At 44.4% G+C, this 57,671-nt stretch carries 61 protein-coding genes and 1 pseudogene (2 of these 62 cut by a window edge); 22 read left to right on the forward strand and 40 right to left on the reverse strand.

All coding sequences use genetic code 11. From position 1 onward, the window contains the following. Both NBH06_RS06600 and NBH06_RS06605 read right to left on the reverse strand, forming a co-directional pair. Positions 1-49, reverse strand: the 5' portion of a protein-coding gene (locus NBH06_RS06600) for an AI-2E family transporter (protein ID WP_046411764.1). The gene continues 1,085 nt to the left of window position 1, outside the view; only the first 49 of its 1,134 coding nucleotides appear in the window; its start codon is at positions 47-49; its stop codon lies off the left edge, out of view. Positions 50-101: 52 nt separating this feature from the next. Continuing rightward, positions 102-704, reverse strand: coding sequence for a thymidine kinase (locus tag NBH06_RS06605; protein WP_021891608.1), 603 nt, complete (start codon positions 702-704; stop codon positions 102-104). A gap of 343 nt (positions 705-1,047) precedes the next feature. Here NBH06_RS06605 and dacB point away from each other — a divergent pair, with 343 nt between their 5' ends. The 6 genes from dacB to NBH06_RS06635 all read left to right on the forward strand — a co-directional run bounded on the left by dacB (position 1,048) and on the right by NBH06_RS06635 (position 7,122). Next, positions 1,048-2,445 (forward strand): D-alanyl-D-alanine carboxypeptidase/D-alanyl-D-alanine endopeptidase, encoded by a 1,398-nt coding sequence (gene dacB, locus NBH06_RS06610; RefSeq protein ID WP_250793439.1) that lies wholly within the window; start codon positions 1,048-1,050, stop codon positions 2,443-2,445. Between the two features lie 80 nt (positions 2,446-2,525). Continuing rightward, positions 2,526-3,425 carry a DUF8457 domain-containing protein gene (locus NBH06_RS06615; RefSeq protein WP_250793441.1) on the forward strand — a complete coding sequence of 300 codons (900 nt, stop codon included), beginning with the start codon at positions 2,526-2,528 and terminating at the stop codon, positions 3,423-3,425. Positions 3,426-3,429: 4 nt separating this feature from the next. Further along, on the forward strand, positions 3,430-4,155 hold the full coding sequence (gene rsmI / locus NBH06_RS06620) for a 16S rRNA (cytidine(1402)-2'-O)-methyltransferase (RefSeq protein ID WP_250793443.1): 726 nt from the start codon (positions 3,430-3,432) through the stop codon (positions 4,153-4,155). A gap of 17 nt (positions 4,156-4,172) precedes the next feature. Beyond that, entirely contained in the window at positions 4,173-5,048 is an 876-nt protein-coding gene (locus tag NBH06_RS06625; RefSeq protein WP_008862515.1) for a Cbp1 family collagen-binding glycoprotein adhesin, read from the forward strand. Between the two features lie 90 nt (positions 5,049-5,138). After that, a complete protein-coding gene (locus NBH06_RS06630) occupies positions 5,139-5,777 on the forward strand; it encodes a hypothetical protein (protein ID WP_250793445.1) in 639 nt (212 codons plus the stop codon). 214 nt (positions 5,778-5,991) lie between these two features. Further along, positions 5,992-7,122 (forward strand): AAA family ATPase, encoded by a 1,131-nt coding sequence (locus tag NBH06_RS06635; protein WP_021891613.1) that lies wholly within the window; start codon positions 5,992-5,994, stop codon positions 7,120-7,122. A gap of 118 nt (positions 7,123-7,240) precedes the next feature. Here NBH06_RS06635 and NBH06_RS06640 read toward each other — a convergent pair whose 3' ends face one another. From NBH06_RS06640 to NBH06_RS06650, 3 genes are all read right to left on the reverse strand, one after another. Further along, the gene (locus NBH06_RS06640) at positions 7,241-8,458 is read right to left on the reverse strand and encodes a bifunctional 3,4-dihydroxy-2-butanone-4-phosphate synthase/GTP cyclohydrolase II (RefSeq protein ID WP_008862520.1); all 1,218 of its coding nucleotides are present in this window, start codon (positions 8,456-8,458) and stop codon (positions 7,241-7,243) included. Positions 8,459-8,460: 2 nt separating this feature from the next. Continuing rightward, positions 8,461-10,404 carry an LptF/LptG family permease gene (locus NBH06_RS06645; RefSeq protein WP_195634596.1) on the reverse strand — a complete coding sequence of 648 codons (1,944 nt, stop codon included), beginning with the start codon at positions 10,402-10,404 and terminating at the stop codon, positions 8,461-8,463. A gap of 120 nt (positions 10,405-10,524) precedes the next feature. Continuing rightward, complete coding sequence (locus tag NBH06_RS06650) at positions 10,525-10,908, reverse strand: START-like domain-containing protein (RefSeq protein WP_008862522.1); 384 nt, start codon at positions 10,906-10,908, stop codon at positions 10,525-10,527. A 229-nt stretch (positions 10,909-11,137) separates the two neighbouring features. Between NBH06_RS06650 and pta the strand changes: the two genes are divergently transcribed. Together pta and NBH06_RS06660 are read left to right on the forward strand one after the other, a co-directional pair. Further along, the gene (gene pta / locus NBH06_RS06655; RefSeq protein ID WP_008862523.1) at positions 11,138-12,145 is read left to right on the forward strand and encodes a phosphate acetyltransferase; all 1,008 of its coding nucleotides are present in this window, start codon (positions 11,138-11,140) and stop codon (positions 12,143-12,145) included. Between the two features lie 16 nt (positions 12,146-12,161). Further along, on the forward strand, positions 12,162-13,370 hold the full coding sequence (locus NBH06_RS06660) for an acetate kinase (protein WP_250793447.1): 1,209 nt from the start codon (positions 12,162-12,164) through the stop codon (positions 13,368-13,370). A 230-nt stretch (positions 13,371-13,600) separates the two neighbouring features. On the opposite strand, the gene NBH06_RS06665 is transcribed toward NBH06_RS06660, so the two are convergent. Then, positions 13,601-15,544 (reverse strand): alkyl/aryl-sulfatase, encoded by a 1,944-nt coding sequence (locus tag NBH06_RS06665; RefSeq protein ID WP_250793449.1) that lies wholly within the window; start codon positions 15,542-15,544, stop codon positions 13,601-13,603. A 139-nt stretch (positions 15,545-15,683) separates the two neighbouring features. On the opposite strand from NBH06_RS06665, the gene NBH06_RS06670 reads away from it, so the two are divergent. Beyond that, complete coding sequence (locus tag NBH06_RS06670; protein WP_250793451.1) at positions 15,684-16,553, forward strand: AraC family transcriptional regulator; 870 nt, start codon at positions 15,684-15,686, stop codon at positions 16,551-16,553. Positions 16,554-16,664: 111 nt separating this feature from the next. On the opposite strand, the gene NBH06_RS06675 is transcribed toward NBH06_RS06670, so the two are convergent. From NBH06_RS06675 to NBH06_RS06795, 25 genes are all read right to left on the reverse strand, one after another. Beyond that, the gene (locus NBH06_RS06675) at positions 16,665-18,098 is read right to left on the reverse strand and encodes an NADH-quinone oxidoreductase subunit N (protein ID WP_008862527.1); all 1,434 of its coding nucleotides are present in this window, start codon (positions 18,096-18,098) and stop codon (positions 16,665-16,667) included. An 11-nt stretch (positions 18,099-18,109) separates the two neighbouring features. Beyond that, positions 18,110-19,600, reverse strand: coding sequence for a complex I subunit 4 family protein (locus tag NBH06_RS06680; protein WP_008862528.1), 1,491 nt, complete (start codon positions 19,598-19,600; stop codon positions 18,110-18,112). Positions 19,601-19,635: 35 nt separating this feature from the next. Further along, a complete protein-coding gene (nuoL, locus tag NBH06_RS06685; protein WP_250793453.1) occupies positions 19,636-21,543 on the reverse strand; it encodes an NADH-quinone oxidoreductase subunit L in 1,908 nt (635 codons plus the stop codon). A 5-nt stretch (positions 21,544-21,548) separates the two neighbouring features. Beyond that, the gene (nuoK, locus tag NBH06_RS06690) at positions 21,549-21,860 is read right to left on the reverse strand and encodes an NADH-quinone oxidoreductase subunit NuoK (protein WP_008862530.1); all 312 of its coding nucleotides are present in this window, start codon (positions 21,858-21,860) and stop codon (positions 21,549-21,551) included. A 6-nt stretch (positions 21,861-21,866) separates the two neighbouring features. Then, a complete protein-coding gene (locus NBH06_RS06695; RefSeq protein ID WP_008862531.1) occupies positions 21,867-22,385 on the reverse strand; it encodes an NADH-quinone oxidoreductase subunit J family protein in 519 nt (172 codons plus the stop codon). 8 nt (positions 22,386-22,393) lie between these two features. Then, positions 22,394-22,861 carry a NuoI/complex I 23 kDa subunit family protein gene (locus NBH06_RS06700; protein WP_008862532.1) on the reverse strand — a complete coding sequence of 156 codons (468 nt, stop codon included), beginning with the start codon at positions 22,859-22,861 and terminating at the stop codon, positions 22,394-22,396. Positions 22,862-22,954: 93 nt separating this feature from the next. After that, complete coding sequence (gene atpG, locus NBH06_RS06705; protein WP_250793455.1) at positions 22,955-23,839, reverse strand: ATP synthase F1 subunit gamma; 885 nt, start codon at positions 23,837-23,839, stop codon at positions 22,955-22,957. 3 nt (positions 23,840-23,842) lie between these two features. Continuing rightward, positions 23,843-25,420 carry a F0F1 ATP synthase subunit alpha gene (gene atpA, locus NBH06_RS06710; RefSeq protein ID WP_250793457.1) on the reverse strand — a complete coding sequence of 526 codons (1,578 nt, stop codon included), beginning with the start codon at positions 25,418-25,420 and terminating at the stop codon, positions 23,843-23,845. A 1-nt stretch (position 25,421) separates the two neighbouring features. Next, on the reverse strand, positions 25,422-25,964 hold the full coding sequence (locus NBH06_RS06715) for a F0F1 ATP synthase subunit delta (RefSeq protein WP_021891100.1): 543 nt from the start codon (positions 25,962-25,964) through the stop codon (positions 25,422-25,424). Positions 25,965-25,970: 6 nt separating this feature from the next. Next, a complete protein-coding gene (gene atpF / locus NBH06_RS06720; RefSeq protein ID WP_008862536.1) occupies positions 25,971-26,468 on the reverse strand; it encodes a F0F1 ATP synthase subunit B in 498 nt (165 codons plus the stop codon). Positions 26,469-26,471: 3 nt separating this feature from the next. Next, positions 26,472-26,726 (reverse strand): ATP synthase F0 subunit C, encoded by a 255-nt coding sequence (gene atpE, locus NBH06_RS06725; RefSeq protein WP_008862537.1) that lies wholly within the window; start codon positions 26,724-26,726, stop codon positions 26,472-26,474. 26 nt (positions 26,727-26,752) lie between these two features. Next, entirely contained in the window at positions 26,753-27,832 is a 1,080-nt protein-coding gene (gene atpB / locus NBH06_RS06730) for a F0F1 ATP synthase subunit A (protein ID WP_021891101.1), read from the reverse strand. A 16-nt stretch (positions 27,833-27,848) separates the two neighbouring features. Then, positions 27,849-28,082 (reverse strand): ATP synthase F1 subunit epsilon, encoded by a 234-nt coding sequence (atpC, locus tag NBH06_RS06735; protein WP_008862539.1) that lies wholly within the window; start codon positions 28,080-28,082, stop codon positions 27,849-27,851. 14 nt (positions 28,083-28,096) lie between these two features. After that, a complete protein-coding gene (atpD, locus tag NBH06_RS06740) occupies positions 28,097-29,608 on the reverse strand; it encodes a F0F1 ATP synthase subunit beta (RefSeq protein ID WP_008862540.1) in 1,512 nt (503 codons plus the stop codon). A gap of 38 nt (positions 29,609-29,646) precedes the next feature. Next, a complete protein-coding gene (nuoH, locus tag NBH06_RS06745) occupies positions 29,647-30,723 on the reverse strand; it encodes an NADH-quinone oxidoreductase subunit NuoH (RefSeq protein WP_021891103.1) in 1,077 nt (358 codons plus the stop codon). 33 nt (positions 30,724-30,756) lie between these two features. Beyond that, the gene (locus tag NBH06_RS06750; RefSeq protein WP_195343201.1) at positions 30,757-32,379 is read right to left on the reverse strand and encodes an NADH-quinone oxidoreductase subunit D-related protein; all 1,623 of its coding nucleotides are present in this window, start codon (positions 32,377-32,379) and stop codon (positions 30,757-30,759) included. Positions 32,380-32,393: 14 nt separating this feature from the next. Continuing rightward, positions 32,394-32,978, reverse strand: a complete 585-nt coding sequence (locus tag NBH06_RS06755; protein ID WP_008862543.1) for an NADH-quinone oxidoreductase subunit B — start codon at positions 32,976-32,978, stop codon at positions 32,394-32,396. Further along, positions 32,969-33,319, reverse strand: coding sequence for an NADH-quinone oxidoreductase subunit A (locus NBH06_RS06760; protein ID WP_008862544.1), 351 nt, complete (start codon positions 33,317-33,319; stop codon positions 32,969-32,971). The genes NBH06_RS06755 and NBH06_RS06760 overlap by 10 nt, the downstream gene beginning before the upstream one ends. 486 nt (positions 33,320-33,805) lie before the next feature. Further along, positions 33,806-35,479 (reverse strand): tetratricopeptide repeat protein, encoded by a 1,674-nt coding sequence (locus NBH06_RS06765; protein ID WP_250793459.1) that lies wholly within the window; start codon positions 35,477-35,479, stop codon positions 33,806-33,808. A gap of 31 nt (positions 35,480-35,510) precedes the next feature. Beyond that, on the reverse strand, positions 35,511-36,476 hold the full coding sequence (locus NBH06_RS06770; RefSeq protein ID WP_250793461.1) for a PstS family phosphate ABC transporter substrate-binding protein: 966 nt from the start codon (positions 36,474-36,476) through the stop codon (positions 35,511-35,513). An 8-nt stretch (positions 36,477-36,484) separates the two neighbouring features. After that, the gene (locus NBH06_RS06775; protein WP_008862547.1) at positions 36,485-36,715 is read right to left on the reverse strand and encodes a hypothetical protein; all 231 of its coding nucleotides are present in this window, start codon (positions 36,713-36,715) and stop codon (positions 36,485-36,487) included. 93 nt (positions 36,716-36,808) lie between these two features. Then, positions 36,809-37,630, reverse strand: a complete 822-nt coding sequence (locus tag NBH06_RS06780; RefSeq protein ID WP_250793463.1) for an energy transducer TonB — start codon at positions 37,628-37,630, stop codon at positions 36,809-36,811. A gap of 25 nt (positions 37,631-37,655) precedes the next feature. Further along, positions 37,656-38,339, reverse strand: coding sequence for a biopolymer transporter ExbD (locus NBH06_RS06785; RefSeq protein ID WP_250793465.1), 684 nt, complete (start codon positions 38,337-38,339; stop codon positions 37,656-37,658). 26 nt (positions 38,340-38,365) lie between these two features. Continuing rightward, a complete protein-coding gene (locus NBH06_RS06790; RefSeq protein WP_008862550.1) occupies positions 38,366-38,980 on the reverse strand; it encodes an ExbD/TolR family protein in 615 nt (204 codons plus the stop codon). Positions 38,981-39,007: 27 nt separating this feature from the next. Then, entirely contained in the window at positions 39,008-39,817 is an 810-nt protein-coding gene (locus NBH06_RS06795; RefSeq protein WP_008862551.1) for a MotA/TolQ/ExbB proton channel family protein, read from the reverse strand. Between the two features lie 584 nt (positions 39,818-40,401). Between NBH06_RS06795 and NBH06_RS06800 the strand changes: the two genes are divergently transcribed. The 6 genes from NBH06_RS06800 to nqrF are packed head-to-tail and all read left to right on the forward strand — an operon-like array spanning position 40,402 to position 46,273. After that, positions 40,402-41,751: a Na(+)-translocating NADH-quinone reductase subunit A gene (locus tag NBH06_RS06800; RefSeq protein ID WP_250793467.1), complete on the forward strand. Its 1,350-nt coding sequence runs from the start codon at positions 40,402-40,404 to the stop codon at positions 41,749-41,751. 29 nt (positions 41,752-41,780) lie between these two features. Beyond that, on the forward strand, positions 41,781-42,998 hold the full coding sequence (locus tag NBH06_RS06805) for an NADH:ubiquinone reductase (Na(+)-transporting) subunit B (RefSeq protein ID WP_250793469.1): 1,218 nt from the start codon (positions 41,781-41,783) through the stop codon (positions 42,996-42,998). Positions 42,999-43,006: 8 nt separating this feature from the next. Beyond that, complete coding sequence (gene nqrC, locus NBH06_RS06810) at positions 43,007-43,717, forward strand: NADH:ubiquinone reductase (Na(+)-transporting) subunit C (RefSeq protein ID WP_250793471.1); 711 nt, start codon at positions 43,007-43,009, stop codon at positions 43,715-43,717. Positions 43,718-43,719: 2 nt separating this feature from the next. Continuing rightward, positions 43,720-44,340, forward strand: a complete 621-nt coding sequence (locus tag NBH06_RS06815; protein ID WP_008862555.1) for an NADH:ubiquinone reductase (Na(+)-transporting) subunit D — start codon at positions 43,720-43,722, stop codon at positions 44,338-44,340. A 24-nt stretch (positions 44,341-44,364) separates the two neighbouring features. Next, complete coding sequence (gene nqrE, locus NBH06_RS06820) at positions 44,365-44,979, forward strand: NADH:ubiquinone reductase (Na(+)-transporting) subunit E (protein WP_008862556.1); 615 nt, start codon at positions 44,365-44,367, stop codon at positions 44,977-44,979. Positions 44,980-45,004: 25 nt separating this feature from the next. After that, the gene (nqrF, locus tag NBH06_RS06825) at positions 45,005-46,273 is read left to right on the forward strand and encodes an NADH:ubiquinone reductase (Na(+)-transporting) subunit F (RefSeq protein WP_250793473.1); all 1,269 of its coding nucleotides are present in this window, start codon (positions 45,005-45,007) and stop codon (positions 46,271-46,273) included. A gap of 177 nt (positions 46,274-46,450) precedes the next feature. Here the strand turns inward: nqrF and NBH06_RS06830 are convergent, their stop codons facing one another. The 4 genes from NBH06_RS06830 to NBH06_RS06845 form a co-directional block, all read right to left on the reverse strand. After that, on the reverse strand, positions 46,451-47,008 hold the full coding sequence (locus NBH06_RS06830; protein WP_250793475.1) for a phosphatase PAP2 family protein: 558 nt from the start codon (positions 47,006-47,008) through the stop codon (positions 46,451-46,453). 2 nt (positions 47,009-47,010) lie between these two features. After that, positions 47,011-47,391 (reverse strand): diacylglycerol kinase family protein, encoded by a 381-nt coding sequence (locus NBH06_RS06835; protein ID WP_195491766.1) that lies wholly within the window; start codon positions 47,389-47,391, stop codon positions 47,011-47,013. A 165-nt stretch (positions 47,392-47,556) separates the two neighbouring features. Beyond that, the gene (locus NBH06_RS06840; RefSeq protein ID WP_008862566.1) at positions 47,557-47,808 is read right to left on the reverse strand and encodes a type B 50S ribosomal protein L31; all 252 of its coding nucleotides are present in this window, start codon (positions 47,806-47,808) and stop codon (positions 47,557-47,559) included. 183 nt (positions 47,809-47,991) lie between these two features. Then, the gene (locus tag NBH06_RS06845) at positions 47,992-49,848 is read right to left on the reverse strand and encodes a biotin/lipoyl-containing protein (RefSeq protein WP_250793477.1); all 1,857 of its coding nucleotides are present in this window, start codon (positions 49,846-49,848) and stop codon (positions 47,992-47,994) included. A 137-nt stretch (positions 49,849-49,985) separates the two neighbouring features. On the opposite strand from NBH06_RS06845, the gene NBH06_RS06850 reads away from it, so the two are divergent. Then, complete coding sequence (locus tag NBH06_RS06850) at positions 49,986-50,714, forward strand: tyrosine-protein phosphatase (protein WP_046411331.1); 729 nt, start codon at positions 49,986-49,988, stop codon at positions 50,712-50,714. A gap of 261 nt (positions 50,715-50,975) precedes the next feature. Further along, positions 50,976-52,220, forward strand: coding sequence for a site-specific integrase (locus tag NBH06_RS06855; RefSeq protein ID WP_250793479.1), 1,245 nt, complete (start codon positions 50,976-50,978; stop codon positions 52,218-52,220). Positions 52,221-52,388: 168 nt separating this feature from the next. On the opposite strand, the gene NBH06_RS13705 is transcribed toward NBH06_RS06855, so the two are convergent. Beyond that, positions 52,389-52,778 (reverse strand): hypothetical protein, encoded by a 390-nt coding sequence (locus NBH06_RS13705; protein ID WP_004330051.1) that lies wholly within the window; start codon positions 52,776-52,778, stop codon positions 52,389-52,391. Between the two features lie 288 nt (positions 52,779-53,066). Between NBH06_RS13705 and NBH06_RS06865 the strand changes: the two genes are divergently transcribed. Genes NBH06_RS06865 through NBH06_RS06875 form a run of 3 tightly spaced genes read left to right on the forward strand, consistent with a single transcriptional unit; the run spans position 53,067 to position 54,242 of the window. Next, positions 53,067-53,627: a sigma-70 RNA polymerase sigma factor region 4 domain-containing protein gene (locus tag NBH06_RS06865; RefSeq protein ID WP_004330050.1), complete on the forward strand. Its 561-nt coding sequence runs from the start codon at positions 53,067-53,069 to the stop codon at positions 53,625-53,627. 38 nt (positions 53,628-53,665) lie between these two features. Further along, on the forward strand, positions 53,666-54,058 hold the full coding sequence (locus NBH06_RS06870; protein ID WP_004320820.1) for a hypothetical protein: 393 nt from the start codon (positions 53,666-53,668) through the stop codon (positions 54,056-54,058). A gap of 4 nt (positions 54,059-54,062) precedes the next feature. Further along, positions 54,063-54,242 carry a hypothetical protein gene (locus tag NBH06_RS06875; protein WP_081443390.1) on the forward strand — a complete coding sequence of 60 codons (180 nt, stop codon included), beginning with the start codon at positions 54,063-54,065 and terminating at the stop codon, positions 54,240-54,242. A gap of 337 nt (positions 54,243-54,579) precedes the next feature. Here NBH06_RS06875 and NBH06_RS06880 read toward each other — a convergent pair whose 3' ends face one another. Together NBH06_RS06880 and NBH06_RS06885 are read right to left on the reverse strand one after the other, a co-directional pair. Beyond that, complete coding sequence (locus NBH06_RS06880) at positions 54,580-54,903, reverse strand: helix-turn-helix domain-containing protein (protein WP_004295308.1); 324 nt, start codon at positions 54,901-54,903, stop codon at positions 54,580-54,582. 42 nt (positions 54,904-54,945) lie between these two features. Continuing rightward, positions 54,946-55,257: a helix-turn-helix domain-containing protein gene (locus NBH06_RS06885; RefSeq protein WP_004330047.1), complete on the reverse strand. Its 312-nt coding sequence runs from the start codon at positions 55,255-55,257 to the stop codon at positions 54,946-54,948. 743 nt (positions 55,258-56,000) lie between these two features. Between NBH06_RS06885 and NBH06_RS13710 the strand changes: the two genes are divergently transcribed. Both NBH06_RS13710 and NBH06_RS06895 read left to right on the forward strand, forming a co-directional pair. Further along, positions 56,001-56,378 (forward strand): DUF3408 domain-containing protein, encoded by a 378-nt coding sequence (locus tag NBH06_RS13710; RefSeq protein WP_004330044.1) that lies wholly within the window; start codon positions 56,001-56,003, stop codon positions 56,376-56,378. A 329-nt stretch (positions 56,379-56,707) separates the two neighbouring features. Then, positions 56,708-57,097: a plasmid mobilization protein gene (locus tag NBH06_RS06895; protein WP_014776481.1), complete on the forward strand. Its 390-nt coding sequence runs from the start codon at positions 56,708-56,710 to the stop codon at positions 57,095-57,097. Here the strand turns inward: NBH06_RS06895 and NBH06_RS06900 are convergent. Both NBH06_RS06900 and NBH06_RS06905 read right to left on the reverse strand, forming a co-directional pair. Continuing rightward, a pseudogene (locus NBH06_RS06900) lies at positions 57,053-57,469 on the reverse strand (virulence RhuM family protein); the annotation flags it as partial. The gene NBH06_RS06895 and the pseudogene NBH06_RS06900 sit on opposite strands and share 45 nt — an antisense overlap. 3 nt (positions 57,470-57,472) lie before the next feature. After that, on the reverse strand, positions 57,473-57,671 hold the 3' portion of the coding sequence (locus NBH06_RS06905; RefSeq protein WP_005868799.1) for a hypothetical protein. Its footprint extends 131 nt past the window's final position; the window shows 199 of its 330 coding nt (coding positions 132-330); its start codon lies off the right edge, out of view — the gene reads right to left on this strand; the stop codon is at positions 57,473-57,475.

The following is a 57,671-nucleotide window of genomic DNA, read 5'->3' on the forward strand; positions in this document are numbered from 1 at the left end:
ATAGAATACGGATAACACGGTCGAACGTGTATGGTTGTCGGTCTACCATGACTATAACGATTTTAATTATACCCTACATAACAAATATTCGCGGTTCGAGTTTAATCCGAGTGTTCTTTATCCTCTCGGGCTTGCATCTCCTGCAAATAGCATCGGCGGCACAAAGGCTGATATTCATTTTTCTCTCCCAAAAGCACCCGTTTATCGTTATCGACTAAACGATAGGAATAATTTGCCAAATGCCCGCATTTCACACAAATGGCATGGACTTTATATACATCGTCGGCTATCGACAATAACGAAGGCATAGGTCCGAAAGGAACTCGACGGAAATCCATATCCAACCCGGCGACAATCACCCTCGTCCCGTTATTGGCCAATTCGGAACAAACCTCGACAATACCTTCATCGAAAAATTGCGCCTCATCGATTCCCACGACATCGACCCCCGATGCCATCAACAATATACTGTGAGAATTATCGACCGGAGTGGAAAGGATAGAAGTACTGTCATGCGAAACGATATTCTCCTCGGAATAACGCACGTCGATGGCCGGCTTGAATATCTCTACTCTCTGACGGGCTATCTTCGCTCTTTTCAAACGGCGTATCAGCTCCTCCGTTTTACCTGAAAACATAGACCCGCAGATCACTTCTATACTCCCTCTACGGTTTGTCTCATAATTACTTTCGGTCAAAACCATAATTACATTATACCTATTTTAATATTTTCAACAAAAGTAAAAAGATAGTTCGATTTTGGCAACCTTTCCCAAACTATTTCTCCCAAGTGAAAAATAGAATCGCCATGTAAACAGCATCGCTTTTTCCTTCGGCTTATCTTTTCTTCGATAAATACAAGACAAAATACAGCTCGATAAAAAAGAGAAAAACACCCGTTTTTCACATCTCTACATTCACCTTTCATTATCTTTGTAACTACGAAGATAGAATACGGTTCAGCATAGTCAAATCGGGAATACGATTTCCATTTGTCTCTGTACTCACCTCTCGCTATCTTTGCAACGAATGCAACAGACAAAAACAATGGCAAAACGAATCTTATTATTTCTTCTCATATTCAGCGCATTACCGGTCATAGCCACCACGCAGCAGATTATCGACAAATTCGTATCCGACCCGGCTTTTATTCCGTCGTCGATAGGGATTTGCATTACCGATGTCAAAACGGGAGAAACTATCGCCTCTTACAACGAACGACAAGCCGTCATTCCGGCATCGACGATCAAAGTTATTACGACCGCTACGGCTCTGCGATTGTATCGCCCCTCATTCTGTCTATACACGACAGTGGGACACACCGGAACAATCGACGAAACAGGAACTCTACACGGAGACCTTGTGATACACGGCGGCGGAGACCCGTCCTTAGGCTCGGCATACCGTAGTCGCCACACCGAAGATTTCATCGACCAAATCATACAAAGAGCTCTGTCCAATCACATCAAATCGATCGAGGGTCGCATAGTTGTCGATAACTCCTTATTCGACGAGCCAGCCATCTCTCCCAAATGGATGGTAGAAGATATAGCTTGGGATTACGGCACAGGCTGCCATGCTTTTTCATACAAAGACAACCGAATAGAGATAAACCTGCGATACAATGGAAAATCGTATGACGTAACCGGAGTAAATCCGCCTAACCGTTTTGTCGTTGAGACCAGTTTGACAAAAGGCGAAAAAGAAAACATCACAGTCAAGTGTGAAAACAACCGATACACGATTTCGGGAACTATTCCCAAAAGAAAAGATCGATACCGTCTCTATTTGTCGATAGCCCGACCGGATAGCCTATTCATAACAGATTTACAAGAAAAATTTCAAACAGTGGGAATAGAGGTCAAAAACTCCAATCTCGGTCAACTCCCGGAAACGACATGGTTTCACTATCCGTCCGACTATCTCGGAGATATAGTACACAGCCTGAATGTACGCAGCGACAACCTGTATGCCGAAAGCGTACTCCGACTCTTGTCTCTGTCGGATCATGAGAAAGGGAGCGCAGAAAAAGGCATCGACATAATCCGTAAATACTGGCAAAATTACGAAGCCGACTCTCTCGAACTATTCATGTACGACGGTTCGGGATTGGCTCGCAACAATAAAGTTTCAGCCAAATATCTGAATTGCGTCCTCAAAGAAACAGCCCGAGACTCACTGATTGGAGAGTATTTCGTGCAAACGCTTCCTTTGGCGGGAAAAGAAGGCTCTGTCGCCACATTTATGAAGCATGGAGAACTGCCCGGCGAACTACGACTGAAAAGCGGAAGCATGAGCGATGTACACGCCTACGCCGGATATTACACGACTCCCCAAAACCGATATGCGATAGTCGTCATGATCAACAACTATACATGCACGAGGGCTCAACTGAAACAAAAAATATCTACCCTTTTGACTCAGGTTCTTTCTAAAAAAGAGTAATACCGACTAAAAAACTTTCACACGATACACGCATCTATCATTTTATCATTATTTTTGTGAAATAACTAAATGTATATGTTATGCTTCGAGATAGTCGTATCGTACACATCATAGACCTGTTAGGAGAGTTGAGGGAACTCTTGCTTGTCATCGATCAAGCGGGAGATACGGCTCCTGCCATACTGTTGAAACTGGCAAAAGAAAAAGCCGAAGAAATTACACGATTGACCCGTGAACTTCGACAGCCTGAATTTTGGGACGGAATACTTCGCTACGATCCCTTCACATCGGTCAAGACAACGACACACGAAGATGCGATTCCAAGCATGGAAAATCCCCTCGAAAAAGTCGGCGAACCCGTATCTTCTCACATCACCGACGAAAACATAATCCCCACAGAAAAGCAATCCGAAGAATCCGGTGAAGAGCTGGACACTGACAATAATATCGCCGATACGGAAGAATATTCGGCAAGTCCGATTATAGAAAATAACGAACCCACCCACGAAAACGATACCGAAGAAAATGAAGAAGAAAACGACACGCTCTATCCGTGGGAAAAACTGAATGGGGAAGAACTATCGGCTGTACAAGACGAAAACGATGACGAGTACGAAGACTCCAACGAATTTGACGAAGATATGGAAGACGACTATGAGGAGCCCGATTTATATGAGGAGGAAAATACGGAAGAAATCATCGAAGAAGAGGAACCTGCAACTCCCGTAACTCTCGAAGAAGCCCTTCAACGTCAACAAGCCAAAGAGCTCCGTAAGGCATTAAGTTTGAACGACCGGTTCAGATTCCGTCGGGAACTCTTCGGCAACAGCGATATCCGTATGAACGAAACGCTATCTCTGATAGATGCCATGCAGTCATACGAAGAAGCAGAAGATTACATTTTAAATGACTTGAATTGGGACGTAGAGAACCCCGACGTCGCCGAATTCATGAAAATCGTACAAAAACATTTTTTATAGCAGTATGGCAAAACTGTATGTAGTACCCACCCCGGTGGGAAATCTCGAAGACATGACATTTAGGGCTATCTCCGTTCTGCGAGAAGTAGATTGTATCTTGGCGGAAGACACCCGCACAAGCGGCATATTATTGAAACACTTCGACATACACACTCGCATGCAGTCCCACCATAAATTCAACGAGCATCAAACCATCGAAGGAATCGTCTCCCGGATAGAAGGAGGAGAAAACATAGCTCTTATTTCGGATGCCGGTACTCCGGCCATCTCCGACCCCGGGTTCCTTTTGGTAAGAGAGTGCCGACGAAGAGATGTCACCGTCGAATGCCTGCCCGGAGCGACAGCCTTTGTGCCAGCATTGGTAACATCGGGGTTGCCGAATGAAAAATTTTGTTTCGAAGGATTCCTTCCCCAAAAGAAAGGCCGAGCTACACGACTGACCGAATTGGCGGAAGAACCACGCACAATCGTTTTTTACGAATCTCCGTTTCGTCTGCTCAAAACGCTCATTCAATTCAAAGAAACTTTCGGGGGAGAAAGAGCGGCATCGGTAAGTCGTGAAATTTCCAAAATACACGAAGAAACCGTACGGGGAACAATCGACGAATTGATAACTCATTTCTCGGAACACGAACCGAAAGGAGAAATCGTCGTTATTATAGCAGGAGCTCCCGACAAACCCAAAGAGAAAAAAAAGGAAAAGTACCCTAAAAACGATACCTATCTATAAATTTAATTTTAACGATTATGAAAAAGGCTATTACAGCTGCTATCGCAGCATCAGTTTTAATGATTGGCTGTACGAACCAATCGACCGAAGTAAGGAAACTTCAAGCAGAAAATGATTCACTGCTCAGAGTCAACGCCCAAACGACTGCGGATTTCAACGAAATGATCCAGCTGATGAATGAAGTCGAAGATGGATTTCGGCAAATAAAAGAGGCCGAAAACTATTTGGTAACACAAAAAGATGCCAACGGAGAAGTATCCTTGACTACCCGGGAACAAATCAAAAACGATATGACACTGGTCGCCGAGACTTTGCAAAAAAACAAAGAACGTTTGGATAAACTCCAAAAGCAGCTCAATCAAAACAAAAACCAATCGGCTGCCCTGCAAAAAACGGTGACTCGTCTCCAAAACGAAATCGAGGAAAAAACACAACTCATAACCTCTTTACAAGAGTCTTTGGCTAAACGCGACGTACGCATCGCCGAATTGGACGAGGCCGTAACGAATCTGACCGGTCAAGTAGAGCACCTCACTACTGAAAACGAGCAGCAAAAAGAAGTGCTCATGACCCAAGACGAGGCTCTTAATACGGTATATTACGCATTGGGCACGAACAAAGAGTTGAAAGAACAAAAGATTGTAGAAGGCGGAGGGCTGTTCTCCTCGAAAAAAGTAATGGAAGGAGAATTTAATAAAAACTACTTCACGGCAGTCGATATGCGCAAATTACACGACATACCTTTCGACAGTAAAAAAGCAAAACTATTGACCAACCACCCCGAAGGCACATACGAACTTCAAAAAGATAACGAAGGTTATTTGACCTTAGTAATCACCAACCCGGATAGCTTTTGGAGTCTGAGCCGCTATCTGGTTGTCGAGCTCAACTAATCGAATACGAATCCCATTCCCCCGACGAGGCCAGAGGTATCGCCTCCGGCCTCGTCGGTTGTCCTCACCTAAACACGCTATCCTATACCCATGACCCGCTACCTGCCCGCCCTGCTGGCTCTGCTACTGTTCACCTCGTGCGACAGTTTTTTTGAAAAAGAATCGGTTTTACCACACAACCCCGAGCGTCCCGAGTTGCCCCCGGCTCGCGACCGCCGCTTTGTCGTTGACAGTATCCAATACCACTTCGACTATTGGAGCCGTAAGAGTACCCAACAGGCCGACGAGATATGTCTAACTATCTTTTCAAACTCCCTCGATTCAGAATGGCGCTTCACTCCCACTCTGGAAGAGCCACTTTACAACTACTCTTGCTTTTCCAGCGAAGACCCTATATTTGCCCAGATCTACACCGACACCCTGCTGGTGAGAACCCCTTGTTATGTCGATGACGACAACCGCATCATACTGGGAGACTCGCTGTACAGTTTTCAGCAGATTACTCAACAGACTCTGGCCGAAATCGACCGGACGGGCAAAGAGACCATCATTCCCCCACATACCGAAACCTACTTCTACGGCCAGTACAGCATCACCTACTACGATATAGCATACACCATCTGGCTCACCGAAATGACGAGTCAGACCTCCATCACCATCGAAGGTATGTGGCAAGGTGGTATCATTAACGACGATCTCACGATACGCATCGAGTCGCACCCGTTGTAAATCGCCGGCCGGCACAACAAACACTTCGGTATCAGTCTTAAAACAAAAATCCCTGCTCCGGTTCTTTCGATAAACCTCGGCGAAGATATGTAACCCAATAAAGGGCAAACATAGACATGGATAAAAAACATTGTCTATAATAAATTTATTAGTAACAATGTCATTAGTAATAATATTATTACTTATCTTTACATCAAAATAATATGTGAAGATAATGGAGAATAAGCCTTTTATATTTGGTGTTGCAACATCGGGCGATAATTTTACCGACCGAGAGAAAGAAACGGAACGTTTATTACTCAATTTCCGGCATGGTGTAAATACAGTGCTGATTTCGCCTCGCCGTTGGGGTAAGACTTCATTGGTACAGAAAGCGTGTGGTTTGGCTCAATCCGATAAATTGAAAGTTGTGTATCTCGATATTTTCTCTTGTCGTAACGACAAGGATTTCTATACCGCATTTGCGGCTGCCATTCTCAAACAAACATCTTCGAAATTAGATGAATGGTTGGAAAATGCCAAGCTATTCCTTTCTCGTATCAGTCCTAAAATCTCAATAGGTACAGATCCGATGACAGATTTTTCCATTTCGCTCGAAATGAATCCCAAGAGCCACGATGTCGATGATATTTTACAACTTCCGGAAAGAATAGCACAGAAGAAAGGTTGTAATATTGTCGTGTGTATCGACGAGTTTCAGCAGATTGCCGAGTTCAAGGATTCTAAAACATTTCAGAAACGGCTGCGCTCTGTATGGCAACTACAAAAGTCGGTATCCTATTGTCTGTTCGGCAGTAAAAAGCATTTGATGAATGAACTGTTCGAGAAAAAGAACCTGCCGTTTTACAAGTTCGGCGATGCCATTTATTTACAGAAGATAGGTACAACAGATTGGATAGATTACATACGCAGGCGATTTGAAGTTACGGGCAAGCAGATTTCAAAAGAGTTGGCCGAAAAGATATGTCAAAGGGTGGATAACCATTCGTCTTACGTACAGCAGTTAGCATGGTTGGTATGGATTCATACGGATAAAACTGCTACCGAGCAGGATTTTGAGGCGGCATATCAGGATATCATCGACCAGAATACTCCATTGTTCGAAAAACAGACCGAAAGCCTTACTACTTATCAAATGAATTTCCTGCGAGCTGTCATAGACGGGGTTCATAGTGAGTTTACTACACAAGAGGTTCTACAAAAATATCAACTTGGTTCATCGGCAAATGTCAGTATCATAAAACGAGCATTAGTAAAAAAAGAACTTATAGAAATCGAGAAACGTCAAGTTGTTATTCCCGACCCGGTGATGAAAGTGTGGCTAAAAAAGGAATTGGGAATATAATATCACATATTATAGGATTTCATCTAAAATCCTATAAATACATCTAATCTTAAAAATAAAATTGGAAGCCATTTCATCATGACCTCCAATTTTATTCCATTAGAAAAAGCTCTTTTTACTATTCTTCCACATGCAACGTATGCCCCATGCGCTTCTCTTTGGTCAGCAGATAGCGACGGTTGTACTCGTTGGGTGTAACTTCGATAGGCACGTTTTCGACAATTTCCAGTCCGTATGCCTCTAAACCGATTCTCTTTACCGGGTTATTCGTCATCAATCGTAACTTACGGACACCTATATCCCTTAAAATACTCGCCCCGACACCATAATCCCGTTCATCGGCTTTAAATCCAAGATGCAAATTGGCATCCACTGTATCGAGACCGCCCTCTTGCAAACGATAGGCTCGGATTTTATTCATCAACCCTATACCCCGGCCTTCTTGATTCATATAAACAATGACACCTTTTCCTTCGGATTCGACCGCCTGCATGGCTTTATGCAACTGCTCCCCGCAATCGCAACGCATCGACCCGAAAATATCACCCGTCATACACGAGGAATGAACCCGAACCAATATCGGTTCATCGGGTTCCCAAGATCCCTTTATCAAAGCGATATGTTCCAACCCATTGGAAAGCTGACGGAACGGAATCAACCGGAAATGTCCGTACTCCGTAGGCATATCCACCTCGTCTCCACGTTCTACCATCGACTCTTGTTTCAGGCGATAAGCGATCAAATCACGTATGGCGATAATCTTTATACCGAACTTTTCGGCTACCTTAGCCAACTGTGGCAATCGAGCCATTGTACCGTCTTCATTCAAAATTTCGATCAATGCGGCTGCGGGATATAAGCCGGCTAAACGTGCCAAATCGACCGCAGCCTCCGTATGTCCGGCTCTTTTCAAGACTCCTTTATCTTGGGCATAAAGAGGATTTATATGTCCGGGACGCCCGAATGTCTCGGGCGTCGAAGAAGGATCGGCCAAAGCCCGTATCGTAGCCGCCCTGTCGTGGCTCGAAACACCTGTCGTACAGCCCTCCAATTTATCGATGGTTACTGTAAAAGGTGTACCCAGCATAGAAGTATTGTGATTCACCTGACGGTATAAATTCAATTCTTCACAACGCTGCATGGTAATGGGAGCACACAAAACTCCTCGGCCGTTAGCCAACATAAAATTTACCTTCTCTGGGGTAATGGCTTCTGCGGCGATGATAAAATCGCCTTCATTCTCACGATCCTCATCATCGACCACAATCAAAAATTTACCCTGTCTGAAATCTTCGACAGCATCTTCTATCGAACTTAAAATCGTATCTTTACTCATATCTATACAGTTTTATTTTCTTCAATTCTATCGTTCTCCTCTTTCTCCAACTGTACGCACAACTCTTCATTCGTGTGAACGATAGCTTCCACTTCATTCCGCAACAGTCGTTGCTGCCGTGAACCTATCCAATACAACAACAAGCCTATCGGGAAAAGAGCCGCCAATACATAACCCCATTTCACCGATGGAGCCGGACGATAAACCCACAAGTTACGCAAAACAGGATAATCCATCAGCTTACTAATCACCATCTGACTATGGCTGTTCGAGACATAATCGACCAGTTCGTTAATTTGGTTTCCCAATGCGATTATATCCGATTTGTTATATCCGTACAAACAATATTTCCAATAAGACTGACGCTTCCGTCCCACCTTATCAAGGAACCGCTGACAAGAATCAGACAAACGATGAGCCCTTTCAATGGCTTCCATCGGATTCATATCCTCGATAATCACCTCTTTCAAAACAACCTTACGCAATTCTTGGCGACCGATCAATTTTCTGAAAAAATTGATATACACGTCGGGGTTAAACACGGCCGAATCTTTCACCGCCTTATAGGTCAAGAATATACCCAATGGTAGAAGCACCGCAGAACTGAGCCACATACCTTCCCACACTTCCCAACGTCCGTCCCTTGCCAACTTATAACCGCTGTTATCGATAATATAATAAAAGATAAACATAAATACCGACACCACCACCGGCATTCCCAATCCCCCTTTGCGGATAATAGCCCCGAGCGGAGCCCCTATGAAAAAGAAAATGATACAGGCAAACGAAAGCGTAAACTTTTTGTACATCTCGATCTGGTGACGCCTGATGACTTTATTTTCATCGCCCATCGTATAGCTGCGAAATTCATAATCCGATTTATATCGTCCGGCTCTTGCCACGGCACGGTCCAAATACAACTGCTTGCGTTGGAGGCTGCCGCCGTCGAACAAACTATCGAGATTCAACTCCGCAGCCTCGGCGACAGCCTTCTGCTCGCGTATCGAATCCTCTTTCGAAACATGCATGCCCGGACGGTCGTATAAAGCAAAATACCCCGATACTTTCAAGCTATTGGCATAATTATTTCCGATACTATCTACCCGATAAGTCATCGAGTCGATAGAAGATTGCAATGCCGCCAAGTCTTTTCCTATGTATTGGTTCTGCATGATACCATCGTCCATTCGGTTGAAATTGGCATCGAATGCAATCATAATCTCCTTCAACGAGAAGGTCTCCCGTCGATAGGGAATATTGCTGGTGCTCGTCCTTTGATCCCTGAGATTTTCAAAAGATTCCCCGCTATATAACGTTAAGAAAAGATGTTCCTTATCATCGGTCATTTTCAACTTCCCGGAATCGGCTAAAATAATCATGGCATTGTCGAATCCGGCCGACATATCATAAATCATGACATCATAGAGCATACCCGTTTTATGATCTTTCTTTTTCACATAAAGGTTATACCCGCTAATCTGATCATAAAATACACCCTCGGGAATATCGAGTTCGGGAGATTTTTGCCGCATGGAATAAAGCAATGTCCACATCTTTACCTGAGATTTCGGCAAAACATTATTCTGGAAAAAGAAAGCCCCGATAGCGACAAATATAAGAAAAATAACCAACGGCCGCATGATTTGGAGCAAAGAAATACCCGCCGCCTTTATCGCTAATAATTCCAACCGTTCTCCCAAATTACCGAAAGTCATCAACGACGCTAACAAAATAGCCAACGGCAAAGCCATAGGAACCATTGTCACAGCGGCATAGAAAAACAACTCGGCCAATACGGACATTTCCAATCCCTTCCCCACCATCTCATCGACATACCTCCACAGGAATTGCATCAACACGATGAAAAGGCAGATGAAGAATGTCATCAGAAACAGGGGCAAGAAACTTTTCAGAATAAACCTGTATAGTCGTTTGATATAGAACATTCTTTCGCCGGTTATCAGAATGCAAAAGTAGCGCAAAAAAATGAATTTCCGAACAGCCGATAACGATTATTGCGGAAGAACACTAAATTAAAACTTCCCCTTCAACCTCTTCAAGAAAAGTCATACACCCAATTTACGACGGAGAGTCTCTATCTGGTGGTCCCATAAACCACGGCTGTCCGCCATCTCGTCGGGATATGCGAAATCGGTAATAACCAGCATAGTCGCCCCGGTTAATTCCGAAGAAGATATGCGAAGTTCAAAAAAACTTTTCTCATCTTCATCGTCCGACCAATGAAACCGAATATAACTCCCGCTACGCACGGCTATCTGATGAGCCTGCTGAGAAGACTTATTCCAAAAAAAAGTAAATAATTTCTCTTCGTTTTGCACATCGTCGGCAAACCAATCGGCCAATCCGTTCTTCGTTCCTATATACGACCACAACAAAGTTGGAGAAACACTTTTTAAATCATACTCTACAATAAACTTTTCCTTATTCATAAATCTCTCAATATTATAGTATTTCCCGCTTCATTTCGATTAAAGTTCTTTCTTTTTCGGGGCTAATATATAGATATTATTTTTATCTTACATAGCAAAACAAGAAAAAATAAATATAAAAAGAAAATTCGGGATATTTTTATATAATATTTACCCTAAATTGCAATCTTGATATTACATTTTATTACTACATTTGCAATGTCTAAATAACACATAAACCAATCCGACTATGAATTTAATGGAACGAATGGTAGAACAAGCCCGAGCAAACAAACAGCGTATTGTTTTACCCGAAGGAACGGAAGAACGTACTTTACAAGCAGCCGACCGAATATTGGCCGACAACATCGCCGATATTATACTCATCGGGGAACCGTCTGAAATTATGGAACTTGCCGATCGGTACAAGCTAAAACACATCGACAAGGCGACTCTGGTAAATCCTGCAAACCACGAAAAAAAAGAAACATATACTCAACTTCTATATGAACTAAGAAAAGCCAAAGGCGTAACCCTCGAAAAAGCAGAAAAGATGGTCGAAGACCCTCTTTTCCTCGGTTGCCTCATGATTAAAAACGGAGATGCCGACGGCGAAGTTGCCGGAGCTCGTAACACGACAGGTAATGTGTTACGGTCGGCTTTTCAAATTATCAAAACCGCTCCCGGCGTAAAGGTCGTTTCGGGAGCATTCCTCATGTTTGTCCCCGATCGTTCATACGGAGAAGACGGATTGATGGTTTTCGCCGATTGTGCCGTATTACCCAACCCGACAGCTTCGGAACTCGCCCAAATAGCTGTATCCACTGCAAAAACAGCCCGAGATATCGCTAACATCGATCCACGTATCGCCATGTTGAGTTTCTCGTCAAAAGGCAGTGCCAGCCATGAAATGGTCGATAAAGTAGTGGAGGCTACCCGACTGGCCAAAGAGATGGAACCTTCTCTAAAAATCGATGGAGAGTTGCAAACCGACGCAGCGATTGTTCCTGCCGTAGGAGCAAGCAAAGCTCCGGGTAGCGAGATTGCCGGACATGCGAATGTACTGGTATTTCCTTCGCTCGAAGTAGGCAACATCGCTTATAAACTGGTTCAAAGGTTGGCTCATGCCGAAGCCGTAGGTCCTATTCTTCAAGGAATCGCCGCACCGGTCAACGATCTTTCCAGAGGTTGTTCGGTCGATGATATCTATAAAATGATAGCCATTACTTGTAATCAAGCCATCAGTTTGAAAAAATAACCTTAATGCATGCCTTATGAAAATATTAGTATTAAATTGCGGTAGCTCGTCGGTAAAATACAAATTATTCGACATCGACTCCAAGTCCGTATTGGCACAAGGAGGAGCAGAAAAAATAGGATTGGAAGATTCTTTCTTGAAACTAACTTTGCCCAACGGAGAAAAAGTAATTTTGAAAACCAGTATGCCGGAACACCATTCGGCTATCCAAAACATACTGAATGTACTCACCGGTAAAGAATATGGGTGTATCGAGTCGTTCGATGAAATCGATGCTGTCGGCCATCGGGTCGTGCACGGTGGAGAAAAATTCAACAAAAGCGTGCTCATCACAGACGAAGTTATCGAAAAAATAAAAGAATGTTACGATATAGCGCCGTTGCACAATCCTGTCAACATGGCGGGTATCGAAGCAATATCCAAATTGATGCCTACGGTTCCGCAAGTAGGAGTATTCGATACGGCATTCCACCAAACCATGCCCGCGCATGCCTACATGTATGCCCTTCCCTACGATTTATATAAAAAATACGGGATACGCCGATATGGATTCCACGGAACAAGTCATCGTTACGTATCGAAACGAGCTTGCGAGTTTTTAGGAGTGCCCTACGAGAAACAACGCATAATTACCTGCCATATCGGAAACGGAGGTTCCATTACGGCGATTAAAGACGGGAAGTCTGTCGACACCTCTATGGGTATGACTCCGGTTGAAGGATTAATGATGGGAACTCGGTCGGGCGATGTCGATGCAGGAGTCCTCACCTATTTAATGGACAAAGAACACCTCGATTCTGCCGGAGTAGCAAATTTGGTGAATAAAAAAAGCGGAGTGGCTGGTATATCGGGATTATCTTCCGACATGAGAGACATAGAAGCCGGAGTCGCCGCAAAAAACGAACGGGCTATTTTGGCGTTACAAATGTATGAATACCGAATCACCAAATACATAGGAGCTTATGCTGCGGTGTTAGGCGGAGTAGATATCATCGTCTTTACCGGAGGTGTAGGCGAAAATCAAACCGTAACGCGCGAAGCCGTATGTAAACCGTTGGCTTTTATGGGAGTAGAAATCGATCCCGAAATAAATAAACAGATTCATGGAACGGAATGTGTGATAAGCACCCCGGCATCAAAAGTAAAAGTAGTCGTCATTCCCACAGACGAAGAATACATGATTGCTTCGGATACAAAAGCCGTTCTGTCCGGCAAAATGCAATAAAACTTTATACATATTGAGAAAAGGCGTACGTACTGTACGCCTTTTTTATTTTCCTGATTCAAAATTAATCTGGGAGTTTTAATTGAGAAATGGGTTCTCCATCATTACTTTCGCTATCTCAACAATCGTCAGATTACCTAACCGGTCTATACGTACTTATAATTTTATAAACAAACCGGCGGAGGTAAATTTTATACCTCCGCCGGAAACTACTATATCACGTCCAATTTTTAAGGCAGTACGATTTTGAAGTTTGAATCGGCAGCTTCAAAACAACAGCGAAGCATTTCAATAGCCTTCTCATCTCCTTGCATCTTAATCTTGCCAGCATTACGTAAGGCCTCGGTATCAGTACGTCCAAAGAACAGCTTTACGAAATCCATTTTGGCGATACTCAACGTAAGGTCTGCCTCCTTCTCCTGTCGATTCAAGCGATGGTTCAAAACACCATTATTCAATATAAGCACAACTTTGTCGTTCGTATCTGTGAAGTCTATATTGATGACTGCCTCTTTGTCTGCGGCCTTTTCTCCATTCAACTGAATCGCGCAATAATCGAGTAACATTCCCATATCCATCTGCGCCAACACACCATCGTTGATGAGCTGTGAAGTATAAGGGACATCGCTTTTCAGCAGGTCACGAGCGCCGGTCAGATAGAAGTTGCGCCACGGACCGCTCTCGGCCTGATACCCCAGTTGTGTGTAGGTATCAGCCAACAGACGACGAGCCTCCATATTCTGCGGCTCCGCAAATACAAGATGGTCAAGCAGAGTTGCAACCCAACGATAATCGCCCTTATCATAAGAAGCCCGGGCCACTTCAAGAACCTTTTCCGCACCTCCGATTGCCTCGACATACTTAGTTCCGAGTTCCGTAGGGGGCAGCGGATTCAAGTGTGCAGGGTTTCCGTCGAACCAACCGAAATAAAGATCATACTGAGACTTTACGTTATGACTCAATGTGCCATAATAACCCCGACAATGGAACTGCGAAGCGAGAGAAGCAGGCAATTGCATTTCTTCGGCAATTTCATTCGGAGTCAGACCTCGATTGGCCATGTGCAAGGTTTGGTCGTGCAAATACCGGTATAAATCGCGTTGTGCCTCCCAATAATCTACGATGCGTTCATTTCCCCATGTCGGCCAATGATGTGTGGCAAACGAAACCTCCACTTCATCACCATAACGTTCGATAGCCGTATCCACGGCTTTGCTCCACAACAAACCGTTACGGACCTTTGCACCGCGCAAAGTTTGCAGATTGTGCATATTATGCGTCATATCCTCGGCTGTACAGAATGCTTTCATTTGAGGAAACCATACCATAATTTCTACCGGAGCTTCCGTATCAAGTACATAGACAAATTCCATCTCTACTCCATCAATCGTATGTTTCTCACCGGTGGTTTCGATCTCGATTGTCGGGCGTGCAATACCTTTACTACCGGTAGACATAGCCTGTCCTAAGCCACAGCCGAGATTGCCCGTAACACTCGGCTCCAATTGCAGACCGTACATATAAGTAGCCCGACGAGTCATTGCCACACCGGCTAGCACATTTTCGTTTTGAGCCGATGCCATGAACCCTTTGGGCGCAATGATTTCGAAATCTTTCTTCGATGACCCCTCGCGAATAGCTGCAATACCGCCGTAATGGTCGCCGTGCGGGTGGGTAAAGATAACCCCTTCAACCGGCAGATCGGCCACGTGTTTCTTAATGAGGTCATAACCAGCTTTTGCAGCTGCATTGGTCGTTGTTACATCAATAATAATCCAACCATGATCAGAACGAATAAAGGTCATATTGGCGATATCGAAACCACGAACCTGATAGAGTTTATCTGGAATGACCTCAAAAAGACCGTTGAAGCGATTGAGCTGCGACTGTCGCCAAAGACTCGGATTCGCAGTTTCGGGAATATCGTTTTTCAAGAAATCCCAACCTTCGAGCGAATAGGACTCCTTCCCATCTTCGGTCATGATGGCCGAAGTGTTAACTGTCGCGATGAATCCCCGACTGGCATCCTCGAAATCCTGACGGTCATTGAAATCCAACTCTGTTTTTACAGCCTCGTTAGCATGTATCGTATGCTCTGTCGCTGCTGTCTGCGCCATAATTGTCGACGGTACAACTACCAAACCAAGCGCAATACTCAAAATTTTTCGTTTCATTATTCTCTAAATTTGATTACACGACAAAGTAACGGAGATATGCTGGATCCGGCAATGTATTATTCTGCGTATATTTTGTATTTTTGTACGATTATCCTATATAATTCCTTATATATTTTAAGAAATAATGTCTTTTTGTATGCAAGACCAGATTTTTACATTTGAAACTCTATTAAGGCGTATGCAACTCGACGATGGAGAGAGACCCTTCGTAATATGGCGCGAAAAGGATTTGTTTGGCACACATGCCTATCCGGTCAAAATCGATGTTCCATGTCTCTTTTTATGTTGGAATGGGGAAATGGAAATAGAAATCAATTTACAAACCTATCATTTCGATAAGGAGCATTTACTATGCTTCACTGTTCCATGTGCCTGTCGCATTGTAAAACGGAGTCCCGATTTTCTATGCGTCGGACTGCTATTATCCAAATCCTTTTGGAGGCAATTACTCTTTACAGAACGAACATTAAGCTCAATTGCCGCGCGCGATGCTTTCATCGTCGTTACGGAAGAGGAGCGAAATCGGCTTGCTCGCTTTCATGAACTGCTTTGCCTTTGTGCCGATACTACGGAACATGATCCGATAGGGACTTTATATCCCCTCATCGTCGGTCTATTTTTTCAAATACGCAATATCTGCCAAAACCGGGAAGCAACCGCAGCACCTGCCTCGCACAGCAAAAAGATTCTCTATAATTTCTTAGATTCACTGCACACCAATTACCGACAGCATCGGCGTGTTTCATTCTATGCCGATGCTCTGTCTCTGACTCCACGACACCTGACAACTGTTATCCGACAAGCAAGCGGTCGCAGTGCCTCACAATGGATCGAGGAATATACCGTACTCGAAGCTCAAATTCTTCTACGCAACTCCCCTATGTCAATTAAAGAAATCGCCTATGAATTGGGTTTCAACGACCAATCTCTATTCTCAAAATATTTTAGTAGAGTGGCAGGCATATCGCCCGAAAGATACCGCAAAATTTCTATGAGTAACACATGATAGTCGCTAATATTCGCTACCTGTATGACTTCATACAAAAAAATTAGACAGATAGCTGTCTGCCATCTGTCTAATATGATACAAGGAATTATTTTGCTCTTTATTCTATCATTAAGCTCCTATCAAGCTGAGATCCGTGAAGTAGGTATAGACACAACTTACGATTCCCAACAGTAAAATACCGGCAACACAAACAATCAGGCTGACACGAGAAGCGTTATCGCTACGGAACGGAGCTATGGCGCAATCGTTCTCGTTGTTGATGAACATTGCTTTTACCACCAACAAATAGTAATAAAGCGAAATAATGGTGTTCAACAAGGCGATAAGTACTAAAATATAAAATCCCGAATGGATAGCTGAAGCAAAAATGAAGAATTTGCTGAAAAATCCGGCAAAGGGAGGAATTCCCGCCAAAGAGAACATCGCCAACATCATAACGACACTCAACTTGGGATTGGTTTTGTACAGACCGTTATAGTCGTCCATTCCTACTTTTCCACTACTACGCTCAACAGACGATATCACACCGAATGCAGCCAAGTTGGAGAATATGTACACCAGCACATAGTAAACCAATGCGGCCATACCCTGTGCCGAACCTGCTATAATACCCAACATAATATATCCTGCCTGAGAGATAGAAGAGAAAGCCAAAAAGCGTTTCAGGTTCTTCTGACGAATAGCGAACAAGTTACCCACTGTAATGGTCAATACGATCAAAGCCCACATGATACCTTGCCAGATGACAGGATCGAGGAAGAAGACTTTGTAAAGTATCAACATCAATGCAAAAGCAGCAGCCCCTTTCGATATAACCGACAAATAAGAAGTCACCTGTGTGGGAGCTCCTTGATAAACATCGGCTGTCCACAAATGGAACGGGACCAACGAAAGTTTGAATCCCATACCGGCCAGTACAAAAACGAGCGTAGCAATCAACAGTGGCGTGTGATTAGATGCAATCGCTACGGCTATATCGCCGAAATAGAGAGAGCCCGATACTCCATAGAGGAACGAAAGCCCTAACAGGAAGACAGCCGAAGAGAAAACCGCCGTAAAGAGGTATTTGGCTCCCGCCTCATACGATTCCGTATCTTTCTTATTGATGGCTATCAAAGCGGCCATCGGTAACGATGCAGTTTCGAGTCCGATAAAGAACAGCAAGAAGTGTCCCGACGAAACCATTAAATACATACCGAACAAGGTAACCAATAACAATTCGTAAAACTCTCCTCGGCGCAATTTGACATCGGGGGTATCAGACCACGAAATGGATTGTAACAAAACAATCAATGTGCCTATATTGAGTACGGTTTTAACCATCGAAGCTATGGGAGAAGTCTGATACATACCCCCGAACGCCGTAGCAGAATCGACCGGTATTATATTCCAAACCGTATGCAGGGCGAATAAAACGCATGCCGTAATGGATAATCCTTTGAGGCTCTTTTTCCCTCCAAAGGTGTCAAAAAGAAATATCAGCAAAAACACAAGCAGCAGCGATATTTCTCCGCGCATAATTAAAAACTGTGAATAGTCCATATACTGTTTTATTAAAGAGCTTGAGACAACAAATTAGTTATAGGTTCCACACCTTGACGAATTAAATCGGAAATCCAATTCGGGAAACAGCCGATAGCGGCCACGCATACGATCAAGGTAATAGCCGACAGACGTTCCCACCATTCGGCATCGGTCAACTCCCGGTGATGTTCATTCTGAACAGCGCCGAACAAAAGTTTGCCGACAACCCGCAAAATATAAACCGCTGTAATCACAATCGAAGTACAAGCTACAATGGTAAACACTCGGTGGAACGTATCTGTATGCTCGAACGAACCGACAAATATAGTCATTTCGGCAACGAAGCCGCTCAATCCCGGGAGACCCAACGAAGCCAAACCGGCAATCACGTAACAAACCGAAAGGAACGGCATGATTTGCATCAAACCTCCCATCTCCCGAATATCACGGGTGTGTGTACGTCCATAAATCATACCGATGAGGGCAAAGAAAAGAGCGGTCATCAAACCGTGAGAAAGCATCTGCATCACGGCTCCGGTCATAGCCGTCGTGTTCAACATCAATATGGCGAACAAAACCAAACCGCAGTGACTCACCGAAGAGTAAGCGTTGATGTATTTGAGGTCGGTCTGAACACAAGCGCTAAACGCTCCGTAAACAACACTAATACCGGTAAGTATTAAAAATATCCAAGCTAGTTCGGTCGCAGCCTGAGGCATCAGATAAATGGCTACACGGAAACAACCGTATCCTCCTAATTTCATCAATACGCCGGCATGCAACATAGACACTGCCGTAGGAGCCGAAGCGTGACCATCGGGCGACCATGTGTGGAACGGGAACATAGCCCCCAACACGCCGAATCCCACGAAAGTCATCGGGAACAAGAAGTATTGCCAGTTCATGGGGATATTACCGTGCTCGGCAATTTCGACTACATTCATCGAATGGAGCCCCGATTGATAATAGATACCCAAGATACCGATCATCAACAAAGCAGAACCACCCATCAACATCAAGGTCAGTTTCATTGCCGAATAGTTCTTTCTGCCGCTTCCCCAAACACCTATCAATAAGTACATGGGAATAAGCGCCACTTCGTAGAACATGAACATAGTGAAAAGGTCTACCGAAATAAAGAAACCGAATACACCGGTAGACAACAACATGAACCACAAGAAATATTCTTTGGGAAGAGGATTTATCTTCCAAGAAGCGAACACTCCGGCAAATACAATAATAGAAGAAAGCAATAGCATGGCCACCGACACTCCGTCCACACCCACAGCATAGTGAATATTTAACGGAGCATACCACATTCTGCTATCGGTAAACAGCATTGTAGCCGTATTTCCGGCAGCGCGTTCGGCCAAAAACTCAACGAGAGTATATACAGACAACGCCAACAAAATGGTCGAACCGATAACCGCTACCGTTCGTATCTGTTTCATATCTCTTGCGATCCAAAGACCCAGCATCATCAAGAGAGGGATAAGCACAAATAATGATAGAAAATTCATAGTGTTTCTTTAATATTTTATCGTTCAACCATCAGTTAAAAACACATGGCCAATACGGCGATTAACAATGCACCCATAATGAATACCCATACATACCACTGGATATAGCCCGACTGCAACTTGCGTATGCCGTAGGAAACCCCGTTGGTAACGGTCGCCAACATATTCATCGTGCCATCGACGATATGACGATCGAACCATGCGATAGGCCGACAAATTCGCTGGAATATCACTTTATGAGTCACCCACATATAGAGCTCGTCCATATAGAATCGATGATAAGCCGCCGTATGCAAAGCACGGAACTTATCGGCAAGAGCTTTGGGTTTGGTATTTTCCGAGAGGTACATCCATGTAGCCAAAGCGATAGCGGCTACTGCGACTATAATACTTGTAGTCGCTACCGACCAGTCGAGATGTATATGATAGGCCTCGCCGTTTACCGATACGAATTCTCCGAAAGGAATGAATCCGGCAACACACGTAACCAACGCGAGAAATACCAAAGGCAAATACATGGCAGCAGGAGCCTCGTGCGGAGTATGATGTTCGTAAGAAGGTTTGCTCCACCAGAAGATACAGTAATACAAGCGGAACATGTAAAAAGCCGTCAGACCGGCGACAGCCGTCATCCAAACGCCCCAGAACGCACTCTTTTCGAATGCGGCGGTTAAGATTTCGTCTTTACTGAAAAATCCCGAGAACGGAGGAATACCGGCAATAGCCAAACATGCGATAAGGAACGTGATATGGGTCACAGGCATATATTTGCGAAGGTTTCCCATCTCGGACATTTCGTTGGAGTGAACGGCATGGATAATGCAACCCGCACCCAAGAAAAGCAACGCTTTAAACATGGCGTGCGTGAACAAGTGGAACATGGAAGCCATGTAACCGAGTCCGGTGTGCAAATCGACATCGGAGGCAACTCCCAACGCTACCATCATGAAAGCGATCTGAGAAATGGTCGAGAAAGCGAGCACCCGTTTAATATCGGTTTGCACGCAAGCAACGACAGCAGCATAAAGAGCGGTAATGGCTCCTACCCATGTAATCAGTTCGAGCACTTCGGGCACGGCACAATACATAGGGAACAACCGAGCTACCAAATAAACACCGGCGACAACCATCGTAGCGGCATGGATAAGCGCCGATACAGGAGTAGGACCTTCCATCGCATCGGGCAACCATATATGCAACGGGAACATAGCCGACTTACCTGCACCTCCCATAAAGATAAGAGCCATAGCCCAAGCGGCTACCGAACAGCCCATAAAGGTCATGCCGGCCGTTTCGCTCACCAATGCCGAAGGATTGGACATCAATGTAGCAAAATCGAAAGTCTCGGTAAAGAACGAGAGGATAAGAATACCGATCAAAAAGCCCAAGTCGGCGAAACGGGTAACGATAAAAGCCTTCTTAGAAGCAGATACAGCCGCCGGCTTAGTATAATAAAATCCGATGAGCAAATAGGAAGAAACACCTACCAACTCCCAGAAAATATACATTTGGAAAATGTTCGTCGCTACCACCAACCCCAACATGGAGAAGCTGAACAACGACAAAAACGCATAATAACGCTGGAACCCTTTTTCTCCGTGCATATAGCCCATACTATAAATATGAACCATCAACGACACGGTTGTGATAACAACCAGCATCATCACGGAAATAGGGTCTAATAAAATACCCAAGTCAATATGCAAATGTTCTGTAAAACGCAACCATTCGAAATTGATCGGCTGCAAGGTATCGAAAACGCCTTCTGCATTGCGGGGCATGGTAAAATAGTTGAACGCCACTACATAAGCCAAAACGGCAGCTACCGACAATCCGATTGTTCCCAATATCCCGGCAACACGTTCGCTCAACTTATGCCCCACAAGTCCCAAAAACAGGAACATGCAAAGCGGAAGTAAAAGTATTATAACTGAATATTCCATATCGATCAATATTTCATTTTATCAAGGTTACGCACTTCAACATTCCGTATATGACGGAAAATATTGATAATGATCGCAATGGCAAGCGCTGTCTCGGCAGCGGCGATGCCTATTGCAAAGAGGGTGAAAAAGAATCCCTCCAATGCCTCGGGATAAAGGTAACGGTTAAACACCACAAAATTGATATCCACCGCATTCAGCATCAATTCAAGGGAAATGAGCATAGCCAGCATATTTTTACGTGTGACGAACCCGTAAACTCCGGCAAAAAACATGATGGTACTTACCACCAAATAGGCAATCATTGGTATTTCCATAGTCTCTTATCTTTTACGGGCAATCATAATGCCACCGATGATACAAGCTAATAACAACACACTGACAGCTTCGAAAGGCAACAGATACTGAAACTTGTCCATACCCATAAGAGCATGCCCTATTTCTTTCATATCTACCTCTCCGGTAATTACGCTGGTAAGCGGTTTCGTGAAAAACGGATAAGTAAATAATGTATATCCGCACACGATTGCACCGAATATCGAAGCAATAAGACCTACTACACGTTTTTTAGGTGTCAACAATTCCGATTTGTCTCCCGGGTGACTCGTCAATAAGATAGAGAAGACGAACAAGACTACGATACCACCGGCATAAACGGCCAATTGCACGGCTCCTAAAAATGTATAGTCAAGCTGGAAATAGATACCCGCCGTCGCAAAAAGCACAAACAGAAGGTAAGTAGCCGCCCGCAATATGCGCCGCGTGGTTACCGTAAGAATCGAACAAACCACGATGACCAATGCAAGCAAGCCGAAGATAACTTGATTTGCTATTTGTTCCATAATGTTAATCAATTATTTTCTGTTGGGTTATCGGTACGATTCAGTTGTTTCACCAACTTCTCACGCGTATAAACGGCATGCTCAAACTCGTTTGTAAATTTGATAGCATGGTGAGGACATGTAGTCACACACAATTGGCAAAAGGTGCAACTACCCAAATCATACACATATTTATCTAACACTCGTTTCGTCTTACCATCTTCGGTGGTAATTTTCGAAGCCTCGATTTTGATTGTCCCATTCGGGCAATTCATCTGACAAATACCGCACGCAATGCACTTGTGCTGTCCGTTTTCGTCATAAATCAAAGTTAACGTACCTCTGAAACGCTCGGGGATTTTCAATGTAGCCCTATTCTCAGGGTACTGTTCGGTAACTTTCCGGCTGAAAAAATACTTACCGGTAACCCCCATTCCTTTAAGAAGGCTCAGTAATCCTTTCCAGAAAGATGTGATGTAATTTTTAAAACTTCCCATAAATTTCTTTATAGAACTCTTCTATTTTTATTAGTTAACACTATGGTTTATTTCGTTCATAAAAAAGAGCTTGGTTCTTCAAGCCCCTTGATTTCAATCTACTTTTCCTCCGATAATATCTAACAATTCGGACGTAATACTCTGCTGACGCAGTTTATTATATTCCAATTGCAGTTCGTCCAACAATTCTTTCGCATTATCGTTCGCCGACTGCATGGCCATCACCCGGGCCGCCTGTTCTGACACCCGATTGGAACAGATAGCCTCCTGCATACTCGACAGAACATAAAGCGGTAATACCTCATTATAGATCGTATTCACATCGGGCTCGAACAAATAAGGTTTATTACGCTCGACTTTTTCACCCGTCGCCAAATCATCGGCGGCAATCGGCAATAATTGACGAGTCGCTAAAATCTGTTTGCTCGCGCTTTTATAATGAGTATATACAACTTCCACGCAATCGACTTTTCCGGCAATAAACTCCCGCGTCAATTCTCCGGTAAAACGGGCGATATCCTCGGCAGAGCTTTTAGCGGTCATCTCATCGGCAGTAGCAATCTCGACATTATCTCCCACAAGTTTTTGAGCGAATTTAGAGGCTTTCTTTCCAATCGGATAAACAACAAACATGACTGGATTTTCGGTCTCTGCCATTCGTGCCTGATTGATAATTTCGAGCGTGCGTTTAAAAAGATTCATATTAAATGCGCCACACAATCCCTCGTCCGAGCTGAGCAAAACAATCGCCCTCCGCTTTACGGGACGAATCTCGGTAAGCGGAGAACTATATTCAGCATCAGCCGAAATAAGGTGATCGATGGTGTTTTGAATCTGATCCCTGAAAGGCCGTACACGACGCAAAGCCGACTCGGCCTTATGCATCTTGGCCGATGAAATCATCTTCATCGCACCGGTTATTTTTTCGGAAGAAGCGACCGAACCGATTCTTCCTTTTAAGTCGCGCATTGATGCCATAGTTTATGCCTTAAATCGATTAGCAACCTCTTCGGCAACTTCGGTCATGAGAGCAGCAATCTTGTCGTCAAGATGTCCTGCACGCAATTCGTCCATCACTTCGTGGCTATATTTTGATTTCAATATTTGCAAATACAATTTTTCAAACTCGGCTACCTTGTCCATCGGGACATTGTGCAACAATCCCTGTGTACCGCAATATATAATAGCGATTTCCTCTTCCACGGGAACCGGCGAATACTGAGGCTGTATAAGAATACGTTCGTTCTTACGCCCTTTATCGATTGTCATGGCCGTCACAGAATCGACATCGCCACCGAATTTTGTAAACGATTCGAGCTCACGGAACTGAGCTTGATCTATTTTCAATGTACCGGCAATCTTCTTCATGGCTTTTACCTGAGCGTTACCACCTACACGGGAAACAGAGATACCCACATTGATAGCCGGACGTACCCCTTGGTTAAACAATGCCGTTTCCAAGAATATCTGTCCGTCGGTAATCGAAATCACGTTCGTAGGGATATAAGCCGAAACGTCTCCGGCCTGTGTCTCGATAATAGGCAATGCCGTCAAAGATCCGCCACCTTTCACCATCGGTTTCATCACCTCGGGCAAATCGTTCATCGAAGAAGCAACCTCGTCATTATTGATAATCTTAGCAGCCCTTTCGAGCAAACGGGAATGCAAATAGAATATATCGCCCGGATAGGCCTCACGACCGGAAGGACGACGAAGAATCAACGAAATTTCACGATAGGAAACCGCCTGCTTCGATAAGTCGTCATAAATTACCAATGCATGACGCCCGCTATCCCGGAAGTACTCCCCGATAGCAGCCCCCGCAAAAGGCGCATAATAACGCATAGCAGCCGAATCGGAAGCGTTCGCTGCCAAAACGACCGTATAATCGAGCGCTCCGTGCTCTTTCAATGTATTCACCAACGCAGCCACAGAAGAAGCCTTCTGACCGATAGCTACGTAAATACAATACAAGGGGTTACCGTTTTTATAATTATCTCGTTGATTGATAATCGTATCGATGGCGATAGCCGTTTTCCCGATTTGACGGTCGCCGATGATCAACTCTCTCTGTCCACGGCCGATAGGAACCATAGAGTCTATCGCCTTGATACCGGTCTGCAAAGGCTCGTTCACCGGCTGACGGAAAATAACACCCGGAGCCTTACGTTCAAGAGGCAATCGAATCAAATCACCCTGAATGGGACCGGCCCCGTCAATGGGTTCACCCAACGTATTGATGACCCGCCCTAGCAATCCTTCGCCAACAGGAAGAGAGGCAATCTCTCCCGTACGACGAGCCGTCATATTTTCGGTAACCTTATCGACATTATCGAGCAAAATGACACCCACATTGCTCTCTTCGAGGTTCATCGCAACTCCGTGCACTCCATTCTCAAACTCGATAAGTTCGCTTGACCGCACATTTTCGAGTCCATAGACATGAGCCACCCCATCACCCACTTCGAGAACAGTACCCACTTCCTCGAAATTGATTTTGGAATCGACTTCATCGAGTTGCTTTTTTAAAATATCCGATATTTCACTGGGTTTAATCATATCATTTGCTGTTTAGCAATTTCAAACGCAATTTCTTTAATTCACTATTTACCGAAGCATCTAATTGCATCGAATCCACCCGTAAAATAAATCCGCCGATGATAGAAGGATCTATTTCATAAACGAATTCCAACGTCTTATCCGTTTGCTTTTTCATGAGATCACCTATACGGTCGAGAACTTCCTTATCCAAAGCAACAGCAGTTATTATCGTAACACGAGCTATATGATTAGCTCGCCGGTAAATATCCTGATAAGCCAAAGCAATGGCTCTTGCAAACGTTTCGCGACGGTTCCTAATCACTAACTGAACAAAACGGAGAAGATAATCGTCGGGCTTTTCACCGAAAGCCGATGACAATACCCGCACCTTATCCGCAGCAGAGAGAGCCGGGTTACTCAGTGCCTTAGACAACTCGGTATGAGTTGCAAAAGCTGCATCAAGCCGTTTCATCTCTTCGTAAATAGGAGCGGCCACATGATGCTCCTGAGCATACTTATAAAGAGCTTTCGCATATCGGCTCGGTATTAACCCTTCGTTCATATCCTATTAGTTTTGATTCTCAATTTCATTCAACAGTTTGTCGATCATTTCGACCTGCGTTTTGTCATCAGAAAGTTGCTTACGCATCATTTTTTCTGCAATTTGCAGGGCAAACTCACTTACCTCGCGGCGGAATTGAAGTTCTGACTCTTTTCGAGCTTGCTCAATCGACACGGCCGCAGCGTCCATTACTTTCTTCGCCTCTACCGAGGCTGCCTGACGAGCCTCCTCTATGATATGAGTTTTCATCTGGGCAGCTTCGTGCAGAATCTCCATCTGTTGTTTCTGCGCTTCGACCAAAAGAGCTTTGGCATCCGCTTGTGCGTTGTCTAATTGCGCTTTTGCCTCTTGTGCATACTCAACCCCCTTATCGATAAGCTCGGCACGTTCGTCGAGACTGCGGATAATATAGGGCCAAGCAAACTTCGCAAGAATGGCAAAAAGGATGACGAAGACAACGAACATCCAAAATACCAAGCCGAATTCGGGCGTGAACAGTTCCATATCTTAGAGGAATAATGACATCACGCAAACAATCACAGCGAACAATGCAACACCTTCTACAAGAGCGGCAATCACGATCATGTTGCTTCGGATATCACCGCTGGCTTCGGGCTGACGAGCTATGGCATCCATCGCCGATGAACCGATCTTACCAATACCAATACCTGCTGCAATAGCGGCGATACCAGCGCCGATACAGGCGCCCAACTTAGCCAGACTTGCACCGGCTGCTGCTTGTAATAAAATCATTCCTAACATAATGTTTGTTGTTTAGAGATTATACATTATTTTATTTCTTCCACTTTTCCTTCATGATGCCCATCGACTTGTGCCAAAGCTATGAACAGAGTCGAAAGCATGGTAAACACATAGGCTTGAATAAACGATACCAACGTATCTATAAGCAACATAAACAAAGAGAACAACACCGATACGACTGTCGTTGCCCCTATAACAACCGCTCCGAATGCTCCAAAAATGAAAATGAGCGATATAAGCGACAATATAATCATATGCCCGCCCATCATATTGGCAAACAAACGCACCATCAAAGCCGCCGGTTTAGTAAATATTCCGAACACCTCGATCAAGGGCATGATAGGTAACGGGAACTTCAACCACAACGGTACATCGGGCCAAAATATTTCTTTCCAATATTCTTTTGTTCCGCGCACATTTACTACGATAAATGTACACAAAGCAAGAACCATAGTAACGGCTATATTACCCGTCAAATTAGCGCCACCGGGGAAAATTACGATCAGCCCTAACAGGTTCATCAAAAGGATAAAGAAAAATACGGTCAATAAATAAGGGGCAAAACGAGGTGCTTTATCGCCCAATGTGCTTTTTATCACGCCCGTATAAACGAACTCGATAAGAAATTCTATGGCTCCTACACCTTTTTTAGGGGCTTTGAAACGTTTCTTTCTATACCAATGAGCCACCGAAAGCACACACCACCCGCAAATGAAAGCCGCTATAATCAACGCCAACACATTTTTGGTAATCGACAAATCGAGCGGACGATAACGATTTCCCCGATCATCGACACTCTCGACCTTTCCTTTATTCGGGCCGTCCTGAGCGACATAAAAACCTTCATAAGTCTGCCCGTGTTCAAGCCGATGCGACCCGAATATTTTCCAATCGCCCTTATAATCCCGCACGATAACCGGAAGTGGGATTTTATGCTCATGCGAGAAAGGTAATTCCCAACCATAGCCATCGAGCAGGTGCTCAAAAATTGTCTCTTTCGGGTCAAAGGCCTTTTCTCCTTCACCATCGGCCTTTTCCTGTGCCGACAGCGGGAACGAAAATACCGTTAACAAAAAAGCGACTATGTATGCGATTTGTTTTCTCATCTTTTTTTTACTCCAATTACCGTACACAAACTGCTACACGATTATTATCCACATCGACAAACCCGCCACCGACGGATACCGAATGCCGCTCACCGGCCGTTACATACTCAATGGTACCGGCATCGAGCGTAGAAATCAACGATGCATGATTTTCAAGAACTGTAAACGAACCTTTTGCTCCCGGCAGGGTAACCGATTCGACTTCTCCTTTAAAAAGGATTTGTTCCGAAGATATAATTTCAAGTACCATAATTCTCGTTTTTATTAGTGAGCGGTCTTCGCTTGTTCTAACAACTTCTTACCTTTGGCAATGGCCTCGTCTATTGTACCCACGTTCAAGAATGCTTGTTCGGGATATTCGTCCATCTCGCCGTTAAGAATCATCTTAAACCCGCGGATAGTCTCTTCCAACGGAACCATCACACCTTGAAGACCGGTAAACTGCTCGGCCACGTGGAAAGGTTGCGACAAAAACCGCTGTGCCCGACGAGCACGATTCACCACCAGTTTGTCTTCGTCCGACAACTCATCGACACCCAAAATGGCGATAATATCCTGCAATTCGTTATAATGCTGTAAAAGCTGTTTTACACCCTGAGCGACCTGATAGTGTTCCTCGCCTACAATATTCGGATCGAGGATTCGGGACGTAGACTCCAACGGATCCACTGCCGGATAGATACCTAACTCAGAAATCTTACGGCTCAATACCGTCGTAGCATCCAAAAAGCTAAATGTAGTCGCCGGAGCCGGGTCGGTCAAGTCATCGGCCGGTACATAAATGGCCTGTACCGATGTAATAGATCCCTGCTTCGTAGACGTAATACGTTCTTGCAACTTACCCATCTCGGAAGCCAAAGTAGGTTGATATCCCACGGCAGAAGGCATACGACCCAACAATGCCGAAACTTCGGACCCCGCCTGAGTGAAACGGAATATATTGTCAATAAACAATAGGATCTCTTTACCTCCGCCATCGGAATCACGGAACTGTTCAGCAACCGTCAACCCAGACAAAGCGACACGCAGACGGGCTCCCGGCGGTTCGTTCATCTGACCGAACACCAACGTTGCCTGCGATTCATTCACTTTCTCCATATCGACATCACGCAGATTCCACTCACCCCGTTCCATGCCTTCTTTGAATTTATCGCCGTACGACATAACTCCCGACTCGATCATCTCACGTAAAAGGTCGTTACCTTCACGGGTACGTTCCCCCACTCCGGTAAACACCGAAAAACCGTTGTGCCCTTTGGCTATATTGTTGATAAGTTCCATAATCAATACGGTCTTACCAACACCTGCCCCTCCGAACAAACCGATCTTTCCACCTTTCGAATACGGTTCGAGTAAATCGATCACCTTGATTCCCGTATAAAGCATCTCGGTACTGATAGAGAGATCGTCGAAAGCCGGAGCCTCCTGATGAATCGATTTTAATTCGGTATAATCCAATGCAGGAAGGTGGTCGATCGTTTCACCGATGACATTCATCAACCGACCTTTCACTTGCGAACCGGTAGGCATCGATAACGGTCTTTGCAAGTCGATAGCCTTCATACCCCGTTTCAGTCCATCGGTAGAATCCATCGCTACACAACGCACCGTATTTTCACCGATATGTTGTTCTACCTCGACAATCAGCTCTGCCCCGTTCTCTCGTTCGATTTTAAGAGCGGCATATATGGGAGGTACTTCATTGCCTTCGCCTTCAAAAGCGACATCGACAACCGGCCCGATGACCTGCGTGATATATCCAAATTTATCTGCCATAGCTTTACCTCTATTATCAGTATTATATTTTTAATTCATTAAAAGTGCAATCCGTAAATCACAATAAGCACCATAATAAAGAGATTAATCAAGTTCAAAGGTAATAAATATTTCCATTCGAGCCGCAATAATTGGTCTATTCTCAAACGGGGGAATGTCCACTTGAACCAAATAATCACAAACGAAACAAGTATCGCTTTTCCAAAGAACCAAATCACAGACGGAATATAATCCATAATATGGTTAAAACCTTCCCAACCCGGTATGTGGAATGGCATCCAACCGCCCAAGAAAAGCAATGTAGCCATACCCGACACAATAAACAGATTCAAATACTCAGCCAAGTAGAAAAATCCGAAATGAATACCCGAATATTCTGTGTGGTATCCGGCTGTCAACTCGCTCTCGGCTTCGGGCAAGTCGAACGGACCACGATTGGTCTCGGCCGTACCGGCAACCAAATAAATCAAAAACGCGACTATCGCCGGGATATGGCCTGTAAACAAGAACCAACCGTTAGTCTGAGCTTCTACTATACCGGTTATCGACATTGTTCCGGCAAAGACGACCATCGTCAATACAGACAACCCGATCGAAAGCTCGTAACTCACCATTTGAGCACCGCTTCGAATAGCACCGATAAGTGTAAATTTATTGTTACTGGACCAACCGGCCAACAAAATACCCAACACTCCTATGGACGAAACGGCGATCAGGAAGAACACGCCGATATTAAAATCGATAACTTGTAATCCCCTTCCAAAAGGCAAACAACCAAAGGCCAACATGGAAGCGACGATTACCAAATAAGGAGCCAAATTAAATAAGAACTTATCGATATGATTCAAAGTAATCAACTCCTTAATCAATATCTTGAACATATCGGCAACACTCTGAATAATACCATAAGGACCTACACGATTCGGACCTAAACGGCATTGGAAAAAGGCACAGACCTTACGCTCAAAATATATATAGAACAATGCCAAAACTGCATACAACAGCAACAGCACCACGCCTACCAATACGAATTCAACAAGTAAAGCTCCCCAACCGGGCATTACACTTCTCAACAAATTATCGATCCAGTGGGTAACTATCGAAAAGTCGAACATAACTTATTCTTTAATTTATTTTTTATTACTCAATTATCTGTCCATATCGGGGATTACATAGTCAAGCGACCCTCCGATAGCAATCAAATCGGCGATCTTTCCATTGCGACACATTGGATCGAGACCAGCAACCAGCGGCAAGCATGCCGAATTTATCTTCAAACGATAAGGATTCTTATCTCCATGACTTTCGATAAAAATACCCAACGGACCACGACTGGCCTCTACTTGGCGGAAATAACGGCCTTCGGGCAGCTTGATAATAGGCTTCATCTTAACGGCATAATCACCCTCGGGGATATTGTCGATCAATTGCTCTATGATATGTATAGATTCCAATATTTCATCTAAGCGTACCATGTAACGGGCAAAAACATCTCCCTCCGTACGGATAACCTGATTAAATTCCACCTTGTCATACATTGCATACGGGTGATTCTTACGCACGTCGCAAGCCCAACCCGAAGCACGCCCCGACGGTCCCGCAATTCCATACGAAATAGCATCCTCGCGAGAAAGAACTCCCACTCCTTTCATACGTTGTTGGGCAATGACATTACCGGTAAACAACGTGTGGTACTCTTTCAACTTAGCCGGCATATAGGCACAAAACTCTTTGACCTTACGCTGGAAATCGGGGTGTAAATCGGCCATCAAACCTCCAATCGTATAGTAATTGAAAGTCATACGCGCACCACACGTTTCCTCAAATATATCAAGAATCTTTTCTCTATCGCGGAAACCATAGAAGAATGCTGTCGTTCCTCCCAAGTCCATACAGAATGTGGACCAGAATAACAAGTGCGAAGAAATACGCATCAACTCGTCCATGATCGTACGTATATACTGTGCGCGTGCGGGCACTTCTACTTGCAAGGCATCTTCTATACAAAGACAGACCGCATGCCGGTTCTGCTGAGCAGACAAATAATCGAGACGATCGGCGAAGTGAAGAGTCTGAGGATAGGTAAGAGACTCGCAAAGTTTCTCTATTCCCCTATGCACATAACCGCAATACACATCGATTTTTTTAACCGTCTCGCCATCGAGAGAGGTACGTAAACGCAACACACCATGAGTCGCAGGATGTTGAGGACCGATATTTACCACGAATTCCTGAGGAGAAAATATCGTATTCGTCCGTTCTTCGAGCTTTCCATCTTCCGTTTCGACAACGGAGTGTGTGACATCATCGACAGACTCATGTTCCAATCGAATAGGATTCAATTCAGGGTCTGCATTATAATCTTTTCGGAAAGGATACCCAACCCAGTCATTACGCAAAAACAGCCGACGCATATCGGGGTGGTTGATAAAACGAATTCCAAAAAAATCATAGACTTCACGTTCGTATAAATTCGCGGATTTCCAAATATCCGAAACAGAATGAAGCAGAGGATTCTCTCTATCTGCGGTCTCTATTTTAACCGAAACTTGTGAATTATCGACGGTAGAAGTCAAATAGTAGACACAACCCACGGTCTCGCCCCAGTCCATGCCCACAATAGAAACCAAATAATCGAAGTGCCGTTGATTATGCAAATAAAGCGCTAAATCATGCCACTTGGCATCAGGAACCGACACTTCCAAAATAGTCCCTTCCACGAAGGTAGCCTCCGGCAGAAAACTACTTATTTCTTGCTGTATGTTTGCCATATAGGTAACTTATATTATTTTCCGAATACTTTCTCTCGCTTTTCTTGACGATTGACTCCGCCAAAGAATTTCTCGACTTTTACCTTACGTTGTAATTGCATCAAACCATAAAACATAGCCTCGGGACGAGGAGGACACCCCGGTATATACACATCGACCGGAAGAATCTCATCTACACCTTTCAACACGTGATACGAATTTTTAAACGGTCCGCCCGAAACGGCACATCCACCGACAGCTACCACATATTTCGGTTCGGCCAACTGGTCATACAAACGTTTAAGAACGGGAGCCATACGATGTACAATCGTACCGGCTACCATTACAAAATCGGCCTGACGCGGACTGGCACGAGCTACCTCAAACCCGAAACGGGCCATATCGTACCGCGCTGCGCCGAGCGACATGAACTCGATACCACAGCAACTTGTCGCAAAGGTAAGCGGCCACAAAGAGTTAGACCGCCCCCAGTTAATAAGTTCGTCCAAGCATCCCACCACCACATTGGTATGAGAGGCTTTGAGCTCATCAACAAGATGTTCAATATATTCATTGTCTTTGAAGTCTTCATACTTCATCGATTTAATTTTCACTTCCATTCGAGTGCTCCTTTCTTCCATGCATATACCAGTCCTAAAACAAGTATAACCATGAAAAATAAAATATTAAATAATCCGGCTACACCTAAATCTTTCAATATAACCGCCCACGGGAACAAGAATACCGTTTCTACGTCGAACATCAAATACAGAATGGCAAACAAGTAGTAACCTACCTTAAACTGCATCCAAGATTCGCCGCGCGATGGGATACCACACTCATAAGCCTCACCTTTCTGTGGGTTGAACGAGCGAGGCGAAATAAGCCCTGCAATCAACAAAGCCGCGCCCACCAACGCTAATCCGGTAATCAATACAACTACAAATAGTGCAGAATTCATACGTTAATTTAGTTTGTATTTAATTTTTATTCTTTTCTCCAAATGACAAAGCCCCATATTGCCAAAACGACAATACAAGGCCCGATCGTCTATAAATAAAAAATCTTTCTCTTTTCATAAGAAAAAGAAATACGACATCGCTCCATTCCGGTATTAGTCTCGCGATCTGATATTGTCTTATTCCATATAGAACCAAACATACGATTTCTTTTCTTTCTTAGTCAAGGATTTATACAACGGACAATTTATTTTCCGAACGATGAATATCACCCCAAAATCCTTTGTTTCACTGCAAATTATTCTTCGAAAAATTTTGTCGCACAAATATACAAATTTTATTTCCAACAAAAGCCTCACGTTAGACTCTTTTTTATTTTTAATCCGCAATTCCGGACAAATTATTCTGCTTTTGGAACACCACCTCAAAAAAATTGCGCGACAAAAATAGTTTGTCGCGCAATGAATACATTCAAAAAAAAACTCCTATTACAACGAATCGAGAGTTTTAAGAGCTTCGAGAATCTCTGTATTACCCGGATCCAATTCCAGCATCTTGTTCCAATAATCTTTTGTAGCCGCGATAGCCTCGTTTTTCTTGGCCGGATTGGTGGTTTGCAGATAATTATAATATCCCAAATATTTATAAGCCTCGATATAAACACGTTTTGTAGCAGCTTTCTCCTTATTGGAAGGATCTTGATCCAAAACAGTCAAAGTCTCTTCATACAAAGGTTTAGCCAACCCTTCTTTCAATTCAGGGTCACGCACTGCGGCCGCACGAGAGCGCCACAAATATCCCCGATAATCCGTCGGAGAACGCTCTACCACAACTTGGAACATAGTATCTGCTTTCAACAAATACATATTCATCAACTCCACGCTATCTTGTGCAGCTTGGCCTGCACTATAACAAATTTGACCGAGCAAATAATAGTCCATGACACATTGATTATTCACCGTATCGGCATTCATATACTTCTCATAAGTATCGATTGCCTTTACATAATCTTTATTACGCTCATAGGTATCGCTCAAAACTTTAAGAATATCCGTACGGGTATTATCCAGTTCATAAGCTTTTTCATATTGAGCAACGGCTTCTCCATACTTCTTTTGTTTAGATAAAATATCGCCATACGTCATATAATCGCGCGCCGTAAACACATTGTCACCCGGATTCATTCCCAAGAATTCGATTGCAGCCTGTTCTGCGGCCTCAAAATTCCCCAATTCATAATTATCGTACATAACGATACGACGAATAACAAAGTTTTGAGGATCAAGAGATAAAATATCTTTTGCAAGTTCCAATGACTCATCAAAGCGTTTGCCATAGAACAACAGAGTAGCCAACCGGGGACGGTCTGTTTGGAAATGGTTGGGGTTCTGCATATACTTCTCATAAGCCTCGGCAGCCTTTGTATATTGAGAATTCTTATAATACGCTTCGGCCATCTCACGTTGTGCAATAGCAGAATTAGGAGCGATAGTTTGCAACTCTTCCAACTTTTGAATGGCCAATGTCGGATTTATATCGAAATAAATATGCGAGTATTTCACATACGCTTCGATACAATTAGGGTCGAAATAAATCGCATTTTCATACCGTCCACAAGCATCACCATACTGCTGTTGGTTTACCAAGACATCGCCCTCAAACATAAAATAATCGGGAAACTTCTTGTCTGCTTTATAAGACTTCTTCATATACTCCTCATAACCCGGAGTCCCGGTCTCATAATATGCTTTGGCAATTGCCAAATTAAGACCGGCATCTTTCTTATTTTTTCCTTTAAGTGCTTCTTTGAAATATTTTTCAGCCACTTTTTCAGCTTGTTCCTTGTCTGCACTTCCATTCAATGCGAGCTTACCTTGACCGACGAGATTATAAGCGAACAAAGGATCGGCTTCAAGACCTTTCTTATAGTACTCTGCGGCAGCCGTATAGTCCTTATTGATAAACGCTATCTCTCCCAAATAATAATAAGATTCTGCTTTATTCGTTCCTGCATCATTAAGGGTACGTTCAAGCAAAATTTTTGCCCGATCGGGTTGACCCGCTTTAAAATACTCTATTCCATCAGTATAGCTGGCAGCAAAAGCAGTGAAACTGCCGGCAGCAAGAAACAGTAAAAAAAATAATTTAAGACTTGATTTCATTGATATATTTTTAAATTAATAATTTTCTTACTTAAAAAGCATCGGTAATGCTTACATCTCTTTTTAACGCAATATTAGTTTGCCACGGTACAATACCGGTCTTAAAAATTATTAACTGCCCTCTTTGAGAAGATACAAACTTAATAAAGCCGGTAGGCAATCCGTTCCGAGGATCCGTTGTAATCATGTAAATAGGCCGGGTCAACGGATAATCTCCCGACGCTATATAATATTGATAGGGTTTATAGGGGTTAAATCCCGGCGCTTTACGCACAGCCATTACTTTTACGACATCGGTAAACGAAGTATTGGTCGAGTCTGCTTTATTCCCAATCCAGCTTGCTCCTATTACCCCTATCGCATTAGGTGTTTGAGCCACATAATCGATCACAGCCTGATTGGATTTTTGGGCAAACAAACCTTTATACAGAGGTTTTCCCTCGCAAAGAGAATCTATGGCATAACGCATAGAACTGGAACCTTGATTGTCGAATACAAAATGAAGGTCTCCCAACGTAGATCCCGGATAAATCTGGTTCCATTTCGTGACCTCTCCTGTTACGATCTTTCGCAAATCATCTACCGAAATTACATCATTCTTGTTAGATTTATTCACAATAAAAGCAATGCCGTCTAAGGCGATTTGCACGGTGCGCACCTTTAACCGGCGGGATTTAAAAGAATCTTCTTCTTTCGGGGATAACGGACGGGTAGCAATAGCCAACCGCACACTATCTTGCAAAAGCATATTCAATGCTTCCGATTCACTTACATAATAAGGAATAATCGAAGCCTTCGGGTAAGCGGCTTCAAAGACCATAATTTCTTGCTCCATAATCGGCTCGAAACTTTCGTCACAGCTGATATCTATCACACCCGACGTGATGGTCTCCTTAACCTTTTGTCCTTTTTTTTCTTCATTCTGACAAGATGAACATGAAGACAAAGCAGACGCGGCTACAAAAATTGCGACTGGAAGTAATATTAGCTTATTCATAATTCGTTTTATTTCATTCCAACAAACAATCTATATCCTCTGAATACTCCATATACGGCAAATACACCGCCCATAATATAGCGTACTATATCGTATAAATTGGAAAACAATGAAGTAAATAACAGCAAATAGGCCATACCTAAATAAATAGCTATCATAATCATGCCGAAAACGACATTCATGCCCAAGCGGTTCTTCTTTTCCGTATCATCGTTGTAATGGCCGTACTTCTCTTCCATAATCGAACTTTTTAAAATACCCGCAACCTAAAATCTATGATAATAGGCTGCGAGTACTATATTTCACGAATCTCTTCTTAAACAAACAAGAGATTACAAAAGTTTAAATACAACAGGCAGTGTAAAATAAACTGGCACATTATTACCGTTTTGTTTACCAGGGATCCACTTAGGCATGCTCTTCACTACCCGAATAGCCTCCTTATCACAAGTAGGATCCAAACTACGCAAAACCGTAACATTATCAATCGTTCCTGTCTTCGAAACGACGAAACGCAAAATAACACGACCCTGAATACCGTTTTCCTGAGCTATAACCGGATATTTGAGGTTATCACGAATAAACTTCATCAACTCGGTCTCCCCACCCGGGAAAGTAGGCATCTGTTCTACTGCCTCGTAGGGCTTTTCTTCCTCTACCACCTCCGGTTCAGCTATCACTTCACGGAAATCAGCGATATCCTGTCCGTGTTCTTCGTCATTACCTTTCACATCGGCAATAGAAATATTCACTTTGGATTGTGTCAATTCATCTTGCGATTTCAATTCTTCTTCATCAGACACTTCCTCGTCTTTCTTAATGACAGGTGCAGTAAACTTAATGGAGCTCTTCAACGGAGGGGGTGGAGGAGTTTCAACCAACGGTTGAACTTCTTGTTTCTCTACCTCGGCCTCTGGCAATTGTGTCATCTCCACAACTACTGTTGTCTCTTCTTCAACTTCTCCGAACTTAAATGACTCGACAATATAGGGAAGTACGAAAGCAAATGCAACCACACAGATTACACCAATAGTAGCCCATGTATATCGCTTCGGCGAGTTAACCCGTAAGAGATACCCTCCAAATGCTTTGTTTTTTCCCTCAAAAACTAAATCGCACCATTCTTTCGAAGTTAAATCTACGTTCTTTGACATTTCTCTTCTTTTTTAATGTGTACTATTAGTTCTTTTTACTGGTGTCTATCTGATCGGAAAGAGCACCCTTCTTCTCATAATTCTCCATCAGGAACAAATCGCCTTCTGTGATGTCAACGATAGCATACTTACCGATACTGCAAATGATCATCTCATCAAGAGCATCGATCAAATTGCGGTAAGTCGCGCCGTTCTTTCCTTCTTCATCGGGCAATTTCGCTTTAATCATGACCACCGGAGCGCCTTTGGCTTTTTTGGCATCTACGACCAACGAGTCAAAAACTTCTTCACTGATCTCCTTGCGTTTTTTACGTTCCTTCAAATCTTTCACCTTGGCAACAACTTCTTTGTTACGATCAAGGAGCAAGGCTCTGATACCATCAGCATTATAAGATGTCTCGATCAACGAAGTGTAATCTTCGTACTGGGGCTCACCCAAATAATAGAATACCCTGTCATTATCGCCCAAGAGGATTGTGATAGCCTCCGAAGCCTTCACCTTATTCTGCTCTTCTTCTGTTACCTTATCGTTGGTAGGCATACTGATTTCCATCGTCTGCGGTTTACTCAACGTAGTACAAAACATGAAGAAGGTTATCAAAAGCATGTTCATATCAACCATGGGGGTAAAGTCCACATGGATTTTCATTTTCTTCTGTTGACCTTTCTTTCCGCCTTTACCCGAGTCTTTTACTTCTACTTCTGCCATAATTTTTCTTTCCTTTCATGACTTGGTTATTGTTCTTCTTCTGCGGGTAAAGTCTTCAACGATGTAAGCAGATTGTAACGGTTTTCTTTGATATCCTGCAACGAAGACATCACGTTTTTGATTTTGTCATACGGTGTAGCCTGGTCGGCTTTGATGGCAATCTTCAAATCGCGATTTGCTTTTCGTGCAGCACGCACCCATTCTTTAAACTCGTTATTGGCGCTATCGCACGGGATACCATAATTTTTCAAAGTTTGATCCTGAATATCGGATTTCAAATCCAAGAATCCCGGCATTTGTTTGATAGGCACACCAAACGAATTTGCCAATCTGAACTTATTTATTTGCTCTGGAGTAAACGGTACTCCGTACATACTACTCATTGCGTTCAATACATTCACCCTATCCTCTTGTTTGTCGAGACTGATAAAGATTTTCCCGGACGGTTCAACCAATACCTGCAGAACATTAATTTCTGGGATTTTGATTTCAGATACCGAAGATGGGGTACTCACTTGCACAGGCTCTTTCTGAACGAAGGTCGATGTCAGCATGAAGAAAGTAAGCAGAAGCACGGTAACGTCACTCATCGCTGTCATGTCGATGAGCGTACTCTTCCTTTTTACTTTTACTTTAGCCATATAATGGTCCTTTCGATTTTATGCCGATTACTTGTGAGTAGCAGCGAACGTGTTAACAATACAGAAACCTACCTCATCGATAGCGTAGGTAACATTATCAATTTTGTTAGAGAAATAGTTATATGAAATAACAGCCAAAGCACCGGTTGCAATACCGAAAGCAGTGTTCACAAGTGCCTCCGAAATACCGGTCGACAAAGCCACAGAGTCAGGAGCACCGGCGGTAGCCAAAGCTTGGAACGATTTGATCATACCCAACACAGTACCAAGAAGTCCGACCAAAGTACCCAGCGTCGTCATAGTCGCTACGATAGGCAAATTCTGTTGCATGGAAGGCATTTCAAGAGCAGCGGCTTCTTCCAATTGTTTTTTGATAGCCTCGATTTTTTGTTCTTTCGACAAAGTATCGTCTTTTTCAACTTCGCTATATTTAATCAAAGCCGAAGAAACAACACTTGCAACGGTTCCACGTTGTTTGTCGCAAAGAGCCTGAGCACCGGCGATGTCGCCTTTTTCCAAAGCAGCTTTCACGGCAGCGATAAACTTATTGGTGTTTCCTTTTCCTTTTACGCTAAGCATAGCGATGAAACGTTCTACCGAAAGAACAATCACAGTCAATAACAAAGTTTGAAGAATAGGTACGATAAAACCTCCTTTATAAATTGTACCTAACAAGTTCAGAGGATGTCCTCCGGCAGGATCTCCACCTTCAAAGTTTTCAGGAGCACCAAGTACTTGGGTAAATACTACCAAAGCAACGATAAAACAGATGATAATTACAATAAACGCGTTTTTAATACCGCGCACTTTGTTTTTTTTAGCCTTTTTAGCTTCCATAATTAAATAAAATCTAAGTGTTTGTATTAGTTATTTTAAAATTAGTATCCAATCCTTTGTAACTTCCTATATCAGTATCTCCACTCATTGTGTTTCCACTCTTTATAAGAAACGTATCTATTTTCATAATATTATTATACACAAAGAAACAAGCATAAAAATTTAGCACTTTACATGCACCTTTCCTTACTCTTTCTCCGCATTTGTGCGCCAAATGTAGCACATTATTTCCATACAAAAAAAATAATTCGCTTTTTTTTACGAACGCAACACCCCGTCCAAACAGGCCTGACGGCCTACCCCTTTCACACGTTATAAAATATAAATTTCACTCATATCCTTTTATTTTATGCTATAATAGTAAAAGAGAAAGCCAATAGACTTTGCTCCTCAAACAGAAAAAACACACGAACTTTTAATTTTAAAATAACATTATTTAATCCATTTACAGGGATTCCAGCAGAACAAAAAAGATAAAATTCAATTAGTACGAGCTCTCAGAAAAAAAATGAGGCAAAGATTCTATCAACGAATCGAAAAGAATTGTAATTTTGCGACAAAATTCATTTTCTACAAATATCAATATGGATCATGTAGTCAAAATAAAGAAAGGACTTGATATTCAATTAGAAGGAATTCCAAGCCCTAAAACATCTAATACACCGGATAGTCAGCTATACGCCATTATTCCCGACGATTTTGTAGGTTTGACACCCAAAGTAATTGTTAAACCCGGAGAAAAAGTCTTAACCGGTTCTCCGGTCATACACGATAAAACGCACCCGAATATCGTCGTGACCTCGCCTGTCAGTGGTGAAATTGTAACAATAGAGCGAGGAGAAAGGCGAAAGGTCATAAAAATAACCATTAAGCCAGATGCCTCTCAACAAGCCTTAGAGTTCGGAAGGTTCGATCTCGAAAACATGGACAGCTCCGAAATCAAAGATTTATTGTTGAAATCGGGCATTTTCGCCTTTATAAAACAGCGGCCCTACGATATCGTAGCAAATCCCGATACCGCTCCTCGCGACATATTCGTTACGGCATTCGACTCCGCTCCTTTGGCCCCCGATTATGCCTTCATTCTCAAAGAAGAAAAGCAACACTTCGAAACCGGATTAAAAGCGTTAAATAAACTCACAAGCGGAAAAGTTTACGTAGGCATATCACAAAGACAACCCATAGACGTAAAAAATGCTACGTCTGTTATATTCGACGGACCGCATCCTGCTGGAAACGTAGGTATACAAATCAATCATATCGCTCCAATCGATAAAGGAGACACAGTATGGACGATGAGCGCTCTCGACGTACTTTTCATAGGAAGACTATTCGACAAAGGCATCGCCGACTTTTCTCGCATAGTCGCCGTTACAGGCTCAGAAATAGACGACCCGCACTATGTACGCACCCGTATAGGCGCATCCATCGCTTCCATCACACAAGGTATGGTAAAAGCGGTCGAATACGAACAACGCTATATCAGCGGAAATGTATTGACGGGGGTTAAAACCAATGCAGACGGTTACATCGGAGCGACCCATTCTCAAATAACGGTAATCCCCGAAGGAAACAATTACGACGAATTTTTAGGTTGGGCTTCTCTCAATCCCCATAAATATAGCACGAGTCACTCTTATTTTTCTTGGCTATTGGGGAAAAAGAAAAAATACACCATCGATGCCAGAATAAGGGGCGGAGAACGAGCCATTATCATGTCGGACGAATACGACCGGGTTTTCCCGATGGACATCTACCCGGAGTATCTTATCAAAGCCATTTTAGCATTCGATATCGACAAAATGGAAAACTTGGGTATCTACGAAGTCGCCCCGGAAGATTTCGCGCTTTGCGAATTTGTCGATACCTCGAAACTCGAATTACAAAAAATCGTGCGCGACGGTCTCGAAAGACTTATGAAGGAAATGAACTAATTCAGTAACAACATTAATACAAAACAACCTTGAAAGCTTTAAAGAATTATATAGACAAAATCAAGCCCCATTTTGAACCGGGAGGAAAATTGTCTATGTTCCAATCTGTGTTCGAAGGGTTTGAATCATTCCTTTTTGTTCCCAACACCACATCACGATCCGGTGTTCACATTCATGACAGTATAGACTCTAAACGAACGATGATTGTCGTTATCATCGCTTTATTGCCTGCAATGCTATTCGGCATGTACAACGTAGGCTATCAACATTACTTGTCGATAGGAGAATTGGCTAGCACCTCATTCTGGTCGATATTCCTCTTCGGCTTTTTGGCGGTTCTGCCCAAAATCGTCGTAGCCTACGTAGTTGGATTGGGAATAGAGTTTACCGCCGCCCAAATACGGCATCATGAGATACAAGAAGGATTCCTCGTTTCGGGCATGCTCATTCCCATGATCGTACCGGTAGATACACCCTTGTGGATGATCGCCGTTGCGACTGCCTTTGCCGTCATCTTCGCAAAAGAGGTATTCGGAGGCACGGGAATGAATATTTTCAACATAGCGTTGGTAACAAGGGCATTCCTCTTCTTCGCTTACCCATCAAAAATGTCCGGTGACGAAGTCTTTATCCGCACAAGCGATACATTCGGATTAGGAGCCGGTCAAATAGCAGAAGGATTTTCGGGGGCTACCCCTCTCGGACAAGCCGCTACCCATTCAGGAGGGCCACTCCAACTAACCGATATATTGGGAAATCCCCTTTCCTTGAATGACATGTTCCTCGGATTTATACCCGGTTCCATAGGAGAGACTTCGACATTAGCCATACTCATCGGTGGAGCCATACTGCTAATTACCGGGATAGCCAGTTGGAGAGTCATGCTCTCTGTTTTTGCAGGAGGCATTTTCATGAGCTACATTTGTAACTGGTTCGCCAACCCCGACATTTATCCGGCAGCACAGCTTTCGCCGGCCTGTCAAATATGTTTGGGAGGATTTGCATTCGCCGCCGTATTCATGGCTACCGACCCCGTAACCGGGTCAAGGACTAATACAGGGAAATATATATTCGGATTTTTAGTCGGCGTATTAGCGATTTTAATCCGGGTATTCAATACCGGATACCCCGAAGGCGCCATGCTGGCAGTCCTGCTCATGAACGCTTTTGCTCCTCTCATAGATTACTTCGTAGTCGAAGCCAACATTCGCCACAGACTCAAACGAGCAAAAAACTTGACAAAATAAAAACAGCTATGAATAAACAAGGTAATACATACACAATTATTTATACCTCGGTCATGGTTATTGCCGTAGCTTTTATTTTGGCCTTTGCAGCGATAGGACTAAAACCTGCACAGGAACGAAACATCGCTATTGACAAGATGAGCCAAATACTCAACTCCGTAAACATCGCATCGACTCCCGAGAACGCTCAGGAGTTATACGGAAAATATATCGACGATTCTTTTATAATCAATTCGAAAGGCGAATTGGCAAAAGGGGAATCTTTCTCGATAAACATTGCAGATCAACTGAAACTGCCTGAAAACCGACAAACCTTGCCCGTATTCATCTACACCGACAATAACAAGTCTCCCAAATACATTATCCCTCTTTCCGGTAGCGGGCTATGGGGACCCATTTGGGGATACATATCGGTAGAAAACGATGGCAATACGGTTTATGGTGCTTATTTCGCTCATCAAGGCGAAACCCCGGGTCTCGGAGCCGAAATAGAAAAACCTCAGTTTCAAGAACAGTTTCAAGGGAAACACTTTTTCATAGACGGCAATTTTACCTCCATCGCTGTTGAAAAAGCAGGACAAAAGCCCCAAAACGGAGCCGACTATGTCGATGCTGTTTCAGGAGGGACAATCACAAGTAAAGGAGTACAAACCATGCTTCAAAAATGTGTAAAGCCTTATGCCAAATTTTTAGAATCGCTTAATTCAAAGAATATATAACCATGTTGTCAAAAAAGAACAAAGAGATTCTCTTAGGCCCCCTTTCCAAGAATAACCCGGTTATCGTACAAATATTAGGTATTTGCTCGGCATTAGCCGTCACGGCTAAACTCGAACCGGCTCTTGTTATGGCAGTATCGGTTACCGCCGTGGTCGCATTTGCCAATGTCATCATCTCGTTACTGCGAAACACGATACCCAATAGTATCCGCATCATCGTTCAATTAGTCGTCGTCGCCGCACTGGTAATTATCGTAGACCAAATTCTCAAAGCCTATATGTACCAAGTGAGCAAACAGCTCTCGGTGTTCGTGGGACTTATCATTACCAACTGCATCCTCATGGGTCGTCTCGAAGCCTTCGCTCTGAGCCATAAACCGTGGGAGTCGTTCTTAGACGGTATAGGAAATGGAATAGGATACGGAATCATATTAGTCATAGTCGCCTTTTTCAGAGAACTGTTAGGTTCGGGTACGCTATTCGGATATCCGGTCATACCCCAACAATTATACGACTGGGGCTATCAGAACAACGGTTTAATGATACTTCCGCCTATGGCCCTTATTACCGTAGCTTGTATCATTTGGGTACACCGTTCTCGAAATAAAGATTTGCAACAATAAGAAACAGAGATAAGATAACTATATATGGAAAATTTAAATCTGTTCGTCAAGTCTATTTTTATAGACAATATGATATTTGCCTACTTCCTCGGTATGTGTTCCTATTTGGCCGTATCGAAGAATGTAAAAACAGCCTTTGGACTGGGTATCGCCGTGACCTTTGTACTAGCGATTACTTTGCCGGTCAATTATCTGTTAGAGACCTATGTTTTGAAAGCAGGCGCTTTGAAATGGTTGGGAGCCGAATACGCTCAACTCGATTTGAGCTTCCTGAGCCTAATCATGTTTATCGCTATTATTGCCTCGATGGTACAATTGGTCGAAATGTTCGTAGAAAAATATTCACCCTCCCTATACGCCTCCTTAGGAATATTCCTGCCGCTGATTGCTGTAAACTGCGCCATATTGGGAGGCTCGCTATTCATGCAACAACGCAACTTCCCCTCTGTTACGAGCGCGACCGTTTACGGGATAGGTTCTGGAATAGGCTGGATGCTCGCCATCGTATGCTTAGCGGCCATTCGAGAAAAATTAAGTTATTCAAACATACCGGCTCCATTGCGAGGTATAGGTATCACATTTATCATTACAGGACTAATGGGTATCGCCTTCATGAGCTTTTTAGGAATTAAACTTTAAAACGATGTTATTAGAAATAAGTTCAATGACAAGTACTATCATATCGAGTATCGTTTTATTCTTGGGTGTATCGATACTTTTAGTCGTGATACTGCTCGTTGCAAAAAAATATCTCGTCCCGTCGGGGAAAGCGACAATCACCATCAATAACGACAAGCAAATCGAAGTCGAAACAGGGAGCAGTTTACTAAGTACGCTATCTAACGAAAAAATATTCCTGCCGTCGGCCTGCGGAGGCGGAGGCTCATGTGCCCAATGCCGTTGTCAGGTATTGGAAGGCGGGGGAGAAATTTTACCGACAGAACAAGTACACTTCTCCCGGAAACAACAACAGAACCATTGGCGGCTGGGCTGTCAGGTAAAAGTAAAAAACGACATGAAAATAATCGTTCCCGAATCGGTATTAGGTGTAAAAGAATGGGAATGTGAAGTGATTTCAAATAAAAACGTAGCGACTTTCATCAAGGAATTTATCGTTGCCCTGCCACCCGGAGAACACATGAATTTTATTCCGGGTTCTTATGCTCAAATCAAAATTCCCGCCTACACGATGGACTACGACAAAGATATCGATAAAAGCCTCATCGGAGATGAATACTTGCCTTCATGGGAAAAATTCGGGTTATTCGGATTGAAATGTAAAAACACGGAACCTACGATTCGCGCCTATTCTATGGCAAACTATCCGGCAGAAGGAGATCGAATCATGTTGACGGTGCGTATCGCCACGCCACCGTTCAAACCGAAACCGCAGGTGGGCTTCCAAGATGTGATGCCCGGTATCGCCTCGTCATATATCTTTACGCTGAAACCGGGCGACAAAGTTATCATGAGCGGTCCCTACGGAGATTTCCACCCCATATTCGACTCCAAAAACGAAATGATGTGGATAGGCGGAGGTGCAGGTATGGCTCCATTGCGGTCACAAATCATGCACATGACCAAGACGCTTCATACGACCGACCGGAAGATGTCTTATTTCTATGGAGCCCGAGCATTAAACGAAGTATTCTACCTACAAGATTTCTTGGATCTGGAAAAAGAGTTCCCCAACTTCTCTTTCCATTTGGCGCTCGACCGTCCCGATCCCGCAGCCGATGCGGCAGGAGTTAAATACACGCCGGGATTCGTTCATCAAGTTATATACAATACCTATCTGAAAGACCATGAGGCCCCGGAAGATATAGAATATTACATGTGTGGCCCGGGTCCGATGTCCAAAGCCGTAGAAAAAATGCTATGGGATTTGGGTGTACCGGAAGAAAATCTGATGTACGACAACTTCGGAGGGTAATAAATCCCCCGACAGATATTAAAAAGCAGGCAGGAAAATCAATCGATTTTCCTGCCTATTTTTTATCGTATAATCACCAGATAGACACATAAACGACCGACTCCCACCTTCTGCGCGGCTGGCATGAAAAACGAAGTCGGTAACAAAAAGGGAATTTACCCCCTACACCCCGATCAATCAAAATGTCATGGAAGCATACACCCCGAAAGAATTCCCATCGGTAAGAGGCGATATAACCAACCTATGATTTTGAGCGAACGGACGAGTATAAATATATGCACAACCGGCTCCTATAACAGCTCCCACCGCCACATCCCACCAATCGTGCTTCCGTCCATACACACGACTCCAACCCACATACGAAGCTAACACATAGGCGGGAGCACCCCATTTCCAACCATATCTGCGTTGAACAAAAGCAGCATTGGCAAACAGAAGAGAAGTATGGGCCGAAGGAAAAGAATATCGATTGCTATGATCGGGACGATCCTTCTTTACCGTAAATTTCAGCAAATAAGAAACACCGAGTGTCGTCACACCCGTAAAAAGCCCCTGCTTGGCCCCGGTCCAGTCCTTCATAGCCAAAACAGTGGCAACCGTAGCCACGGGCATAGCAGCCAACAATACATCGCCCGACACCTTAACAGCTTTTCGTTCCCGACTCAAACCCTCTGCCCCGGCAGGAAACACAAATAAAAGGAGCGAACATATATACACGACAATTCGACGAAACATACTCAATGAAAGAGAGATAATATCTTAGGAACAAAAATCAACAAACCTACAATCACCGACATGACAGCCAATATCAACACGGCCCCCGCCGCCAAGTCCTTCGTATGCTTGATAGCTTCGTCGTACTCGGGCGACACTTTATCGCATAATGCCTCGATAGCCGAATTGACACCCTCGGCTGCCAGCACGGCTCCGATACATAAAATTACAGCGATCCACTCGAAAGTCGAGAGCCCCAATAGCCCCCCGGCTACAATCACACACACGGTCACCGCACAGTGTATCCATGCATTATGTTCCCTGCTGACAAGCCGAACTACGCCCCGCCCCGCATACTTGAAACTATAAATCCTATCCTTGATACTGAATCTTTTATTTTCCATCGAATCACACCGTTACATGTACAGACTATTGTCATACCTGAATACAAAGATAAAACAGATTTATGAATTTAAGATCCGTTTCAATAAAATCGGGAAACAACCTATATAAACTATTGTGCCCCGATTTGACAACCGGGGCACAAACATATAATTGAAAAAAATCAATTATTTCTTACGATTACCATAACGGCTCATGAACTTATCTACACGACCGGCCGTATCCACCAATTTCTGTTTACCGGTGAAGAACGGGTGTGAAGAACTGGTAATTTCAAGTTTTACCAAAGGATAAGTAACACCATCAATTTCGATAGTCTCTTTGGCTGCTACGGTTGAACGAGTGATAAAGATTTCTTCGTTCGACATGTCTTTGAAAACTACGGGACGGTAGTTATCAGGATGGATTCCTTTTTTCATTGTTATATCGTCTTTTTAATTATTATCAAATGTTCACGTTGGTAGCGTGATTTTTCGTAATGGCTTGCAAATGTAGGGATAACTTTTCATTTAGAAAAATATTTATTCCACTTTTTCATAAAAAAGCCGGCCGGCGACAAAGATGCGCCGACCGAATTATGTTTTAATTCTGTAATCTGCCGATTATTCGAACTCGATCAACGGTTCGTTAGTACCCACTACATCGTTTTCTTTTACCAGAATACGTTTCACGGTTCCTTCAAGGGTGGAGAGTATATCGTTCTCCATCTTCATGGCCTCGTACACCAGCACGACATCGTCTTTTTTCACTTTGTCTCCAACCTTCACTTTTATCTCGACAACCTTCCCTCCCATAGGAGCATCGATAGTCGGGCCCGTTATAGGTTCTACGGGAGCTGCTTCCTCTGCGGCTTCTTTCACTTCCTCGACAGCCGGTTTCTTAGCCTCATACTCAGCTGCCCGCACACCCTTCAAATAAGTGGTAGCAACGTTTGGGAAAAGTTCGAGCAGCAAATACTCCTGTTCGTTTTCGGCCAATTTCACATTGCCATACTCCGGCAACACAGGATTTTCGGGAGCCTTGTAAGAGTTCGTATCATACGGAGTCTCAATCGGACTACCGGTAATCTTTTCACGGAATTTAGGATCGACAGGGATCGGAGTTTTGCCATATTCTCCCTTCACCAAAGCCTTGAACTGGTTGGAAACCGTCGTATATTCCGGATTCCCTTTCAATTTATCCAAAGCACAGCTTACGGCTTGGCTTCCTACAATCTGGCTGGTAGGCGTAACCAAAGGAACCAATCCTGCATCAGAACGAACCTTCGGAATCAATCGCATGGCATCATCGAGCACATGCTCGGCTTTAAGCTGCTTCAACTGAGCCACCATATTGGAATACATACCGCCGGGAACCTCCGCAGCCTTCACCAACTCATTCGGTTTCGGGAATCCGAAATAATCTTCGATGGCATGACAAGCATCCAGCAAAGCGGCTTCGTTATTCTGACGCGCGGCTTCGATAGCCGTATCGAACAACTTGTCGATATGATCGGGTAATTTATCGATCAACGGATCGAACGCAATGGGGAACGAGTCTTTCTTCAAGTCGTATGCAGCCAGCTCGCGACGAATACCGAGCAACTCGGCACGTATTTTACTTACGGCTGCCATATTGACTTCCATCTCTACGCCCAATTTATTACAGAAAATATAGAGCAATTCTATGGCCGGAGCCGCCGAACCTCCGCCAAAATACCAAATATTAGTATCCAAAATATCCACACCGTGTATAACAGCCATCAACGACGATGCGAGACCATACCCCGGTGTACAATGGGTATGAAAATCGACCGGCACTTTCAAAGCCTGTTTCAATTTAGGCATCAAAGAAGCGATTCGAGAAGGATTCACCAATCCGGCCATATCTTTGAGAGTAACCATCTTTGCACCCAACTTTTCAAAACCGAGTGCTTTTTCCACAAAATATTCATCGGTAAAGATAGGTTTCGGCAATTTTTTACCGAACAACGCCTTTACTCGATCCATAAACGTTATGGTATAATGCGGATCTACCGTGTAACATACGGCTCCATCGGAAATCGCCCCGACAGCATTTATCTTTTCCACAGAAGATTTTACATTGTTCAAATCGTTGAGTGCATCGAATATACGCATGATACCCAACCCGTTTGCCACGGCCTCGCGATAAAATCCGTCGAGAACCGTATCGGGATAAGGCGCATACCCGAACAAATTACGGCCACGAGAAAGTGCCGTTAAATAAGATGCTCCCCCAATAGCTTCACTGATTGTTTTAAGACGAGTCCACGGACTCTCGTTCAAATAACGCATCACCGAATCGGGCACAGCACCACCCCAAACTTCCATCGCAAAGAAACCGGCATCCTTGTAATAAGGTAAAACGCGGTTTATCTGTTCTTGGGTAAGACGAGTCGCAAACAAAGACTGTTGCCCGTCACGAAGAGTAAGATCTCGGATTTTCAATTTTCTTGACATAGCCATTTGATTTTATAGGTGTTACATCTATTCACATTACACGAATTTAAGAATACAAAAATAATATTCTTTAACTTATTATCAAAGGAAAAAGCGTACTTTTGTATCACAAATAAAAATCTTTACGCCATTCAGATATGTTTAATTTCTTTAAAAAGAAAAACAATACTCCCAAACTACCCTATACGACAGAGGTTCACTGCCATGTATTACCGGGTATCGACGACGGGTCTCCCGATGTAGAACACTCCCTCGCCCTCATTCATCAAATGAAAGAATGGGGACTTGAACGAATCATAGCTACGCCTCATGTGACCGAGGCTTCATTCGAAAACACTCCACAAACCATCGGGTCGGCATACTCCCGGCTTTGCCAAGAGACCAATTTGGACGAACTGGGAATTAAACTCTGCTACTCCGCAGAATACCGAATGGACGATAACTTTTTGGGCATACTGCAAAGAGAAGAAATCATACCCATGCCGGGCAACCATATCCTTATCGAAAACTCTTTTCTACAACCGTTCTGGAACATCAAAAGTCTCGTCTTCGATTTGCAGATTAAAGGACTTTCCCCCATTTTAGCCCACCCCGAACGATATGCTTATTATTACGATGACAAAAAAATCTACAAAGAGCTACATGAACAAGGGTGTGAATTTCAAGTCAATCTACTTTCCCTCGCAGGGTATTACAACAAAAGAGCGAAAGAGGTCGCCGAATGGCTGATTTCCAAACAGATGGTAGACTACCTGGGAAGCGATTTGCACAACAGTTCCCATGTCCTGCACATCAACAAATATTTATCCGGGAAAGAATATCCCAAGCACATGAGAAATATCCACATAAAAAACAACCACTTGTAAAATAAACGTAAAAGAAAAAGGCAAGGTTAATGATAATACAGCAAAAATGCAGTCCACTAATCAGTTAGGTGTTTAGCTCATAATACTGCATAAGCTGAAAAAGGAGGTTCGATAAAAGTTGCGAAAGACTTCAGTTCCCATATCGTTACTGATATAATAGGAACAAGAAACGGTACAACAGGTTATATTTCAGTAATTTGCACAATTTTTCATACTTGGAGACAACTCGCTTGATATTAACTTTGTAACAATCAAAAAAGTATGAAAACGAGTATGAGCAGATCGACTTTCAAAATCCTCTTCTACGTGAAGAAGGGCAGCGAGAGAGCCAACGGCTATCTCCCCCTGATGTGCCGTCTTACGGTGGACGGCGAAATCAAGCAGTTCAGCTGCAAGCTGGACGTACCCCCGAAACTTTGGGACGTGAAAACGGCACGTGCCACCGGCAAGAGCGTCGAGGCACAGAAAATCAATGCGGCGGTTGACCGGATACGTGTGGACGTGAACCGTCGTTACCAGGAACTGATGCAGTCCGACGGCTATGTCACTGCTGCCAGGCTGAGGGATGTCTACCTCGGACTGGGCGTGAAACGGGAGACTTTGCTGAAACTCTTCGAACAGCACAACGAGGAGTTCATCAAGAAAGTGGGACACAGCCGCGTACAGGGGACATACAACCGCTACCGTACCATATACAAGCACCTGTGCGAGTTCGTCCCGAAAGTGTACCGACGTGACGACATCCCCCTGAAGGAACTCAACCTGACCTTCATCAACAACTTCGAGTATTTTCTGCGTACGGAGAAGAAATGCCGCACCAATACCGTATGGGGTTACATGATCGGGCTCAAGCACATCATCTCCATCGCCCGCAACAGCGGTGCACTTCCCTTCAATCCCTTCGCCGGGTACATCAACTCCTTCGAGAGCGTTGACCGGGGCTACCTGACGGAGCGTGAGATACAGACGCTGATGGAGGTCCCGGTGAAAAGCGGGACCTGCGAACTGGTACGTGACCTCTTCATCTTCTCGGTGTTTACCGGACTGGCATACGCAGACGTGAAGGCGCTGACGACCGACCGGCTCCAGACCTTCTTCGACGGCAACCTCTGGATCATCACCCGCCGGCGGAAGACGAACACCGAGTCCAACATCCGCCTGCTGGACGTTCCCAGGCGCATCATAGAGAAGTACAAGGGGCTGTCCAAGGACGATCATGTATTTCCGGTACCGAGCAGCAGATGCAACGTCATATTGAAGGAACTTGGTAGGCAGTGCGGTTTCAAGATACGGCTGACCTACCATGTTGCCCGGCATACGAACGCCACCACCGTGCTGCTCTCGCACGGTGTGCCCATCGAGACCGTAAGCCGTCTTTTGGGTCATACGGATTTGAAAACCACCCAGATATATGCCCGGATAACCAACCAGAAGATCAGCAGCGACATGGAAGTCCTGTCCCATAAGCTGGAAAAGATGGAGAAGGAGATATGCGATGCCATCTGAGGGAAGGCATTTACGGGACGAGTGATTTTTCCCCTTCTTCATCAAAGTTCCGCCGTCCCCGCGGATCTGCGCGTTTTCCCTCCGGTTTCCGGCAGAAAATTTCCGTACGGTGAAATTTTCTGCCGGAAAAACGCTCCGAATGCGCGGGTGACGGACGGGAAAATTGATTCAGAAGGCGAAAACTGCGACCGACGTAGTGCATGTGCGACAAGGAAAAAGGAAAAGAATTGTCCAGGAGCCCCTTTTCATGTCGGGATACGGCATGAAAAGGGGCTCCGGCTGTGGTGAAGGCTCTCCTGCTCCCTCTGCATTGCATGTACGGGTGGTTTTGCCCATATCCACGTCCGCCGGTATTGCTTCTTTTCCGACAGCCGACCATCCTGTCACTTCCCTGTAATCCTCCTCAAAATCAACACCGCCGTATAAACTGCATGAAAACCCGGGCACGCTTCCTGTTTCCAATCCCATATCCATTCCTTCCGCAACATCACGTATTGCCGTTCTCATTTCATATCCTTGAATATTTCTCCAAACATACCGAAGACAGAAAAGCTGCATGGAATCTAAATTCTCACCGGACAGACAATAGATAGAAGGAAGTAATCTGTCATCCTCATTTCTTGCGGCAAAAATAGTTGTTTTTCAGGCCGGTCCCGCAAGGCGGCCCTGCGGGCTGGTTGCTCGTGAAAAAATCTTCCTCACGCTTCGCGTGAGCGTATTTTTTCACGGCAAGCCTTGCCGGAGACCGCCGAAAAACAAACTGGAGGAAGCACAAGAAATAAGAATGCCTACCCGTGTAGGCCATGTATAACGTACAAATGTACGACTCAAAAAAAACATAAGGCTATGGCAGACAAGAGCGCAGAAAAGGAAAGACTGTTCAACGAGTGGTTCACAAAATCCTATGACAGGTTGAGAGGGACGTTACGCCGGTACGGAATGCTGGACGAGGACAATTTCCATGACACCTACCTTTTCGTAAGAAGGCAGGTGCTGGTTCCCGGAAAGGACATAACGGACTATGACGCGTATTTCATCGGATGCTACAAAAAGGCGGCCCTGGTAAAGATTAAAAGGGAGAACCGGTATGCACACCCTGAAGATGATTTCTTCCTCCGATGTGGCGAGGAGGCAAAATTCCTTTCCGAGGACGACCTGAACGGGTGCGAGAGGCTGGTTAAGGACATACTGCGTTTCGTAAGGCAGAAGTTCTCCTACGAGGAATACCGGATGTTCATGCTCAGGTTCTATGAGGCGCAGTTCTCGTTCAAGGCACTGGCGGAATGCATGGGTATCTCGGCATCGGCCATATCGCAGAAAGTATGCAGGATAGTGGACGCGGTACGTACCCACAGCGGTTTCGCATGGAGAAGCCGGATGCTGGCGGTGGAAAGCTTCATGTATTGAAAAACGAAAACAGTCCAACCGATAAAAGAAAGACAATTATGGCACTGATAGTATACAACAGGGAAAACTCCCGTCCGCAGGAAGTCACATACAAGGGAAAGCGGACCATCAACCTTGACAGCAGGGGAACCGTCTATCTGTCAAAGACGATGTCAATCGAATTGGGAATCCTCGGCGGTGGACGGGTGAACTTCGCCCACGATGACGAGACGGGTGACTGGTATATCTGCCGGGCCGACGACAGCGAGGGGTTCATCGTCTGGAAGGATAAAAGATGCGCAAGGTTCTCGGCCGGGTTTATCGTGCAGAGGCTCATGCGGCAGGCGAAGGTGGAGAGGAAGAGCGTGCAGTTCATGATGGCGAGGATGCCGGTAGAGATTGGCGGGGTGGCCTATTACAAGATACTGCTCTCGAATCCGATACTCAGATAGAGGCATGGGCCGGAGTAGTCCGGCTGTATATGACATGATGGAGACAGGCGCATCCGACGGGACAGGAGCCCGGAGGGTGTGCCTGTTTTTATGCGCCGCCATGTTTACACACGGACATGCGGTTGTCACCGGCCGGCATAAGGTCACTCCGGCAAGACCGGGAAACAACATTGCCGGCGGATAATGATATCAGTACGGGATGTGCCGCCATTACAGGAACGGACCGTTCTACCGATACACGGGCAGCCCGCCCCAATTTCAGAATAACATAATGACATAATAAAATAAGGGTCTTTTTTTATAATGGAATCCCCGTATCTTATTGCCATACCGGAAAAATGTTTCCATGTCCCGCCATGTTATGCCAATGTCGTCACCGGATCATAATTTATAAAGAAAACACTCTGTGTATAAATACTTTATGAGCAAATTAAAGTCGTTCATCCGGTGGAAAGAAAACGAAGGGACGGCCGGTATGACAACCGCCCGCCCCTTCATTCACGATCCCGTACGGAACTTTTCTAAAGTTCCTCCGGTCTGGTTCTCGCCTCCCTGTAGCAGCCGTCAAGCAGCTTCTCGATGTCGGAAGAACGGTACAGTATCTTGCCGCCTAGCCGGGTGAAGGCAAGCAGACCGCTGTCCCGGTACTGTTGCAGGCTGCGGCGGCTCACTTTCAGCTTTTCAGCCAGTTCGCGGTCCGTATAGAAGTTCTCGCCCGCCATCGCCGGTGACCTGCCGGCAAAGAGACGCTCCATGGAAACGGAGAGACGCTCGACGGTAGAGAAGAACTCTCTTATATGCTCGCTGCTCTCACGGGTGAGCAGACGGTTATCGGTATTCATCATGACTTGATCTTTTTTTGTTCGACATTCGTTTTTCATGGCCTTTCAGATCGACCTTCCCATACTTTCAGCCCGCTTGCGGCGCTCCTCCACTATCCGGATGATACTTTCCACGTCCCCGGGCTTGTAATAAGTCTTGTGACAGATCTGTGTGTATGCCAGCGTGCCGTTGTCACGGAGGGTCTGCAGGGTTCTCGGGCTGACCTTCAGCAGCAGGCACACCTCCTGGTTGTCCAGCCATTTCTTCTCCTCTATGTCGCCGTACAGCCGGCAGAGGGTGTCCAGCCGGTCCGCGAACGTCCGGAAGGCCGAGAGCATCGCCTCGAAGGTCCTTGCCTCAATGTTCACTATTTCCATAATCACTGTAATTTCAGGTTTGACATCTGTTTCATTCTCTCTTCGGATCCGGATTCCGTGCCGCAATTTAGTGAATCCCAGCGGAACATCCTGAATTTCAAGACAGGATGACTACCTTTGACACCATATGCGTGCCTGTTTCATCCGCAAAGTAAATGATTGTTCCCGGATATGGTTCCGGCCCTTCATCAGATGTCATTATATGTCATCAGATGTCCGGAATAGATATTCAATTGGAATCGAAGCGATCTTTCTTTTTCATAAGATGTACTTTTATTGATTTATACAATAGAAAGATGCGCCAAATGTTATCGTGGAGACGCTTATGAACATGACGGATGTCCATCAGTTTTGTCCCATCCCGGTAAAGAGGCCGGTTATCAGGATGTTCTTCCATATCCGGACTGAAAGATGCCTGCCGGACAAACACTGATGCGGGCATCAGTGTTTGTAACCGGCCATTAATAATTATAACCAACCATTAATGACCGGTTATAATCATTAATGGTTGCAATCGGTCTTTAGTGATTGCAACTGCATCCGTAAAGTTCATGCCCTGCTTCCGATGCGTATAATAATGAAGTTCTCACCGTCCGTACACCCTGAAGCAGAGAATGATACAGAAGAATACGCCAACAGAACCCTAAGTGTCGATCCGTCTGTTTTTTATCGTTTTATTTGCCGGCGACAATCGGTTTCCCGGTATATGGGAAACCATCGTATCAACGTAAATCCAAGTTTCTATGAAAGAAGGAAAAGAAGACATGCCCCTTGTGGGAAAAACGATGGCGGAAGGACATACGCACCGTATGGCCGTCCTGTGTGAGAAGTTGGGAAGTACCCTCAGGGAGATACTTGACGGAACCTGCCCACAGCCGGCAAAGCCGGAGAAGGCACCGAAGCGCCCGGCTTTGGAAAAGTATCGGGAAACTTATCTCATTCCCCCTAAAATCAAGGGACCTAAAGCCGTGTTCATCAGTGAGGAAACTCGTAGTGCCCTGGACATGATCGTCCTGAGACTGGGCTGCCGGGGAATGAGCGTATCCGGGCTGCTGGAGAATCTGGCAAGACGGCATCTTGAAACCTACCGGCAAGACATCGAACGCTGGAGGAAACTTTAGAGTACCGGTGACTGTCAGACCGTGTGAATGACTGCCGGTCGTATATCAGCCGGAACGGATGACTGTAGAAAATATAGGTACACCTCCGGCGGATATACTTTCATTGTCACCTTCCGGACCAGGAATGGAAACGGTTATCTGAAACCATTGATATTAATATTTCCTGTTGTTTTGAAGGGTGGATTCTGTAATAGTAATAGCAAGGTTATGTTTCCGGATTCCCGAAAACCCTTGCTCCCCAGCGCCCGGCGGTTGCAGGGAGGGTAAATCCACTCCCGCCGGTCGCAGATTTTGGAATGAAAGAAGTACGGACGAAAAAGAAAAAACATATGACAAAGGATATGAATGAGATGAAGAAAAAACGCGGCCGTCCGGCACTGGGCAGGACGCGGAAGCTGACCAAGGGAGTGACAGTGAAGTTCTCCCCCGTCAGCTACGAGGCTCTCAGATTCAGGGCAAGGAAGTCCGGCCGGAGTCTGGCGGTCTATATCAGGGAGGTGGCACTGGCGGCCACCGTTACGGCAAGGCATACGCCTGAAGAGAATGCGCTGCTGCGCAGCCTGGCGGGAATGGCGAACAATCTGAACCAACTGACAAAGCTCTCGCACCAGACAGGCTTTTACAGGACAAGGCTGCTGATAGACGGGCTGCTGGGAAAGCTGAAGCGGATCATGGTCTATCTTCTCGGTATGTTGAGCGACAGTCCTTTCAAGTTCTGACAAACGTTTATTAATGGAATACCCCTTTAAAAGATAATCCTTTAATACACTATTCACCCATTTCCTAAAAAGGGTTGCGTTCTTGCTATTAACCCGATATCCTATTGACAGAATCGCATCAAGATTATAATATTTAGTAGTATATCTCTGTTTGCCGTCATTACCCATACGTTCCAAAATGGAACATGTGCTATCTACATCAAGTTCGCCGCTTTTGTAAATGTTGTTCAAATGTTTGGTAATAGCTGGCCTTTTAGTCCCGAACAAGTCGGCTATTTGTTCTTGTGTCAGCCAAACGGTTTCATCTTCCAGCCTCACTTCCAACTTGACCGCTTCATCCGGCTGGTATAATATGATTTCTCCCTGTTCCATTGCTTATTTACCTTTTCTTAATTCATCAAGCCTCTGCATCGCACCGCTGAACTTCTCACTAAACATCATATCATCGGGCAAAACAAACCAGGTGGGAATACCTCTCGACTGTGGATTACCTATACATTCATCTTGCCCGTTCTGTTTGCGGTAATCGTCCCATTCACTATAAGCGATGTTCCAACGAATACCTAATTTATAG

The sequence above is a fragment of the Barnesiella sp. B2-R-119 genome (assembly GCF_023656675.1).
GTDB lineage: Bacteria > Bacteroidota > Bacteroidia > Bacteroidales > Barnesiellaceae > Barnesiella > Barnesiella intestinihominis.

Bases quoted from the DNA above. Each gene is read 5' to 3' on its own strand.
- NBH06_RS06605 (WP_021891608.1), bottom strand. From the start codon at position 704: ATGGTTTTGACCGAAAGTAATTATGAGACAAACCGTAGAGGGAGTATA.
- dacB (WP_250793439.1), top strand. From the start codon at position 1,048: ATGGCAAAACGAATCTTATTATTTCTTCTCATATTCAGCGCATTACCG.
- NBH06_RS06615 (WP_250793441.1), top strand. From the start codon at position 2,526: ATGCTTCGAGATAGTCGTATCGTACACATCATAGACCTGTTAGGAGAG.
- rsmI (WP_250793443.1), top strand. From the start codon at position 3,430: ATGGCAAAACTGTATGTAGTACCCACCCCGGTGGGAAATCTCGAAGAC.
- NBH06_RS06625 (WP_008862515.1), top strand. From the start codon at position 4,173: ATGAAAAAGGCTATTACAGCTGCTATCGCAGCATCAGTTTTAATGATT.
- NBH06_RS06630 (WP_250793445.1), top strand. From the start codon at position 5,139: ATGACCCGCTACCTGCCCGCCCTGCTGGCTCTGCTACTGTTCACCTCG.
- NBH06_RS06635 (WP_021891613.1), top strand. From the start codon at position 5,992: ATGGAGAATAAGCCTTTTATATTTGGTGTTGCAACATCGGGCGATAAT.
- NBH06_RS06640 (WP_008862520.1), bottom strand. From the start codon at position 8,458: ATGAGTAAAGATACGATTTTAAGTTCGATAGAAGATGCTGTCGAAGAT.
- NBH06_RS06645 (WP_195634596.1), bottom strand. From the start codon at position 10,404: ATGTTCTATATCAAACGACTATACAGGTTTATTCTGAAAAGTTTCTTG.
- NBH06_RS06650 (WP_008862522.1), bottom strand. From the start codon at position 10,908: ATGAATAAGGAAAAGTTTATTGTAGAGTATGATTTAAAAAGTGTTTCT.
- pta (WP_008862523.1), top strand. From the start codon at position 11,138: ATGAATTTAATGGAACGAATGGTAGAACAAGCCCGAGCAAACAAACAG.
- NBH06_RS06660 (WP_250793447.1), top strand. From the start codon at position 12,162: ATGAAAATATTAGTATTAAATTGCGGTAGCTCGTCGGTAAAATACAAA.
- NBH06_RS06665 (WP_250793449.1), bottom strand. From the start codon at position 15,544: ATGAAACGAAAAATTTTGAGTATTGCGCTTGGTTTGGTAGTTGTACCG.
- NBH06_RS06670 (WP_250793451.1), top strand. From the start codon at position 15,684: ATGCAAGACCAGATTTTTACATTTGAAACTCTATTAAGGCGTATGCAA.
- NBH06_RS06675 (WP_008862527.1), bottom strand. From the start codon at position 18,098: ATGGACTATTCACAGTTTTTAATTATGCGCGGAGAAATATCGCTGCTG.
- NBH06_RS06680 (WP_008862528.1), bottom strand. From the start codon at position 19,600: ATGAATTTTCTATCATTATTTGTGCTTATCCCTCTCTTGATGATGCTG.
- nuoL (WP_250793453.1), bottom strand. From the start codon at position 21,543: ATGGAATATTCAGTTATAATACTTTTACTTCCGCTTTGCATGTTCCTG.
- nuoK (WP_008862530.1), bottom strand. From the start codon at position 21,860: ATGGAAATACCAATGATTGCCTATTTGGTGGTAAGTACCATCATGTTT.
- NBH06_RS06695 (WP_008862531.1), bottom strand. From the start codon at position 22,385: ATGGAACAAATAGCAAATCAAGTTATCTTCGGCTTGCTTGCATTGGTC.
- NBH06_RS06700 (WP_008862532.1), bottom strand. From the start codon at position 22,861: ATGGGAAGTTTTAAAAATTACATCACATCTTTCTGGAAAGGATTACTG.
- atpG (WP_250793455.1), bottom strand. From the start codon at position 23,839: ATGGCATCAATGCGCGACTTAAAAGGAAGAATCGGTTCGGTCGCTTCT.
- atpA (WP_250793457.1), bottom strand. From the start codon at position 25,420: ATGATTAAACCCAGTGAAATATCGGATATTTTAAAAAAGCAACTCGAT.
- NBH06_RS06715 (WP_021891100.1), bottom strand. From the start codon at position 25,964: ATGAACGAAGGGTTAATACCGAGCCGATATGCGAAAGCTCTTTATAAG.
- atpF (WP_008862536.1), bottom strand. From the start codon at position 26,468: ATGGAACTGTTCACGCCCGAATTCGGCTTGGTATTTTGGATGTTCGTT.
- atpE (WP_008862537.1), bottom strand. From the start codon at position 26,726: ATGTTAGGAATGATTTTATTACAAGCAGCAGCCGGTGCAAGTCTGGCT.
- atpB (WP_021891101.1), bottom strand. From the start codon at position 27,832: ATGAGAAAACAAATCGCATACATAGTCGCTTTTTTGTTAACGGTATTT.
- atpC (WP_008862539.1), bottom strand. From the start codon at position 28,082: ATGGTACTTGAAATTATATCTTCGGAACAAATCCTTTTTAAAGGAGAA.
- atpD (WP_008862540.1), bottom strand. From the start codon at position 29,608: ATGGCAGATAAATTTGGATATATCACGCAGGTCATCGGGCCGGTTGTC.
- nuoH (WP_021891103.1), bottom strand. From the start codon at position 30,723: ATGTTCGACTTTTCGATAGTTACCCACTGGATCGATAATTTGTTGAGA.
- NBH06_RS06750 (WP_195343201.1), bottom strand. From the start codon at position 32,379: ATGGCAAACATACAGCAAGAAATAAGTAGTTTTCTGCCGGAGGCTACC.
- NBH06_RS06755 (WP_008862543.1), bottom strand. From the start codon at position 32,978: ATGGAAGTGAAAATTAAATCGATGAAGTATGAAGACTTCAAAGACAAT.
- NBH06_RS06760 (WP_008862544.1), bottom strand. From the start codon at position 33,319: ATGAATTCTGCACTATTTGTAGTTGTATTGATTACCGGATTAGCGTTG.
- NBH06_RS06765 (WP_250793459.1), bottom strand. From the start codon at position 35,479: ATGAAATCAAGTCTTAAATTATTTTTTTTACTGTTTCTTGCTGCCGGC.
- NBH06_RS06770 (WP_250793461.1), bottom strand. From the start codon at position 36,476: ATGAATAAGCTAATATTACTTCCAGTCGCAATTTTTGTAGCCGCGTCT.
- NBH06_RS06775 (WP_008862547.1), bottom strand. From the start codon at position 36,715: ATGGAAGAGAAGTACGGCCATTACAACGATGATACGGAAAAGAAGAAC.
- NBH06_RS06780 (WP_250793463.1), bottom strand. From the start codon at position 37,630: ATGTCAAAGAACGTAGATTTAACTTCGAAAGAATGGTGCGATTTAGTT.
- NBH06_RS06785 (WP_250793465.1), bottom strand. From the start codon at position 38,339: ATGGCAGAAGTAGAAGTAAAAGACTCGGGTAAAGGCGGAAAGAAAGGT.
- NBH06_RS06790 (WP_008862550.1), bottom strand. From the start codon at position 38,980: ATGGCTAAAGTAAAAGTAAAAAGGAAGAGTACGCTCATCGACATGACA.
- NBH06_RS06795 (WP_008862551.1), bottom strand. From the start codon at position 39,817: ATGGAAGCTAAAAAGGCTAAAAAAAACAAAGTGCGCGGTATTAAAAAC.
- NBH06_RS06800 (WP_250793467.1), top strand. From the start codon at position 40,402: ATGGATCATGTAGTCAAAATAAAGAAAGGACTTGATATTCAATTAGAA.
- nqrC (WP_250793471.1), top strand. From the start codon at position 43,007: ATGAATAAACAAGGTAATACATACACAATTATTTATACCTCGGTCATG.
- NBH06_RS06815 (WP_008862555.1), top strand. From the start codon at position 43,720: ATGTTGTCAAAAAAGAACAAAGAGATTCTCTTAGGCCCCCTTTCCAAG.
- nqrE (WP_008862556.1), top strand. From the start codon at position 44,365: ATGGAAAATTTAAATCTGTTCGTCAAGTCTATTTTTATAGACAATATG.
- nqrF (WP_250793473.1), top strand. From the start codon at position 45,005: ATGACAAGTACTATCATATCGAGTATCGTTTTATTCTTGGGTGTATCG.
- NBH06_RS06830 (WP_250793475.1), bottom strand. From the start codon at position 47,008: ATGTTTCGTCGAATTGTCGTGTATATATGTTCGCTCCTTTTATTTGTG.
- NBH06_RS06835 (WP_195491766.1), bottom strand. From the start codon at position 47,391: ATGGAAAATAAAAGATTCAGTATCAAGGATAGGATTTATAGTTTCAAG.
- NBH06_RS06840 (WP_008862566.1), bottom strand. From the start codon at position 47,808: ATGAAAAAAGGAATCCATCCTGATAACTACCGTCCCGTAGTTTTCAAA.
- NBH06_RS06845 (WP_250793477.1), bottom strand. From the start codon at position 49,848: ATGTCAAGAAAATTGAAAATCCGAGATCTTACTCTTCGTGACGGGCAA.
- NBH06_RS06850 (WP_046411331.1), top strand. From the start codon at position 49,986: ATGTTTAATTTCTTTAAAAAGAAAAACAATACTCCCAAACTACCCTAT.
- NBH06_RS06855 (WP_250793479.1), top strand. From the start codon at position 50,976: ATGAAAACGAGTATGAGCAGATCGACTTTCAAAATCCTCTTCTACGTG.
- NBH06_RS13705 (WP_004330051.1), bottom strand. From the start codon at position 52,778: ATGCAGCTTTTCTGTCTTCGGTATGTTTGGAGAAATATTCAAGGATAT.
- NBH06_RS06865 (WP_004330050.1), top strand. From the start codon at position 53,067: ATGGCAGACAAGAGCGCAGAAAAGGAAAGACTGTTCAACGAGTGGTTC.
- NBH06_RS06870 (WP_004320820.1), top strand. From the start codon at position 53,666: ATGGCACTGATAGTATACAACAGGGAAAACTCCCGTCCGCAGGAAGTC.
- NBH06_RS06875 (WP_081443390.1), top strand. From the start codon at position 54,063: ATGGGCCGGAGTAGTCCGGCTGTATATGACATGATGGAGACAGGCGCA.
- NBH06_RS06880 (WP_004295308.1), bottom strand. From the start codon at position 54,903: ATGATGAATACCGATAACCGTCTGCTCACCCGTGAGAGCAGCGAGCAT.
- NBH06_RS06885 (WP_004330047.1), bottom strand. From the start codon at position 55,257: ATGGAAATAGTGAACATTGAGGCAAGGACCTTCGAGGCGATGCTCTCG.
- NBH06_RS13710 (WP_004330044.1), top strand. From the start codon at position 56,001: ATGAAAGAAGGAAAAGAAGACATGCCCCTTGTGGGAAAAACGATGGCG.
- NBH06_RS06895 (WP_014776481.1), top strand. From the start codon at position 56,708: ATGACAAAGGATATGAATGAGATGAAGAAAAAACGCGGCCGTCCGGCA.